General features: G+C 66.8%; 50 protein-coding genes, 1 rRNA gene and 1 pseudogene (1 of these 52 running past the window's edge). 27 read left to right on the top strand and 25 right to left on the bottom strand.

Annotated features, from left to right (window positions below; translation table 11 throughout):
- The 11 genes from AC3FOF_RS34425 to AC3FOF_RS34375 all read right to left on the bottom strand — a co-directional run.
- A protein-coding gene (locus AC3FOF_RS34425) for a tetratricopeptide repeat protein (protein WP_488729145.1) crosses the window boundary here: on the bottom strand, positions 1–404 show its start. 496 nt of this gene lie to the left of the window's left edge; 404 of the gene's 900 nt are visible here — the first part of the coding sequence; the start codon lies at positions 402–404; its stop codon lies beyond the left edge, outside the window.
- On the bottom strand, positions 401–1,411 hold the full coding sequence (locus tag AC3FOF_RS34420; protein WP_488729144.1) for a type II secretion system F family protein: 1,011 nt from the start codon (positions 1,409–1,411) through the stop codon (positions 401–403). Before AC3FOF_RS34420 ends, AC3FOF_RS34425 begins: the two co-directional genes overlap by 4 nt.
- Before the next feature lie 11 nt (positions 1,412–1,422).
- Positions 1,423–2,349, bottom strand: a complete 927-nt coding sequence (locus AC3FOF_RS34415) for a type II secretion system F family protein (RefSeq protein WP_488729143.1) — start codon at positions 2,347–2,349, stop codon at positions 1,423–1,425.
- Positions 2,342–3,658, bottom strand: coding sequence for a TadA family conjugal transfer-associated ATPase (locus AC3FOF_RS34410; RefSeq protein ID WP_017230956.1), 1,317 nt, complete (start codon positions 3,656–3,658; stop codon positions 2,342–2,344). The genes AC3FOF_RS34415 and AC3FOF_RS34410 overlap by 8 nt, the downstream gene beginning before the upstream one ends.
- A 1-nt stretch (position 3,659) precedes the next feature.
- A complete protein-coding gene (locus AC3FOF_RS34405) occupies positions 3,660–4,934 on the bottom strand; it encodes a CpaE/TadZ family protein (RefSeq protein ID WP_488729159.1) in 1,275 nt (424 codons plus the stop codon).
- On the bottom strand, positions 4,934–6,295 hold the full coding sequence (locus tag AC3FOF_RS34400) for a type II and III secretion system protein family protein (protein ID WP_488729142.1): 1,362 nt from the start codon (positions 6,293–6,295) through the stop codon (positions 4,934–4,936). Before AC3FOF_RS34400 ends, AC3FOF_RS34405 begins: the two co-directional genes overlap by 1 nt.
- Before the next feature lie 89 nt (positions 6,296–6,384).
- Positions 6,385–7,359, bottom strand: a complete 975-nt coding sequence (gene cpaB, locus AC3FOF_RS34395) for a Flp pilus assembly protein CpaB (protein WP_488729141.1) — start codon at positions 7,357–7,359, stop codon at positions 6,385–6,387.
- An 85-nt stretch (positions 7,360–7,444) separates the two neighbouring features.
- Complete coding sequence (locus tag AC3FOF_RS34390) at positions 7,445–7,909, bottom strand: TadE/TadG family type IV pilus assembly protein (protein ID WP_035818330.1); 465 nt, start codon at positions 7,907–7,909, stop codon at positions 7,445–7,447.
- A gap of 88 nt (positions 7,910–7,997) precedes the next feature.
- Positions 7,998–8,501, bottom strand: coding sequence for an A24 family peptidase (locus tag AC3FOF_RS34385; RefSeq protein WP_276267320.1), 504 nt, complete (start codon positions 8,499–8,501; stop codon positions 7,998–8,000).
- A 4-nt stretch (positions 8,502–8,505) separates the two neighbouring features.
- A complete protein-coding gene (locus AC3FOF_RS34380) occupies positions 8,506–8,688 on the bottom strand; it encodes a Flp family type IVb pilin (protein WP_017230950.1) in 183 nt (60 codons plus the stop codon).
- A 338-nt stretch (positions 8,689–9,026) separates the two neighbouring features.
- A complete protein-coding gene (locus AC3FOF_RS34375; protein ID WP_488729140.1) occupies positions 9,027–10,193 on the bottom strand; it encodes a collagen-like triple helix repeat-containing protein in 1,167 nt (388 codons plus the stop codon).
- A gap of 791 nt (positions 10,194–10,984) precedes the next feature.
- Here AC3FOF_RS34375 and AC3FOF_RS34370 point away from each other — a divergent pair.
- The 5 genes from AC3FOF_RS34370 to AC3FOF_RS34350 all read left to right on the top strand — a co-directional run bounded on the left by AC3FOF_RS34370 (position 10,985) and on the right by AC3FOF_RS34350 (position 20,176).
- Complete coding sequence (locus tag AC3FOF_RS34370; protein WP_488729139.1) at positions 10,985–12,550, top strand: collagen-like triple helix repeat-containing protein; 1,566 nt, start codon at positions 10,985–10,987, stop codon at positions 12,548–12,550.
- 190 nt (positions 12,551–12,740) lie between these two features.
- Complete coding sequence (locus tag AC3FOF_RS34365; RefSeq protein WP_488729138.1) at positions 12,741–14,408, top strand: ShlB/FhaC/HecB family hemolysin secretion/activation protein; 1,668 nt, start codon at positions 12,741–12,743, stop codon at positions 14,406–14,408.
- A 117-nt stretch (positions 14,409–14,525) separates the two neighbouring features.
- The gene (locus AC3FOF_RS34360) at positions 14,526–16,811 is read left to right on the top strand and encodes a TonB-dependent receptor (protein ID WP_488729137.1); all 2,286 of its coding nucleotides are present in this window, start codon (positions 14,526–14,528) and stop codon (positions 16,809–16,811) included.
- A 233-nt stretch (positions 16,812–17,044) separates the two neighbouring features.
- Positions 17,045–19,270 (top strand): TonB-dependent receptor, encoded by a 2,226-nt coding sequence (locus AC3FOF_RS34355; RefSeq protein ID WP_488729158.1) that lies wholly within the window; start codon positions 17,045–17,047, stop codon positions 19,268–19,270.
- 117 nt (positions 19,271–19,387) lie between these two features.
- Complete coding sequence (locus AC3FOF_RS34350) at positions 19,388–20,176, top strand: tetratricopeptide repeat protein (protein ID WP_017227197.1); 789 nt, start codon at positions 19,388–19,390, stop codon at positions 20,174–20,176.
- On the opposite strand, the gene AC3FOF_RS34345 is transcribed toward AC3FOF_RS34350, so the two are convergent.
- A complete protein-coding gene (locus AC3FOF_RS34345) occupies positions 20,145–20,351 on the bottom strand; it encodes a dodecin (RefSeq protein WP_276268169.1) in 207 nt (68 codons plus the stop codon). The two genes, AC3FOF_RS34350 and AC3FOF_RS34345, sit on opposite strands and share 32 nt — an antisense overlap.
- A 155-nt stretch (positions 20,352–20,506) precedes the next feature.
- Positions 20,507–21,469, bottom strand: coding sequence for a LysR family transcriptional regulator (locus AC3FOF_RS34340; protein ID WP_488729136.1), 963 nt, complete (start codon positions 21,467–21,469; stop codon positions 20,507–20,509).
- A 436-nt stretch (positions 21,470–21,905) separates the two neighbouring features.
- On the opposite strand from AC3FOF_RS34340, the gene AC3FOF_RS34335 reads away from it, so the two are divergent.
- Together AC3FOF_RS34335 and AC3FOF_RS34330 are read left to right on the top strand one after the other, a co-directional pair.
- Positions 21,906–23,312 (top strand): amidase, encoded by a 1,407-nt coding sequence (locus tag AC3FOF_RS34335; RefSeq protein ID WP_488729135.1) that lies wholly within the window; start codon positions 21,906–21,908, stop codon positions 23,310–23,312.
- 90 nt (positions 23,313–23,402) lie between these two features.
- Entirely contained in the window at positions 23,403–24,407 is a 1,005-nt protein-coding gene (locus AC3FOF_RS34330) for a Bug family tripartite tricarboxylate transporter substrate binding protein (RefSeq protein WP_488729134.1), read from the top strand.
- Between the two features lie 49 nt (positions 24,408–24,456).
- On the opposite strand, the gene AC3FOF_RS34325 is transcribed toward AC3FOF_RS34330, so the two are convergent.
- Positions 24,457–25,410, bottom strand: coding sequence for a LysR substrate-binding domain-containing protein (locus AC3FOF_RS34325; protein ID WP_017224739.1), 954 nt, complete (start codon positions 25,408–25,410; stop codon positions 24,457–24,459).
- Positions 25,411–25,504: 94 nt separating this feature from the next.
- On the opposite strand from AC3FOF_RS34325, the gene AC3FOF_RS34320 reads away from it, so the two are divergent.
- Positions 25,505–26,647, top strand: a complete 1,143-nt coding sequence (locus AC3FOF_RS34320) for a tartrate dehydrogenase (RefSeq protein WP_488729133.1) — start codon at positions 25,505–25,507, stop codon at positions 26,645–26,647.
- A gap of 37 nt (positions 26,648–26,684) precedes the next feature.
- Here AC3FOF_RS34320 and AC3FOF_RS34315 read toward each other — a convergent pair whose 3' ends face one another.
- Positions 26,685–27,692 (bottom strand): PAS domain-containing protein, encoded by a 1,008-nt coding sequence (locus AC3FOF_RS34315; protein ID WP_017224737.1) that lies wholly within the window; start codon positions 27,690–27,692, stop codon positions 26,685–26,687.
- A gap of 346 nt (positions 27,693–28,038) precedes the next feature.
- Between AC3FOF_RS34315 and AC3FOF_RS34310 the strand changes: the two genes are divergently transcribed.
- The 6 genes from AC3FOF_RS34310 (at position 28,039) to AC3FOF_RS34285 (ending at position 35,052) form a co-directional block, all read left to right on the top strand.
- The gene (locus AC3FOF_RS34310) at positions 28,039–29,658 is read left to right on the top strand and encodes a BCCT family transporter (RefSeq protein WP_488729132.1); all 1,620 of its coding nucleotides are present in this window, start codon (positions 28,039–28,041) and stop codon (positions 29,656–29,658) included.
- Between the two features lie 72 nt (positions 29,659–29,730).
- Complete coding sequence (locus tag AC3FOF_RS34305; RefSeq protein ID WP_017224735.1) at positions 29,731–30,852, top strand: aromatic ring-hydroxylating oxygenase subunit alpha; 1,122 nt, start codon at positions 29,731–29,733, stop codon at positions 30,850–30,852.
- 17 nt (positions 30,853–30,869) lie between these two features.
- A complete protein-coding gene (locus AC3FOF_RS34300) occupies positions 30,870–32,321 on the top strand; it encodes an NAD-dependent succinate-semialdehyde dehydrogenase (RefSeq protein ID WP_276266245.1) in 1,452 nt (483 codons plus the stop codon).
- 58 nt (positions 32,322–32,379) lie between these two features.
- Positions 32,380–33,348, top strand: coding sequence for a PDR/VanB family oxidoreductase (locus tag AC3FOF_RS34295; RefSeq protein ID WP_488729131.1), 969 nt, complete (start codon positions 32,380–32,382; stop codon positions 33,346–33,348).
- 81 nt (positions 33,349–33,429) lie between these two features.
- Positions 33,430–34,512: a porin gene (locus AC3FOF_RS34290; RefSeq protein ID WP_276266244.1), complete on the top strand. Its 1,083-nt coding sequence runs from the start codon at positions 33,430–33,432 to the stop codon at positions 34,510–34,512.
- Positions 34,513–34,800: 288 nt separating this feature from the next.
- Positions 34,801–35,052: a hypothetical protein gene (locus AC3FOF_RS34285; RefSeq protein ID WP_017224731.1), complete on the top strand. Its 252-nt coding sequence runs from the start codon at positions 34,801–34,803 to the stop codon at positions 35,050–35,052.
- Positions 35,053–35,080: 28 nt separating this feature from the next.
- On the opposite strand, the pseudogene AC3FOF_RS34280 reads toward AC3FOF_RS34285, so the two are convergent.
- Positions 35,081–35,206, bottom strand: a pseudogene (locus AC3FOF_RS34280) (oxidoreductase); the annotation flags it as partial.
- 148 nt (positions 35,207–35,354) lie between these two features.
- Positions 35,355–36,266: a LysR family transcriptional regulator gene (locus AC3FOF_RS34275; RefSeq protein ID WP_017224730.1), complete on the bottom strand. Its 912-nt coding sequence runs from the start codon at positions 36,264–36,266 to the stop codon at positions 35,355–35,357.
- A 294-nt stretch (positions 36,267–36,560) separates the two neighbouring features.
- Here AC3FOF_RS34275 and AC3FOF_RS34270 point away from each other — a divergent pair, with 294 nt between their 5' ends.
- The 3 genes from AC3FOF_RS34270 (at position 36,561) to AC3FOF_RS34260 (ending at position 40,124) form a co-directional block, all read left to right on the top strand.
- Positions 36,561–37,295, top strand: coding sequence for a DNA/RNA non-specific endonuclease (locus tag AC3FOF_RS34270; protein ID WP_017224729.1), 735 nt, complete (start codon positions 36,561–36,563; stop codon positions 37,293–37,295).
- A gap of 318 nt (positions 37,296–37,613) precedes the next feature.
- Positions 37,614–38,321 (top strand): dienelactone hydrolase family protein, encoded by a 708-nt coding sequence (locus AC3FOF_RS34265; RefSeq protein ID WP_488729130.1) that lies wholly within the window; start codon positions 37,614–37,616, stop codon positions 38,319–38,321.
- A 267-nt stretch (positions 38,322–38,588) separates the two neighbouring features.
- On the top strand, positions 38,589–40,124 hold the full coding sequence (locus AC3FOF_RS34260) for a fatty acyl-CoA synthetase (protein ID WP_488729129.1): 1,536 nt from the start codon (positions 38,589–38,591) through the stop codon (positions 40,122–40,124).
- 211 nt (positions 40,125–40,335) lie between these two features.
- Here the strand turns inward: AC3FOF_RS34260 and AC3FOF_RS34255 are convergent, their stop codons facing one another.
- Positions 40,336–41,013: a glycine zipper 2TM domain-containing protein gene (locus AC3FOF_RS34255; RefSeq protein ID WP_017230703.1), complete on the bottom strand. Its 678-nt coding sequence runs from the start codon at positions 41,011–41,013 to the stop codon at positions 40,336–40,338.
- Positions 41,014–41,164: 151 nt separating this feature from the next.
- Positions 41,165–41,617 carry a MarR family winged helix-turn-helix transcriptional regulator gene (locus tag AC3FOF_RS34250; RefSeq protein ID WP_017230704.1) on the bottom strand — a complete coding sequence of 151 codons (453 nt, stop codon included), beginning with the start codon at positions 41,615–41,617 and terminating at the stop codon, positions 41,165–41,167.
- Between the two features lie 216 nt (positions 41,618–41,833).
- Here AC3FOF_RS34250 and AC3FOF_RS34245 point away from each other — a divergent pair, with 216 nt between their 5' ends.
- Positions 41,834–42,406 (top strand): YggT family protein, encoded by a 573-nt coding sequence (locus tag AC3FOF_RS34245; RefSeq protein ID WP_017230705.1) that lies wholly within the window; start codon positions 41,834–41,836, stop codon positions 42,404–42,406.
- Between the two features lie 169 nt (positions 42,407–42,575).
- Positions 42,576–42,854 carry a hypothetical protein gene (locus tag AC3FOF_RS34240; protein ID WP_276265835.1) on the top strand — a complete coding sequence of 93 codons (279 nt, stop codon included), beginning with the start codon at positions 42,576–42,578 and terminating at the stop codon, positions 42,852–42,854.
- Positions 42,855–43,000: 146 nt separating this feature from the next.
- Here the strand turns inward: AC3FOF_RS34240 and AC3FOF_RS34235 are convergent, their stop codons facing one another.
- Entirely contained in the window at positions 43,001–43,930 is a 930-nt protein-coding gene (locus tag AC3FOF_RS34235; protein WP_488729128.1) for a LysR family transcriptional regulator, read from the bottom strand.
- A 215-nt stretch (positions 43,931–44,145) separates the two neighbouring features.
- Here AC3FOF_RS34235 and AC3FOF_RS34230 point away from each other — a divergent pair, with 215 nt between their 5' ends.
- Positions 44,146–44,994 (top strand): IclR family transcriptional regulator, encoded by an 849-nt coding sequence (locus AC3FOF_RS34230; protein ID WP_276264842.1) that lies wholly within the window; start codon positions 44,146–44,148, stop codon positions 44,992–44,994.
- Positions 44,995–45,040: 46 nt separating this feature from the next.
- Here the strand turns inward: AC3FOF_RS34230 and AC3FOF_RS34225 are convergent, their stop codons facing one another.
- Positions 45,041–45,886 carry a phytanoyl-CoA dioxygenase family protein gene (locus tag AC3FOF_RS34225; RefSeq protein WP_488729127.1) on the bottom strand — a complete coding sequence of 282 codons (846 nt, stop codon included), beginning with the start codon at positions 45,884–45,886 and terminating at the stop codon, positions 45,041–45,043.
- Between the two features lie 160 nt (positions 45,887–46,046).
- Here AC3FOF_RS34225 and AC3FOF_RS34220 point away from each other — a divergent pair, with 160 nt between their 5' ends.
- From AC3FOF_RS34220 to AC3FOF_RS34200, 5 genes are all read left to right on the top strand, one after another.
- The gene (locus AC3FOF_RS34220; protein WP_488729126.1) at positions 46,047–46,967 is read left to right on the top strand and encodes an AAA family ATPase; all 921 of its coding nucleotides are present in this window, start codon (positions 46,047–46,049) and stop codon (positions 46,965–46,967) included.
- A gap of 6 nt (positions 46,968–46,973) precedes the next feature.
- On the top strand, positions 46,974–48,020 hold the full coding sequence (locus tag AC3FOF_RS34215) for a DUF58 domain-containing protein (RefSeq protein WP_488729125.1): 1,047 nt from the start codon (positions 46,974–46,976) through the stop codon (positions 48,018–48,020).
- Positions 48,017–50,053 carry a transglutaminase TgpA family protein gene (locus AC3FOF_RS34210; protein WP_488729124.1) on the top strand — a complete coding sequence of 679 codons (2,037 nt, stop codon included), beginning with the start codon at positions 48,017–48,019 and terminating at the stop codon, positions 50,051–50,053. The genes AC3FOF_RS34215 and AC3FOF_RS34210 overlap by 4 nt, the downstream gene beginning before the upstream one ends.
- A 110-nt stretch (positions 50,054–50,163) precedes the next feature.
- The gene (locus AC3FOF_RS34205; protein ID WP_488729123.1) at positions 50,164–50,652 is read left to right on the top strand and encodes a MarR family winged helix-turn-helix transcriptional regulator; all 489 of its coding nucleotides are present in this window, start codon (positions 50,164–50,166) and stop codon (positions 50,650–50,652) included.
- Complete coding sequence (locus tag AC3FOF_RS34200) at positions 50,649–52,223, top strand: MFS transporter (RefSeq protein WP_488729122.1); 1,575 nt, start codon at positions 50,649–50,651, stop codon at positions 52,221–52,223. Before AC3FOF_RS34205 ends, AC3FOF_RS34200 begins: the two co-directional genes overlap by 4 nt.
- A 250-nt stretch (positions 52,224–52,473) precedes the next feature.
- On the opposite strand, the gene AC3FOF_RS34195 is transcribed toward AC3FOF_RS34200, so the two are convergent.
- Both AC3FOF_RS34195 and AC3FOF_RS34190 read right to left on the bottom strand, forming a co-directional pair.
- Complete coding sequence (locus tag AC3FOF_RS34195) at positions 52,474–52,791, bottom strand: hypothetical protein (protein ID WP_017224412.1); 318 nt, start codon at positions 52,789–52,791, stop codon at positions 52,474–52,476.
- A gap of 250 nt (positions 52,792–53,041) precedes the next feature.
- On the bottom strand, positions 53,042–54,505 hold the full coding sequence (locus AC3FOF_RS34190) for a DegQ family serine endoprotease (RefSeq protein ID WP_488729121.1): 1,464 nt from the start codon (positions 54,503–54,505) through the stop codon (positions 53,042–53,044).
- Positions 54,506–54,700: 195 nt separating this feature from the next.
- On the opposite strand from AC3FOF_RS34190, the gene AC3FOF_RS34185 reads away from it, so the two are divergent.
- Positions 54,701–55,171, top strand: coding sequence for a MarR family winged helix-turn-helix transcriptional regulator (locus AC3FOF_RS34185; protein WP_276263648.1), 471 nt, complete (start codon positions 54,701–54,703; stop codon positions 55,169–55,171).
- Between the two features lie 101 nt (positions 55,172–55,272).
- Positions 55,273–55,695 carry an organic hydroperoxide resistance protein gene (locus AC3FOF_RS34180; RefSeq protein WP_017224415.1) on the top strand — a complete coding sequence of 141 codons (423 nt, stop codon included), beginning with the start codon at positions 55,273–55,275 and terminating at the stop codon, positions 55,693–55,695.
- 63 nt (positions 55,696–55,758) lie between these two features.
- On the opposite strand, the gene AC3FOF_RS34175 is transcribed toward AC3FOF_RS34180, so the two are convergent.
- The gene (locus AC3FOF_RS34175; RefSeq protein WP_488729120.1) at positions 55,759–56,067 is read right to left on the bottom strand and encodes a GIY-YIG nuclease family protein; all 309 of its coding nucleotides are present in this window, start codon (positions 56,065–56,067) and stop codon (positions 55,759–55,761) included.
- 156 nt (positions 56,068–56,223) lie between these two features.
- A 5S ribosomal RNA gene (gene rrf, locus AC3FOF_RS34170) occupies positions 56,224–56,336 on the bottom strand.
- Positions 56,337–56,354: the final 18 nt, after the last annotated feature.

Below are 56,354 nucleotides of genomic sequence, written 5' to 3'. Positions count from 1 at the left end.
GCTTGCGTGGCCGCCGCATCCTGGCCGGTCTCGCGCAGCGCGTCCGCGCGCATCAGCGTCAATGCGGGCGAGGCGCCAAAGCGCTTCTCGTAGACGTCGATGTGCGCGAGCGAAGCGAAATACAGGCCCTCGTCCTGCATCTTGCCGATCAGGCCCAGATAGACCGACTTGTCGTCGTAGCCGGCCCTGTCCTGCCGGTCACGCAGCTTTGACAATGCCACCTGGGCGTCCGCCTGCTCGCTCATGCGGTTGGCCACGGTGCTGCCGCAGCCGCTCAACACCGCTATCGCCAGCACCTGCGTCAGGCGCCTGGCCCAGATCCGGCCAGGCGCGGCGAAGACGCCCGCAAGCGCGGACCCCGGTATTTGCCGCACGGTGGCGGCACGCTGTTCTTGTCCGTTCACTTCAATCCCCCCGACATATGCGAAAGCATCCGCATCACACCCAGGAAGCCCGGCCCGGCCGTGATGATCAGCAGCACCGGCAGCATGGTCACCACCATCACCGCCGTCATCTTCACGGTCAGCTTGCCCACCTGCTCCTTCATCCGCGACTTGCGCCCCTCTTGCAAGCGCAAGCCGAACTGGCGCAGCGGTTCCTGCACCGCGCCGCCAAAGCGGTCCACCTGGCTAAGCATGGTGGTCAGGCTCCTCAGGTCCTCACTGTCGAACAGGCGCCCGATGCGCTGCAAGGTCTGCTCGCGCGAGCGGCCCGAGGCGAACTGCTGGTTGGCGCGAGTCAGTTCCGGGCCAAGCACGCGCAGCATGCCGCCGAACTCGGCCACGATGATCTGCAGGCTCTGGTCGATCGACAGGCCCACCCCTTGCAACAGCCGCAGCATATCGACCAGCACGGGCAGTTCGTCCTCCAGGCGCCGCAGGCGGCTCTGCGCGCGGCGCCGCAGCATCCATTTAGGCGCGAGAAAACCCAGCGCAAAGGTGGCGAAGGCCCAGAACAGCGCGGCCATCAGGGAAGCAGGCAAGTGCCCGGCAAATACCGCGGCGGCCAGGGCGGCTGGCAGCGACAGGCGCAGGCCGCCAAATACCGCCCGCGCCTTGTCGCCGTAGAAGCCGCACTGCTCAAGCAGCCGCTCCTCTTCGGCGGTCACGACCGTCTTGCCCAGCGGCGACGCGAGCCAGCGCTGGTCGAACCGCTTGCTAAGCTGCCCGCCGAGCCGCGCGCCAATCCGCGCGCCGGCGCTCTGGACCTGGGCCGCTGCGGCATTGGCCGGGGCGGAGGCAGCGCCTCGCGCGGGAGCCGTGGCGGCAGCGGCCTGGCGCGACAGCGCGGCATCGATGGTGCGCTCGGCGCGATGTCGCTGCCGCCACTGGCCCACCAGCGGCAAGGCCAGCGCGGCCAGGCCGACGGCCGCGACGCACAGGCTCAGGGAGATCAGGGTAGTGCTATCCATGGTCTCTTGTCCTATACCGACCTGGCCAGGCGGTAGAGCATGACGGCCCCCAGGGCCTCCAGCGCCACGGCAACCAGCAGCAGCATCCTGCCGCTCGGGTCGCGCCACATCATCATGATGTAGGCCGCGTTCATCATGAACATCATCCCGCCCACCACCAGCGGCAGCAAGCCCAACACCCACGCCGACATGCGTGTCTCCGACGAGAGGGCATGGAGCTCCTGCTGCGCCTGCTCGCGGTCGCGCATAAAGGCGGCGGTACGCTCCATGACGATGTCGGCGCGGCCGCCGTAGCGCACCGCCAGCCGCAGCACCGACGACAGCAGCAACAATTCGTCGACGCGGTAGATCCGCGCCACCTGCAATACCGCCTGGTCGAGCTCCTTGCCCGCACGCTGCAGGTGAATGGCCTGGACCAGGCACTGCCGCAGCGGCGCCTCGGTATTGCCGATGGCTGTCTGGAATGCCGAAGGCACGCTGCTGCCGATGCTCATCATCCGCACCACGGCGTCGAGAAACGAGGGCAGTTGCCGGCGCAGCTTCTGTCCGACGCGGCGCGCCCGGTTCCAGAGCAGAAAATAGAGCAGCGCCAGCCCGGTGGAAAACCCGGCCACGGCGGCAAGCCAGCCGCCGAGGATTGCCGCCGCCACCACAGTCGCAGCAATCGATGCGCCCCAGAGCGCATAGGTACGGCGCGTGGGGGCCAGGTCGGCACGGCGCATGAAATCCGCCCACTTGCGCCGCAGATCATGCGGCTGGCGTCCGGCTTGCGGCTCGGCCGGGGTCGCGTAGCGTGCCTTGACCTGCTCGGTTTGCGCTTGCACGAACGCGCGTGCGCTCTCCTCCTGCGCGCGCGCCCTCGCACTGGCCAGCATCAGCAGGCCAAGTCCAAGCAGAACGAGTGCGGCCGCGGCCACGGCCAGCGCGGCGCTAGACATCGAAGCGATCGTCCAGGCCGAAATCGGCAGGTCGCATGCGCGCCAGCTTGGGCGAATGCGGCAGGATGCCCAGCGACAGCCAGCGGTCGACCTCGGTACCGTCCGGGCCGACGAAGGGCTCGTGGCGGAACAGCTCCTGCGTCGAAATGATGTTGTCGCCAAGCCCCGTCACTTCGGTGACGGAGAGGATGCGCCGCTTGCCGTTGGACAGCCGGCCGATCTGCACGATGAAATCCACGGCATTGGCAATCTGCCGGCGCAGGCTGGCCTCGCTGCCCTGGAAGCCGGCAAAGCCCGCCAGCATCTCCAGGCGGTACAGGCACTCGCGCGGGCTGCTCGAGTGGATGGTTCCCATCGAGCCATCGTGGCCGGTGCTCATGGCCTGCAGCATTTCCAGCACTTCCCCGCCGCGCACTTCGCCCACAATGATGCGGTCGGGCCGCATGCGCAGGCTATTGCGCAACAGATCGCGAATCGACACCACGCCGGTCCCCTCGAAGCCGCCGGGACGGCTTTCCAGGCGTACCACGTGCGGATGATTGAGCGCGAGCTCGGCGGTGTCCTCGATGGTGATCACGCGCTCGCTATCGGGCACGTAGGTGGCCAGCGCGTTGAGCAGCGAGGTCTTGCCGGAGCTGGTGCCGCCGCTGACAAGGATATTGCAGCGCGCCTTGACCGCGGCCTCGAGCAACTCGTTGACCTCCGGGCTCATGGTGCCCAGCGCCTGCAGGTCGGCCGGCGTCAACGGGTCCTTGCGAAACTTGCGGATCGACACCACGGGGCCGGCCAGCGCCAGCGGGGGAATCACCACATTGATCCGCCCCCCGTCAGGCAGGCGGGCGTCGACCATCGGATTGGACTCGTCCAGCCGGCGGCCGATCGGCGCCAGGATGCGGCGCACGATACGCAGCAGGTGCCCGCCATCGGCGAAGCGCACCGGTATCCGCTCCAGCACGCCGTGCCGGGACACATAGACATCGAGATGCCCGTTGACCAGGATATCTTCCACCGCGGGATCGTTCAGCAGGTCCTCGATCGGCCCGAAGCCCGCCAGCTCCTTGGTCAGGGCCTCGGCGATCTGGTGCAGTTCGACCTCGTTGATGGGAATGCGGCGCAGCCGCGTGAAACTTTCCAGTTCCAGGTCGACGAAGCGATGGATCGCGGTGCGCGACCAGCGCCCGAACTCGGCGCCGAGCTCCTCGATGCGCGTGAGCAGATGCTCGTGGGCCGCTTCCTTGATGTTCTGGAATTCCTGCGAGGCAGGAAAAGGCGCGGCGGAATTATCGGAGAATTCGATGGCTTGCGACATGTCAGTTCCCAGCCCGCTCAGCGCGCAATGCGCGCATGGCGCGCAGCGCTTCGGGCAGTTTTTCTTTTACCCGGCCCAGCAAACCTGTTTCGCTTGCTGTGCCGGCACGGTATCCCAGCCGGTCCACCAACTGGCCAACGGCACGGACATACGGATCGGCGGGGCTGTCGTCGGCCAGCACCGCGCCCCGGTTGAGCGCCAGCACCAGCGGCTCGCGCCGGTCCGGCAGGGTGCCGACGGATGGCGCTTCCAGCCGCTGCGCGATCTGCTGGGCATCCACGCCCAGCCGGGCATCGAAGCGAGACACCAGCAAATACAGGTCGTCGCGCTCAACCTCCCGCTTCTTCAACTCCTGCAGCAATTCAGCCGCGGAAACGATGGCGCCCACACTCTGGTCCACCACCATCACCACCATGTCCGCCGCCTTGACCAGGTGCGCCATGAACTCCACATTGCTGAACCCGCCCAGGTCCACCACCTGCAGGTCGAAGAAGGCGCGCAGGCGATTGAGCAGGCCCAGCGCCTCCATGAAGGAGATATCGCGCAGCTCCGCCAGCGTGGCGGGCAGCGGCAGGACCACCACGCCGTTGCCATGGCGCGCCAGCGCGGTTTGCACGAATACCTGGTCGAAGCGCCGCAGGTTGCGCACGCCTTCCACGAAATGAAAGCCGGGGCTGATGTTCATATAGAGCGAGCCATCCCGCACCGGCAACCCGAGATCCATCAACAGCACGTCGCCATGGCTGCGCCGCCGCACCGCCGCGGCCAGGTTGGTCGCCAGCGTGGTGGAGCCAACCCCGACCCGCGCGCCCAGCACCGCCACCACCTTGCCCCGGCGGGCCGGCTCGGCCTGCCCGCGCACGGCAAGCAAGCGGCGCACGATTTCGATAGCGCCCGCCGGCGACGCCCGCATATCGACAAAATCCCTGGCGCCGGCACGCAGCGCCGCCAGCATGATCTCCGGCTCGCCGGCATCTCCCACCGCGACCAGCGGCAGCCCCGGATACAGGCGTGCCACCTGCTCGGCGAGCCGGCTGGATGCCTCCGCCCGCTCCCGCGTGAAGTGCAGGAAGACCATGCCCGGATTGACCGCGCCGACCTGTTCCAGAAAGGCCGCTTGCGGACCGCCCTCCACCACCAGCCGGCCAAGGCTGCCAAGCGCGTCCGCCAGCCACTGCCGGGGTTCCACCTGCATGGAGTTGAACAGGAAATAGTTCCCCGGCGTCTGCCCTGCCGCGTCGGCATGCCCGGCGCTGTCGTCCTTCCCGTCAGCCATCATTTCGAAAAACCCGGCAGCGTGGGGTCGGCGTACTCGCCAAGCACATACCGGCCCCACACATTGGGATTGCCGCTGGTGAGTCCGTCGTCGCTGAGCGCGGCCACGGCCGCCGCGCCCTTGGCCAGCGGCCGCACCAGGCGTGGCGTGACCACGATCATCAGCTCGCGGTCTTCCTGGTTGAAGTTCAGGTTCCTGAAGAAGGTACCGATGATCGGCAGGTCGCCGAGGATGGGTACCTTGCTGACATTGCTGACCGTGTTGCGACTGACCAGGCCGCCGATCACAAAGCTTTCTCCATCGCCCAGTTCCACCGTGGTATCGGCGCGGCGGGTAACGATGGCCGGCACCGCGGCGCCGTTGATGGAGATCCCGCGCGAGGGATCCAGATCGCTCGCTTCGGGCGCCACTTTCAGCGCAATGCGGTCCTTTGAGAGCACCGTCGGCGTCACCGTCAGGCCGATGCCGAACGGCTTGAACTGGATGGTGGTTGCCCCCAGCGACTGCGGCACCGGGATCGGGATCTCGCCGCCGGCAAGGAAGCTCGCGCTTTGCCCCGACAGGGCCACCAGGCTCGGCTCCGCCAGCACCCGTGCCATCCCGTTGCTCTCCAGCAGGCTCAGGTTGGCGAAGATCCCGCGCGACAGCGATGCTGCCACCAGATTGAAGGCGCTGCTGATCGGCGAGGCGATATCGGTGCCCAGCGAGCCCGGCGTCGATCCCGAACCCGGCGCAAACGTCGCCTTGTTAAGCGATGAAGGCGAGAACGTACCGAAGGCAAAGCCACCGTTATTCCGATAGAAATTGAAGCCCACCTCCTTGAGCACGGTCTTGCTGATCTCCACCACCTTGACGTCGACCTGCACGGTGCTGGCGACCGGCAGCGTGGACCTGTCGGTCACCACCCCGGACTTGCCCTCGCCAGAGGACACCGCTGCGCGCGCCAGCCGCTGCGCGTGCAGTGAAGCCTGGGCGTCGCGCGCTTCGCCGGTAATCGTGGCGCCCGCGCCGGAGACGGACACCTCGGGGCCGTTTGCGTCGGCCTGCGTCGCGTCCACCTGCACGCGGTAGGTCCGCGGCGCCTCGCCGCGCGCCCACACCATCAGTTGCGTCGCGCCAGGCTTCCTGGCGACGACCAATACGCTGTTGGGGCCAGAGCGCCCCTTTAGCAGCAAGGCATCCGCCACCGACGGATCGCCGATCGCTACGCGTTCGAGCGGCGCGGCCAGCCGCAATTCCTGCTGGCTGCCCGCGATCAGCCTGAGGTCGCGCGCGCCGCTCTCGGCTGGCTGTGCCCAGGCCGTTGAAACGGCGCCGCAGGCGGCCAGGCTGGTTACTGCTCCGGCAAGAATGGGGTTCATCGATCGACTATCCAGAAATCAGAAATGACAAATCAGAAAGCCCTTGGGCTGGCGTGCCCGGCGCACCGGCACCGCCGTGCGCCACGGCTTCACTCGATCTCGCGCTTGCCGCCGCGGATCACTTCGACACCGTTCAGTGCCACGCTCGTAGTACCCCGGGTACGCGGTGCCGCTGCGGCTGGCACCGGCGATGGCGCCGCGTTCACAGCGGCCAGTTCACGCTTTGCCACGCCTGTCGTCCCGGTGAGGCCGGTCAGCGCCACGCCTGCCACCGCACGGTCGGAAGGCGCGAGCACGGCGAGCGCGGCAGCCCCCTGGCCTTTGGCCTGGCCTCTCGCCCGCAGTACCGGTGCGGGCTCCTCGAACAAGCCTTCGGTGGGAACGCCGGGGTCTTGCGGATTGCGCAGCGCGAGCAGCAGGCGGCCGGTCTGCTGGGCCATCGCAAGCTTGCCGACATCGTCCACCGGCACCGCCAGCACAGCGGTCTTGGCGCCTTCGCGACGGACCATCATCTGGTCGGGCGCGGGCTTGGCCGCCTCAACGACAGTGCCGGCACCATAGGCGAGCACGCGCATGCGCGCCAGCAGCATGCGCGCCTGGCTGCCGTCGATCTCCTGGCCATCGCGGCGGAACACCGCGAAGACGTCGACGAAGTCGCCAGGCTGCACCTGGTTGCCCACGCCGATCACTTCGTCGACGGCCACCGCCACCGCGCGCTCGCCATCCCGTACCTGCGTGGCAAGGCCGGCCAGCAGCTGGCTTTCCAGCACCGGCATGTTGGCGCCGATGCCAACCACCGGCACCTGGCCGGCAACGCGAGCCACGTCGGTATAGGCGCCTGCCGGATTGATCGGCAACTGTTCGACCTTGAGCGCGTCCGCGGGCACCGGCTTGCCGGCTTCGATCGCCTTGACCGTGATCACCACGGGATGCAGCGCGACGCTCCCCGACACCGGCACGGCTGGCGCCGGGGGCGTGCGCGCAACGCGCCACGCCAACAGCGCCAGCAGCGCGGCGAGGACGAGCAGCGCAATGGCGAGCACGCGAATCTGTTTGCTGGTCATGCGATATCTCTGGTTCGGGTAAATGAAAACGGGATCAGGCGCGTGTCGGCAAACGGCATCGGCGGCAAGGCCTGCAGGCAAGCCATCACGTGTCAGGCGACAGTTGCACCGTCGCACTGCCGGTGAGCGTGGTGGGCAGCGGTACGCCCGGCACGACCGGCAGGATCGAACTCGAAGTCAGGCTTAGCGTGACCTTGACGCAGACCGATCCGCCCGGATTCGCGCAGCTGATCACCTGCGCGACATTGCCGGCGGGGATGAGGCTGCTGATCGAGGTGGGCAGCATGGCCAGGGCCGTGCTGGAGGCCGCGCTCACGCGCAGGGCCTGGGTCGCCGCCGCGGTGTTGGCGGAGGCGCCGCTTGGATAGCGCAAGGCGGCGCGCGCACCTTCTTCCGCCGCCAGCGTGAGCACCTGCTGCAAGGCCAGCACGATGCCGAAATAGACGATGCCGATCACCACTGTCAGCAGGACTGGCAGGATGATGGCGAACTCAAGCGCGGCCGCTCCGGACGAACGCGTCCGCACGGCGTGGTTTCCCCGCAATGACATACTTCACCCGGTTATCTTCTACTTTTGCGCCGAACCGGTGGCGCGGACCGCTGAGCGGCTGGCGAGATGCCATCCGCCTGCGCAGCGACTACCTCCCGGATACCATCCACACCAGCAAGCCGACGGCAAGGTAGGCGGCATAGGGAATGCCGCGCGCCTGCGCCATCTGCGCCATCGCGGCCGGGGCCGTCGCGACCGCCTGCCGCCGCAGCAAGCCCGCAATGCGGTCACGCCATGCAGCCCTGACCGTGCCCGCTTGCGCACTTGCCAACAGCGCATGTGCGCAAGCCAGCAGGCTGCCGACGACCCACACCGTCACCAGTCCCACTGGACCGGTGAACAAGCCTGTTACCGCGAAGAACTTGACGTCGCCCGCGCCCATGCGCCCCAGCGCATAGAACGGCAACATGACCAGCAGGCCAATCACGAAGCCCAGCAGCCGCGAAGCCAATCCCGGCTCAGGAACATGCCCGAACAGCAGCACCATGCACACCGCCGCCAGGGTGGCAGCCAGCACGGCATTGGGTACTTTCCGATAAGCCAGGTCGGTCCAGATGGTTACCGCGCAGAAGAGTGCGGCAATGGACCCCACCGCGTCAGGCGGCGGGAAGGAGTGCGAGGATTTTCGCCCCGAGGTTGGAAAAGGCGGACGAGAGATTGCTGCCAAGCGTAGTGGCGCCGGCAACCATTCCCATCGCAATCAACCCTGCAATCAGACCATACTCGATTGCGGTTGCCCCTTGTTCGTCCCGAATAAAGCGAACCAAAGCGTTTTTCATGATGTCACTCCGTCTTTTTTGAATTAACACATCATCCAGGGTCCGCGTACCTTCCGACGCCGCCCGGCTCTTGTGGCCTGGCTGGGGTCGAGCGATGACACTGGTAGGGAATTTATAGTGCAAAGCCATGTATCAACCATACCCCCCCTTGGAGTTATATTTGTCTCAGCATAAAGGCTGACACCCGTTTGAAAACAGCGTCTTTTTAAAGAGCAACCGTTCTACTCTCGCCAGATACGACACCCATTCGGGTGACCGTCCGGCGCGACGCGCAATAAAAGGATGCGCAGCGCGGGGTAAGGACGTCTGCGCACCGTAAAGGCTTTCCCTACTGATAATCAGAGGCCCAGTCCGCCGAGCAGCGGCAGCGCCGGCGCTGGTGAACCGCCGGTGGCGGTGCGCGCTCCGTTCAACACGCCGGCAACGGGCGCAAGCAAACCCGTCAGCGGTGCCAGCGCACCGGCAGCACCATTGCCGCTGTTCGCACCGGCGCCACCCAGCGCGCCGGTCACGGGGGCGAGCAGGCCCGCCAGCGGTGCCTGTGCGCCTGCCGCGCCCGCGCTCGTACCCGGACTGCCGGCCAGGCCAGCCAGCGGCAGGTTGTTGAGCAGTCCGCCCAGCGGGTTGCTGCCTGCCGCCGTCCCGCTGCCATGCAACAGCACGCCGGCCGCGGCCACGGTCTTGCCCGCTTCGGTCACAACGCCGCCAAGGCTGGAAACCGGCGGCGTGTTGGTATTGGTCAGCAAGCTGCCGCCGCTGGCCACGGAATTGCCGAGCATGACCAGCAGATTGTTGACGGGAGCGCCGAGACCGGTGGCGGCACCGAGTGTCTGCGTGGTGTTGGTGAGTTGCGAGGTCAGCGGCACGATCACCTTGCTCACGCTGCCGGTGACCTGTGCGACAGGTCCGGTCGAGAGGGCTTGGCCGAGCTTGCCGCCAACGGTCGTCACCGCACCACCGGCCTGATTGACCAGGCCTCCGACTGGCGTGGTCACCGCGCCCAGCGGAGCCAGCTGTCCGGTGCCGAGGCTGCCGACCACGTCGCCGACGCTCGATACCGTGACACCGGCTTTCTGCACGACGTTGCCCGTACTGGCGACGGTCACGCCAAGCGGGTCGCTGACCGCGCCCATCTTGCCGAGGCCATCGCGCACGCCAGCGCCGAGCGCGCCCACTGTGTCACCCGCATTGACCACCACCCCACCGAGGCTGGTGCGCGTCGCATCGGGCACCAGCGGCAATTGCGTGCCCTGGATCGTCTTGCCGATATCGCTCACCACGTTGCCTGCCGCCACTACGGTGTTGCCTGCACCCTCCGTGACCTTGGCGGTCGGCGTGGTGTCGGGCGTTGCCGCAGGCGTGGGTAGCGTCGTTGGCGTAGTGGGCGTGGAAGTGCCTGCATTGGCGCCGCTGCCGGAACCGCCGGAGGAACAGCCTGCCAGCAGCATCAGTGCTGCGGCACAGGCGAGGGTAACGGATGACATCGGGGCGAAATGCGCTTTCATTGGGATCTCCTGGTCTTCCTCGCGGAAGGTTCTCCTGGCGGAACAGCAATCGAATCGGCTCTGGGCGATGCATGCGAAGCAGCGGGTACCGGGGGGCACGAACCCCGGGGAAGCGTTTCGCTCCACGCTGCGCCGTGCACCGCGCTTGTCGGAGGACTTAACCGCAAACTGCGTGCCACCTCTCGCGCATGTCGCGTCGAACCCCGCGCACGAAGCCGCAATATCGGCGCAAACCCTTGACTGGATACGGCATCGGCCGCGTCTGGCGCATTCGGATGAGGCCGCCGCAGAGGGCGGCACGGCGGCCTCTCGCGTGTTACGTGCTACGTAACGTGTTCCCCCCAAAACGTTCCTGACGCCGAATCGACGGGCGTGCGTGCGCCACGGCGGACCTGCGCAGCGGTTCTCCCTACGCAGCCGGTCCATACAGGCAGGGAAGCACGAGGCATTCGCCCGCATCGCCAGCGCTTGCCGACGCGCGCTGCACGATCGCGCAACAATGCTGAGTGCCGGCAATATTCACACCCGATGTTCCCGTTCCGCGCCACGGCGTTACGTAACGCGTAACAAGGAAACGCAGGCAGCAGCGCCCATGTCTGGTCCTTTCGCGACCATGTCTCATCCTCCCCAAACTCAAGCGTGGCCAGGGCTGGCGAGTTTTCGCAGGGACCCTCCCGGCTGCGGTGCAACGTCCGGGCACGCACTGGCACACCCTTTGCGCAATGCAGTGCCAGCACGGCATGCGCGAGCGCTCCGTGATTTCACAACGGGAATAAGAAAGGGAAAAGGTCATGCGTACTCAGCAAGTCATCATCACGGCACTGCTCGGATCGCTGCTGGCACTCGGCGGTTGCGCGAGCGGCGGCGGCACGACGTCCATGGATACCGGCAGCGGTGCGGGCAGCAGCGGCGGCAGCACTGGTAGCGGTAGCAATGCCGGCATCGGTGGCAATACGGGTGGCAGTACGGGTGGCCGCACTGGTGGAAATACCGGTGGAAATACCGGTGGCAATACCGGTGGCAATACGGGCGGCAACAACGGCGGTAGCACTGCAGCGCTGACGCCGACCAGCCAGATCGTCAATCAGGCAGGATCGCTGGTGAACTCGACCGGCAATGTCGTGAGCGACCTTGGCACGCAAATCAAGAACACCAACCTGCCGGTTCTCTCGACGCAATCGCAGGACGCCCTCGGCGGCGTGGTCGGCTCCCTTGGCGCCGCGGTCAGCACCCTGGGCAACGGCGTGCAGAACGGCCTGGGCAACATCCCCAACGCCGCGAACCCGCTCGGCACCACGGTGGCGAGCACCGGTGGCGTAGTCAGCCAGGTGGGCAACGCTGTGACCAATGCAGGTGCTCTCGTCAGCGGCCTGGGCAGCGGCCCGCTGGCGCCGCTGGCCGCGGTCACCACACCGGTGGGCTCGCTGGTGTCGCAGGTAGGTGCCGTGGTCAATGGCGCTGGCACCCAGCTCGGCACGGCGCTGTCGACCGGTCCCGTCGAGCAACTCACCAGCGGCGTCAGCAAACTGATCGTGCCGCTCACCTCGCAGCTCACCAACACCACGCAGACGCTGGGCGCGGCCACTGGCCTGGGTGCACCGGTCAACAACCTGCTGGCAACGCTGGGCGGCGGCCTGGCCATGGCCGGCAGCGCGATCAGGCAAACCAACACGCCAGTGGTGTCAGGCGTGGGCGGCATCGTTGCCGGCACCGGCAATACCGTGGCAGCGCTCGGCGGCGTGGTCTACAACCCGGGCGGCACTGGCGCCGGCAACCCGCTGGCCCCCGTCACCAGCCTGCTGGGCGGTCTCACCGGCGGTCTTGCCGGCGGCAACGCCAGCGGCCCGCTTGCCCCCGTCACCGGCCTGCTCGGTGGCCTGACCGGTGGCCTCTCCGGCGGCAGCGCCGGTGGCCCGCTTGCTCCCGTCACCGGCCTGGTCGGCGGCTTGACCGGTGGCCTCTCCGGCGGCAGCGCCAGTGGCCCGCTTGCTCCGGTTACCGGCCTGGTCGGCGGCCTGGCCGGTGGCCTCTCCGGCGGCAACGCCAGTGGCCCGCTCGCCCCCGTCACCGGCCTGCTTGGCGGCTTGACCGGTGGCCTCACCGGCGGCAGCGCCGGTGGCCCGCTCGCTCCCGTCACCGGTCTGGCCGGCGGCGTAGTGAACACGGTGGCAGGTGCAACGAATGGCGGTGCCGGCAATGCGCTCGCGCCGGCAACCGGCATCGTCGCGAGCCTGAGCGGCGGCAACGCCGCAGGCAGCAGCACGGGCACCTCTGGCGGCAAGCCGCTCGCGCCGGTCACTGGTCTCGTAGGCGGCCTGCTGGGCGGCCTCACCAACGGCCTCGGCGGCAAGCGCTGATAGTTGACGCATGCCGGTGCCGCAATCTGCGCTCCGGCGTGCAAAAAATCGCAGAGGGACGCGGCATCGGCCCGTCCCTTGCAAGAACGCGGTGGCCATGCGGCACCGCCACGGGTAGCGGCACCCCTGGCGGCAATGGCACAGCGCGTGATAGCCGCACGCTGATTTTTACGCATTCAGGGGTTAGACCATGACGCACACACGCCTCCGTGTTGCCACGCTGCTGCTCGGCATCAGCGCCTGCAACAGTGTCCTTGCCGAGCCACGCAGCCCGATCCTGGGCGATCCCACCCAGACCCTGCCAAGCATCGCGCCAGCCCGGCCGCCAGAGAGCAATGTCACGGTGCAGGTAGAGCGCCCCGACGCCGCGCTGCAGAACCTGCTCTCCAGCAAGCTCACGCCACAGCGCTTCCAGATCGAAGGGGTCAAGGCGATACCGTTCGAAGAGATCGCCGCGAAATTCGCGCCACTGGCCGGCAAGGAAGTCACCGTGGCCCAGTTGCTGGAAGTCGCCAACGAGGTCACCAGGCTGTACCAGCAGCGCGGCTTTCCGCTCTCCTTCGCTTTTGTGCCGACGCAGCGTTTCGAGAACGGCAACGTGCTGGTCACCGTGGTGGAAGGCCATGTCTCCACCATCACCATCCGCGGCGAGGCGGGCCCGGCCGAAGGCCGCCTGCGCGCGATCGCCGAGCAGTTGATGAAGGACCAGCCACTGCGCCGCGAGACCTTCGAGCATTACGTCAACGTGCTGGCGTTGCAGCCCGGCATGCAGGTTGCCGCCACCGTGCAGCCGCCGCAGACCACGGATGGGGCTTGCGAGATGGTGCTCGACGTCAAGCGCAAGCCCTTCACTTTTGGCACCGGCGTGGACTATCGCTCGCCGGGCGTGCGCGGCATCTTCACCGCCACCACCAACAGCCTGACGCCGCTGGGCGAGCAGTTGTCGGTTTCCGCGCTTGCGCCCAGGGGGCCCGATCACGAGGAATACTACCTCGCCAGCTACGGCCAGCCGATCGGCACCGAAGGCATGATGGCCCGCTTCAGCGCGTCGCATTATCGGGGCGTGCCACAGAACGGTACCCTGGCGCAGATTGGCTACGACACCCGTTATGTCAACGACACCAGGCGCATCGGCGGCACGCTCAGCTATCCGCTCATCCTCGACAACACGCACTCGCTCACGGCCACCGGCGGTGTCTATGCCAACGACCAGTTCGAGCGCTACACGCAGGCCGTCAGCGGCCAACAGATCGCGCTGACCACGCACGTGCGCGTGCTCAGCGCGGAGCTCGCCTACGTGCAGCGGCAGGAGGGACAGACCCGCAGCGCAACCCTCGGCGTGTACAAGGGCGTGGATGCGCTGGGCGCCAGCCGCGAGAACAATACCAACGACCTGGACTTCGTGCGCGGCCGGCTGGTGGTTTCGCAAGCCACCGACCTGCCATGGGGTTTCGGCGTGGCAGCGTCCGCCGCGGGCCAGTACAGCGCACAGCGCCTGGCCTCGAGCGAGCAGATCAGCTTCGGCGGCCGCTTCTTCGGCCTTGGCTACCCGGCCGGCGAAGTGGCAGGCGACAAGGGCTGGGGCGCATCCGCGGAAATCAACCGCCTCTTCACGCCGGGCTCGACCTACCTGAAGACCATGCAGCCCTACGTGCTGGTGGACATGGCCCGCGTGTATTCGAACAGCCTGTCGCTGGTGCATCGCAAGCTGTCGTCGGTGGCGATCGGCCTGCGCTTCTCCGACCGGCGCTACTACACGCTGGATCTCTCGGTGGCGCAGCCGGTGGGCGACAAGCCGGCCAATGCCTCGCACCGTTCGCCGAGATTGAACGCAACCTACTCGTACCAGTTCGAATAGGAAGGGAAGCGCGGCTGGGAAATTTCCAGGGCTTTTGCAGACTTTTCTGATTGCCGACGGGCTAAATGAGAATGATACTTATTTTCATTCAACCCAACCGCATCCAGACGGAGAATCATGCAAAGCGCCCTCGTCACCCGGACCAGCCGGAAGAAGACCTCCATCCCTCGCCTGACCGGCGCCGTCGGGGCGGCCATCGCGGCAGCGCCGGCGGCAGCCCAGTCCGCGGCAGGCTCCGCGGCGGCAGCGCATTTGCCGCCGGTCACCGTCAGCGGGTCCGCGCAGAGCCCGTTCAAGACCGACGCCACCTCGTCGGTCAAGACGCCGGGCCCGCTGCTCGATACGCCCCGCTCCGTCACCGTCGTCCCGCAGGAAGTCATCCAGGGCACCGCGTCGACCAGCCTGAGCGAAGTCCTGCGCACCGTGCCCGGCATCGCCTTTGGCGCCGGCGAAGGCGGCAATCCGGTTGGCGACCGTCCTTTCATCCGTGGCTACGACGCGCAGGCCAGCACCTTCCTCGATGGCTTCCGCGACATCGGGGCGCAATCGCGCGAGATGTTCAACATCGAATCGGTCGAGGTCACCAAGGGCCCGGCCGGCGCCTACGACGGGCGCGGCTCGGCTGGCGGCAGCATCAATATCGTCAGCAAGGCGCCCAGGCTGGGCAGCTTCGCCGAAGGCAATCTCGGCGCAGGCAACGCCAGCTACAAACGCGGCACGGCGGACGGCAACTGGCAATTCGGCGGGCACGCCGCCGTGCGCGTCAACGCGATGTACCATGACGCCGGCGTGCCCGGCCGCGACGCCACGCACCAGGAGCGTTGGGGCTTTGCCCCTTCGGTAGCGTTCGGCCTGGACACCGCTACGCGGCTGACGCTGTCCTACTATCACATGCAGTCGGACGCCCTGCCCGACACCGGCATGCCCTATGACAATCCCGATTTCATCCCGCGTACCGATGGCAGGCCGCGCACGCGGCTGGCCGGGAACGGCTCGCCGCTCAAGCTGCCTCGCAACACTTACTTCGGACTGGTCGACCGCGACTTCCGGCGGGAGAGCACGGATATGGGCACGATCCGCTTCGAGCACGATTTCAGCCCCGCCCTCAAGTTCCGCAACCAGACCCGCATCGGCAAAACCCGGCAGGACTACCTGTGGACGCGGCCGGACGGCAGCTTCTACGGCAATATCTACTACGACATGGTCTGGCGGCGCACCAACCAGCGCAACGGCACGTCCGGTACGCTGGCCAACCAGACCGACCTGTCGGGCGAATTCCTCACCGGCGCCATCAAGCACAAGTACGCCCTCGGCGTGGAGTTCTCCCGGGAAACGAGTGAAAACGATGGCTACAGCGTAGCCACCGGCAACAACCGCTGCCCCAGCGGCCCAGGCGCGGCCAGCGGCTACAACTGCACCACGCTGTACAACCCGGATCCGCACGACCCGTGGTCCGGCCGGATCGCCCGCAACTACAATCCGACCAATCACAAGGCCAGCACCGCATCGGTCTTCGCCTTCGACTCGATCGAACTCGACAAGCAGTGGCTGGTGAATGCCGGGCTGCGCTTCGATCGCTACCGCGGCGAGGTCGAGACCGCCCGCACCAATGGGGGCACCGGCCCGCGCAGCACCCATACGCGCGACGACAACCTCTTCAACTACCAGTTCGGCGTGGTCTACAAGCCGGTGGAAAACGCCAGCATCTACCTCTCCTACGGCACCTCGTCCACGCCGGCCGGCGCGGTGGTCGGCCAGGGTAGCGAGCCGAGCGGACTGGCCCCGACCAAAGCGGGCAGCGCGCTGTCTCCCGAGAAAAACCGCAGCATCGAACTTGGCACCAAATGGGACGTGCTGCGCAAACGCCTGGCCTTGACCGCAGCCATCTTCCGGGTGGAAACCACCAACGCGCGCATCACGCAGCAGGACGGTACCGCGGTGATGGCCGGCAACAAGCGCGTGGATGGCGTCGAGCTCGGCTTCTCCGGCAACGTCACCGCCCAATGGGCCGTGTTTGGCGGCTACACCCACCTGAAGAGCGAACTGCGCAGGAACGGCGGCTCGGGCATCGCCTTCGGCGCGAGCGACGGCCAGTCCTTCCCCAACACGCCTTCGGACAGCTTCAGCGTGTGGAGCACCTACCAGTTGCTCCCCAACCTCACGCTGGGAGGCGGTGCCTACTACGTCTCCAAGGTATGGGGCAGCGAAGCGCGCAACAACTGGGTACCGTCCTACTGGCGCTTCGACGCCATGGCCGCGTACCAGATCAACAAGCACGCCATGCTGCAGCTCAACGTGATGAACCTGGCCGACAAGGTGTATTACAACCAGGCTTATCCAGCACATTACGCTTCGATCGCTCCCGGGCGCGCCGCCATTCTCAACCTGAGCCTGCGGTACTGAACCGGGGCGATTGACTCCGGCCAGGGTGCTCCCGACTCGCCGGCTCAACGACTAATGTAACGTTTTCGCTACACAAGGTCTGGATGTATGTCTTGACTGACATATGGTTACAAATGATAATTACTCTCATTCGCAATACTATTCATGGATAGAGGAATATCGTGCAGACCGCTGTCGTCATCCGGAGAAACAAGAAAAACGCCGTCCTCCCGCGCCTGTCCGGGGCTGTCGGGATGGCGGTGGCGGCTGCGCCGGTAGCCGCCCAGTCGGCTGGAAACACCACGGCGGCCGCGGTCGAACTGCCCGCCGTAACGGTCAGCCACACCACCGACAGCGGCTTCAAGGCAGACACCGCCTCGTCCATCAAGACGCCCGCCGCGCTGCTTGATACCCCCAAGTCCATCACCGTCATCCCGCAGGAAGTGATCCAGAGCACCGCATCGACCAGCCTGAGCGAAGTGCTGCGCACGGTGCCCGGCATCGCGTTCGGCGCCGGCGAAGGCGGCAATCCGGTTGGCGACCGTCCATTCATCCGTGGCTACGACGCGCAGGCCAGCACCTTCCTGGACGGCTTCCGCGATATCGGCTCGCAGAGCCGCGAACTGTTCAATGTCGAGTCGGTCGAGGTCACCAAGGGCCCGGCCGGCGCCTACGATGGGCGAGGCTCGGCCGGCGGCAGCATCAACATCGTCAGCAAGGCGCCCAGGCTGACCAACTTCGCCGAAGGCAATGTCAGCGTGGGCAACGCCGAATACAAGCGCGCCACCGTCGACGGCAACTGGAAGTTCGCCGACCACGCGGCATTCCGCCTGAACGCCATGTATCACGATGCCGGCGTCGCCGGGCGAGATACCACCCACCAGAGCCGCTGGGGCTTCGCGCCATCGGTGGCGTTCGGCCTGGGGACCGACACGCGCCTGACGCTGTCCTACTATCACATGCAGTCGGACGATATCCCCGACACCGGCATTCCGTATGACAACCCCACCTTCAATGCCCGCAAGGACGGCCGCGTGCGCACGCGGCTGGCCGGCGGCGGCTCGCCGGTGAACGTCCCGCGCAGCACCTACTACGGCCTGGCCGACCGCGACTTCCGCAAGGACAAGGCGGATATGGGCACGATCCGCTTCGAGCACGATTTCAGCCCCGCGCTCAAGTTCCGCAACCAGACCCGTTTTGCCAAGACCAGCCAGGACTTCATCTATACCCAGCCGGACGACAGCCAGGGCAACCTCTACTACGACATGATCTGGCGCCGCGCCAATACGCGCGTCGCCACCGCCAGGACCATCGCCAACCAGACCGATCTGTCGGGTGAGTTCGCCACGGGCTCGATCAAGCACAAGTACGCCTTCGGCGTCGAGTTCGCGCAGGAGAAGAGCGAGAACGACAGCTACAACGTGGACACGGGTGGCTCCTCCGGCAACCGCTGCCTTAGCGGCCCGGGCGCTGCCGGCGGCTACAACTGCACCACGCTGTACAACCCGAATCCTAACGATCCCTGGGCCGGCGCGATCAGCCGCGCGAACAACCCGACCAACTCGAAGACCAACACCAGCTCGGTCTATGCCTTCGACTCGATCGAGCTGAACAAGCAGTGGCTGGTCAACGCCGGCCTGCGCTTCGACCGCTACAGCGCTGAATTCCAGGCCGCGCGCGCGGCAAACGGCAGCCGCGCCGAATTTTCGCGCGACGACAACCTATTCAACTACCAGCTGGGCGTGGTTTACAAGCCGGTGGAAAATGCCAGCTTCTACATCTCCTATGGCACCTCGTCGACGCCCGCCGGCTCCTTCCTGGCCCAAGGCAGCGACGGCAACGCGCTAGCCCCGGACCGTGCCGGCAACCGCGGCGACCAGCTCGCGCCGGAAAAGAACCGCGCTTTCGAGATCGGTACCAAGTGGGACGTGTTGCACAAGCGCCTGGCGCTAACCGCCGCGATCTTCCGCGTGGAAACCACCAACGCCCGCATCACCTTGCAGGACGGCTCCGCTGCCATGGCCGGCAACAAGCGCGTTGATGGTGTCGAGCTGGGCTTCTCCGGCAATGTCACTGACAAGTGGGCCGTGTTTGGCGGCTACACCCACCTGAAGAGCGAGTTGCGCAATAACGGCGGCTCAGGCGCGGCATTCGGCACCACCGACGGCCAGTCCTTCCCCAATACGCCGGCGGACAGCTTCAGCGTGTGGAGCACCTACCAGATCCTGCCCAACCTGACGGTCGGCGGCGGCGCCTACTACGTGTCCAAGGTCTGGGGCAGCGAAGCCTCCAACAAGTGGGTGCCCTCGTACTGGCGCTTCGATGCCATGGCGTCCTATCGCATCAACAAGAATGTGGCACTGCAACTCAATGTGCTGAACCTGACCGACAAGGTCTACTACAACCAGGCCTATGTCAGCCACTACGCGTCGATCGCTCCCGGACGCGCGGGCATCCTGAGCCTGAACGTGCGTTATTGAACGGCCACAAGCCTACGGCAAACCCTGCGGCTGGCCGGCCTTGCACAGGCCAGGCGGCCAGCATGCGGCACACCACCCTCGCGGCGCGGTGTGCCGTTTTTCCTTTATCCGCCCAGTATGGAAACCCTTCCCTTCCGCACCGCCTCCCCCGGCGAACTCGACCAGCTCGGCGCCGCCGGGCTGGCTGACAAGCTCAGCGAGCCGCCGCACCTGGCGCTGCCCTGGCTGGGCGGGGCCGCCATGCAGGGCAACCTCGACGCGCAGATGATTCTGGGCCAGTGGTTCCTCGCCGGCCACGGCCTGCCGCGCGACGAGGCCCAGGCCTTTGCCTGGTTCAAGCACGCCGCGCACGCCGGCCATGCGGGGGCCGCGAATATGGCGGGCCGCTGCTACGAGAACGGCTGGGGCACCCTGCAAGACGATAATGCGGCGGCGCACTGGTACACGCTCGCCGCGCAACGCGGCTCCGACTGGGGCATGTACAACCTGGCCACCGCGCTGGTGCTGGGCCGCGGCATTGGCGCCAGCCGGGCCGAAGCGCTGGACTGGTACCGGCGGGCAGCCGGCATGGGGCATGCGAAGTCGCTCAATATCGTGGGCGGCTTCTACGAGGACGGCTGGGAAGTGGGGCGCGACGCGGCCACGGCGATGGACTACTATCGGCGCGCGGCCGAAGGCGGCGACTTCCGCGGCCAGTTCAACTATGCGCGCACGCTGGCGCTATGCGGCCGCGAGCGCGAGGCCATCCGCTGGGTGCGGCAGGTGCCGCGCACCGCCAACGCGCCCTTTATCGAGAAAATGCTCGCCTTCCTGCGCGATGCGCCCGACGCGGTCCTCAACCGCCTGTTCACCCACGCCGACGCCGCTGCGCGGCTCAGCTCACGCGAAAACCGATCTTCAGCGTAACCTGGAAGTGCGCGACCTTGCCGTCCGCGATATGGCCACGCGTCTCCGCCACTTCGAACCAGTCGATGTTCTTGATGGTCTCGCCGGCCTTGGCAATAGCGCTGCGGATCGCCGCGTCGCAGCCGTCCGGCGACGAGCCGACAATCTCGACCAGCTTGTAGGTGTGGTTTGACATGTCCGCCCTCCTTGGCGCAATGGCCGCAGGCGATCATCGCTCCCGGCCAGCCCGGTGCGCCAGATACGCTCCTTCATCATAGGCAGCGCACACCGCAAAGCCCAAGCGCGATTGCGCGATTGCGTGATTGCGTGATTGCGGGCCGGCAAGGGCAATCACGCCGTGACGGTCCGGACACGCCGGCGCGCTGGCAGGTCCGGCACGGCGCGCCGCCGCCCGGCGATATCCTCGGCCAGCCACTCCACAAACGCGCGCACCGCCGGCGGCAGATGGCGCCCCGCCATGGTCTGGACCTGCAGCGCACGCTGCTGCATGGCACGGCTGGCGATCGGCACCAGGACGCGGCGCTCGGCCCGCAGGCTGTTGCGTACCGCCAGGGAGCCGGTCAGGTACACCGCATCCGCATACGCCTGGTAGCCCACCAGCGCGCTCAGCGAATTGCTGCTCAGCAATATGCGCGGGCGCAGCCCCTCCAACCCGCAGGCCAGGTCGAACAGCTGGCGAATGGTATTGGTCTCGCTGGGCAGCGCCAGCGGATAGGCCACCAATTCCTTCAAGGTGGCCCGCTTGAGGGCCGCGAGCGGGTGCTTGCGCGCCACATAGGCATAGACCGGCGCAGCCTCCGAGTACGCTACGTCGATGCCTTCCTGGGCGGCGATGGCGAAGGTCAGCGCCAGGTCGGCCAGCCCCTCGCGCACCATGCGCGTGGCGTCAGCGGGCGGGCACACCTGTAGCGAGAAGCTCACGCCTGGATAGCGGCGCTGGAACGAGGCCATCGCATATGGCATGTAATCGCGCGCGAAGCCGTCGGTGCAGGCGAGCCTGACCGTGCTGTGCGCCAGGCTCAGCAGGCCCTGGAGATCCGCCTGCAGGGTCTGCGCGTCGAGGAAGGCGCGGCGCCCGTATTGCTGCACCACCAGCCCCGCTTCGGTCAGCCGCATGCCGCGCGGCTCGCGCTCGAACAGGGCCGCGCCGAGCTCCGCTTCAAGCCGGGCCACCTGCCTGCTGATCGCCGATACCGCCACATGCAGCGTGGCGGACGCCGCGCTGAGGGACCCGCGCTCCGCCACTTCAAGAAAGTAGGCGAGCGGTACCGCATGGATCGACGTGAGCTTCATGGCCTTGTTCTTTGCATGGAGGAAAAGCCGGCCGGCGCGGCAATGCCGATACGCCAAGCTTTGCGCAATGATAATCCCGCCTGCCAACTGCCTTGCCGATTTTAGAAAGCCGCTTTCCGGCGGGACCGCGCGCCAATGGTGCCGAAATGCCGCGCATTGCCTCCGGCGCGGCACCTTCTCGCGCGGATGGCACCGCCGCGGTGCGCTTAATGCGCGGCGCCACGCCACAGGCGTGCGCGAACTTGCGCATACCTGCCCGGAATGCTGTTGGCATTGCGACACGCGCGGCGCCCACGCCGGCAGGCCTGCCATTATCGTGACATCATCATGCCGCCCGCCGCGCATGGCCCGGCAGTCCGTCCGGGCCCGCGGCCCCGTAGCCTTGCAGCCGGTGAACGGGACCGGCAAACGAGCAAACGAAGGAGACCGGGATTTCATGGAAGACATCTGCTATCTGGGCGCCGTGGAAATGGCCCGCGCCATCCGTCGCCGCGAACTGGGCGTACGCGAGGTGGTCGATGCGCACATTGCGCGCGCCGAGCGCGTCAATCCGGCCATCAACGCCATCGTCACGACCACCTTCGAGCAGGCGCGCGCCGAGGCCGATGCGGCCGACACCGCGCTGGCGCGTGGCGCCTTGCCCGGCCCGCTGTTCGGCCTGCCGGTGGCGCACAAGGACTCCTTCCTCACCGCCGGGGTGCGCACCACCTTCGGGTCGGCCGTCTATCGCGACTTCGTGCCGGACCAGGACAGCGCCGTGGTGGCGCGCCAGCGCGCCGCGGGCGCCATCATGCTCGGCAAGACCAACCTGCCGGAATTCGGTGCCGGCTCGCATACCTTCAACGCGGTGTTCGGCGCCACCCGCAACCCGTACCGCCAGGATGTCTCGGCCGGCGGCAGCAGCGGCGGCAGCGCCGCGGCGCTGGCCGCTGGCATGGTCGCGCTGGCGGACGGCTCGGACATGGGCGGCTCGCTGCGCAACCCGGCCAGCTTCTGCAACGTGGTGGGCCTGCGGCCGTCGATCGGCAGGGTGCCGATGGCGCCCGCCAACCATGCCTTCAACACGCTCACCGTGGGCGGCCCGATGGGCCGTTCGGTGGCCGACGTGGCGCTGATGTTCAGCGTGCTGGCGGGCGACCACCCGTCCGACCCGCTGGCGATCCCCGGCGATGCCGCCGGTTTCGCCACGCTGCCGCCGCAGGGCGGCAAGGGCCTGCGCATTGCCGTCAGCCCTGCCCTGGGCGGCCTGCCGTTCGAGCCGGCGGTGAGCCGCATCCTGCAAGACGGCATTCGCCAATGCCAGGACCTGGGTTGCACGGTGGACGAAGCCGAGCCCGACTTCAGCGGCGCCGACCACGCCTTCGAGGTGCTGCGCGCGCTGGCCTTTGCCACCAACTATGGCGTGCTGCGCGGCGAGCAGGGCGATCTGATGAAGGAAACCGTACGCTGGAACATCGATCTCGGCCTGGCCCAGGACGGCGCTGCGATAGCCGAGGCCGAACGGGCCCACAGCCGCATGTTCGCGCGGATGCAGGCGCTGCTGGAACGCTACGATTTCCTGATCGCGCCGGTGTCGCAGGTCACGCCGTTTGCCGTCGAAACCGAATACCCGGACCGCATCGAGGGCGTGTCCATGCCCAGCTATATTGCCTGGATGCGCTCGTGCTACCGCATCACCATCACAGGGCATCCGGCGATCTCGGTGCCCTGTGGCTTTACCGCGGACGGTTTGCCGGTGGGACTGCAGATCGTCGGCAGATATCGCGGCGAGCGCGCGCTGCTGGCGTTCGCGCAATGGTTCGAGCAGGCCAATCCGGCCGGGCGGATCCGCCCGGCGCTATAGGCACCGGAGCCGGCGCCCGGCGCATCGACCAGATCCCACTGACCACATTGATCGCAACTCCAAGGGGAAATACAGATGTTTGCAATGCGCATGACAACACGGACCCTGAACAAGACCGGCGGCATGGCCCGCTATATCGCCGCCGGCATCGGCGCCGGCCTGGTCATGGCTGCGTCCATGCCGGCGCTGGCCGGCTCCTTCCCCGACAAGCCGGTCAAGCTGGTGGTGCCGTTCCCGCCGGGCGGCTCCACCGACGTGCTCGGCCGCCTGCTGGCGCGCAAGCTGGGCGAGGTGCTGCAGCAATCCGTGGTGGTCGAGAACCGGGCTGGCGCCGGCACCATCGTCGGTGCCGACTACGTGGCGAAGTCCGCACCGGACGGCTACACCCTGCTGTTCAGCGCCGCCACCACCTTTACGGTCAACCCGGTCACGTATGCGCGACTGCCCTACGATCCGCTCAAGAGCTTCGAGCCGCTGGGCATGGTCGGCTCGACGGCGCTGGTGCTGCTGGCCAATCCCGCGGTCAAGGCGGATACGCTCAAGCAACTGGTCAGCGAGGCCAAGGGCACGCCGGGCGGCATGTCGTATGGCTCCTATGGCGCCGGCACCACCGCGCACTTTGCCGGCGAGATGATCAACGCTGCCACCGGCATGGGCCTGCTGCACGTGCCTTACAAAGGCAGCGCACCGGCCATGGCCGACCTGATCGGCAACCAGATCCCGCTCTCGGTGGACACCGTGGTGGCCGCGGCCCCGCAGCTCAAGGGCGGCAAGGTCAAGGCCATCGCGGTCACCAGCGCCACGCGCTCCAAGCTGCTGCCCCAGGTGCCGACCGCAATAGAAAGCGGCTTTCCCGGCGTATCGCTCAGCACATGGTTCGCCGTGGTCGCGCCCAAGGGAATTCCCGCACCGGTGCGGCAAACGCTGGAGAGTGCCATTGCGAACATGATGAAAGACCCCGCGCTGCAGCAAAGCATGACCGCCAACGGCTTCGAGCCTGAATATGGCAGTGCCGGCGAATACCGTGCGCGCGTCACCAGTGAACTGGTGCGCCTGCGCAAGATCGCGCAAGCGGCGAATATTCACGCGGATTGAAGCGATGACGGCGACGCGCCGCCGCGGCGCGGCTGGCTGACAGCAGCCGTTAGCCGGCCATGGCCGCATACGCGGCGGCGCGCTCGCGGAAGAAGGTCTCGAAGAACTCCACGCAAACCCGGATCTTGGCCGAACTGGTCAGGCGCGACGGGTAGACCGCCCAGATATTGGCCTCCTGGCTGCATTCGGGCAGGATCTGCTCCAGTTCGCCGGTGGCCAGCATCGGGCCCACATCCCACAGCGAACGCAGCACGATGCCGCGGCCGTCGACCGCCCAGCGCACCACGATCTCGCCGTTGTTGGACGACAGCGGCCCGGTGACCTTGACGGTCTGTTCGGCATTGCCGCCGCTATTGCCGTTATTGCCGCTATTGCCGCCACGCAGCTTCCAGACGCCGAAGGGATGGTCGCGCTCCTTGATGACCAGGCAGTCGTGGCTGGCCAGCTCGGCCAGCGTGCGCGGCCGGCCCCGGCGTGCCAGGTAGGCGGGGGACGCGCACAGCACGCGGCGGTTGTCGCCGAGCCGGCGCGCGATGTGGTGCGGCGCGATCTCGTCGCCCACGCGGATATCGAGATCGAAGCCTTCGGTGGCCACGTCCACCAGCCGGTCGAATACCTCGAAGCGCACCTGGAGGGCCGGGTACAAGGTAGACAGTTCCGAGATGGCCGGCGCCACCACGCGCCGCCCGAAGCCGAAGCTGGAGCAGACCCGCAGCAGGCCGCGCGGGTTGCGGCGCGTGCTGGAGACTTCCTCGTAGAGATGATCGATGTCGTCGAGGATGCGCTGCGCCAGCGCATAGACACGCTCGCCATCCTCGCTGACCACCACGCGGCGGGTGGTGCGGTGGAAGAGCTTTACCGCAAGCGCCGCTTCGAGCATGTGGATGCGCTTGCTGATATAGGCCGGCGACACGCCAAGCGCCTCCGCGGCGGCGGCGAAGCTGGACTTGCGCGCCACTTCGATAAAGACGCGCAGGTCTTCATTGAGCAGGTCATTCTTCACGAAGTGTGTTCTATTGGTTCACGGATCGGCTGATTATATTCCGCCTGGATTTGCTTACCATGGCCCATCCCAATCCAGACCGTGAGCCTGCGCCATGACAACAATCTCTCCCGCCCCCTTCCGCATCGCCGTCATCCCGGGCGATGGCATCGGCAATGAAGTCATGCCCGAGGGCCTGCGCGTGCTCGAAGCCGCCGCCGAACGCTTTGCGCTGGGGCTCGAATTCGTGCGCTTCGACTGGGCCCATTGCGACTACTATCAGCAGACCGGCGCCATGATGCCGGCGGACTGGCGCGAGCAGCTGGAAGGATTCGACGCGATCTACTTTGGCGCCGTGGGCTGGCCCGCCAAGGTGCCCGACCACATCTCGCTGTGGGGCTCGCTGCTGAAGTTCCGCCGCGAGTTCGACCAGTACGTGAACCTGCGCCCGGTGCGGCTGTTCGAAGGCGTGCCCTGCCCGCTGGCCAACCGCAAGCCGGGCGATATCGATTTCTTTGTGGTGCGGGAGAACACCGAGGGCGAGTACACCTCGCTGGGTGGCCGCATGTTCGAGGGCACCGAGCGCGAGGTGGTGTTGCAGGAATCCGTGTTCAGCCGCGTGGGCACCGACCGTGTCCTGCGCTATGCCTTCGAGCTGGCCAACTCGCGCGCGCGGCGCCATCTCACCGTGGCGACCAAGTCCAATGGCATTGCCGTCAGCATGCCCTACTGGGACGAGCGCACCGATGCGATGGCGCAGCACTATCCCGATGTGACGGTCGACCGCCAGCACATCGACATCCTCACCGCGCGTTTCGTGCTCCAGCCCACCCGCTTCGACGTGGTGGTCGCCTCCAACCTGTTCGGCGACATCCTCTCCGACCTCGGCCCAGCCTGCGCCGGCACCATCGGCCTGGCGCCGTCGGCCAACCTCAACCCGGACCGCAGGTTTCCGTCGCTGTTCGAGCCGGTCCACGGCTCGGCGCCCGACATCTACGGCAAGGCCATCGCCAACCCGATCGCCATGATCTGGTCGGGCGCGCTGATGCTGGACTTCCTCGGCGGCGCCGAAGGCATGGACGCTGCCGGCAGCGCGCGCTACCGCGCGGCGCACGACGCCATCGTGCGCGCGATCGAGGCGGTGCTGGCGCGGGGACCGCGCACGCCCGACCTGGGCGGCGAGGCGCATACCGGGGACGTGGGCGAGGCGATTGCGGGGCTGGTCCGCAATGCGGACGCGCAGGCCCTGGCTGCCTGAAGCACGCCGGCCGCGCCATGCACTGCAGGGCGCGGCACTACTTCGCCTTCCCGGTCGCCTGGATGGCCACGATCACGTGCGTCGGCTGCCCGGTCTCTTCGTCGCGGCATAGCGCCGCGCGGATACTGACCGGCAACTGCCGCCCGTCCTTGCGCAACAGGCGGGTTTCGAACGCGCAGCGGTCGTCGGTTCCCGTGAGCAGACCCTGCAGCGCCTCGCTGCTGCCCGCCAGCAGATCGGGCAGCGTGACGGCAGCCAACGCCGCTTCCGAATAGCCGAGCATCCCGGTCAACGCCGCGTTGACCGATTCCCATTGCCAGCCGATCCCGATCAGCGCCATGCCTTCGGACGCGAGTTCGAAGACCGCGCGAAAGCGGGCCTGCTGATCGCGCAGCGACTGCTCCACATTCTTGCGCGCGGTATTGTCCATGCTGATGCCGACCATCTTCACCAGGCGGCCTTCCACATCGCGGATAGGCGTCGCGCGCGAGGAGATCCAGCGGATGCTGCCATCCGGCGGGAGGATGCGGAAATCGAATTCGTGCGGCTCGCCGGTGCGCAGCGAGTCCTCGTAGATCCGTTCCATCCTCGGAATATCATCCGGGTGCGCGCGCTTCCAGAAATCGGCATTGCTGGCGATGGGCCAGCCATACACGCTTTCCACATTCGGCGAGTAAGTGACGCCATCGGTGATGAGGTTCCACTCCCACGTCACGATGCGCGCGGCTTCCTGCGCGAGCTTCATTCTCGCCTCGCTGTCCATGATCTCGGCGGTGTACTTGCGCCGCACATCGGTCATCGGCAGCGATACGGCGCTGGATGACTCGGCCTCGCGCTGGGCCTCTTCGCCGTAGCGCAGCCAGATCCAGTTGACGTTGAGAAACGCGGCCAGCTTGCGCAGGTTGTCGTAGTCGATCTCGCCGCCACGCGTCCATTTGTGGACGGCCGGGCGCGACAGGCCCAGCGCGGTGGCAACGGCCTGGAGCGTGAGCTTCTTGTGCTCGAGCAATTCCTTCAGGCGGAAAGCAAAGCTGTTTTCTGTCATGGTGTCGGCCTCACGGACCCTGGGTGAGCCAAGGCCCGGCCTGTCGCAAATTCTAGGAGTCCGAAAGGATACACCGAGCGGCAACGACGCCTTCCCGCAGCGCGGCTCACAGCCGCTGCGGCCGGGCCAAGTGCGCCGCCCGCCACGCCTGCCAGCGGCACCTTCCCGGCACCGCATCACAGCGCGAAATCCCGCTTGTGCAAGCCCGGATTCTTCCTTAGACTACGCCTCGTAAACCAGTGGTTATCGTAAACCATAAGTTTACAAAACAAAGACGTTCGAAGAAACTTCACCCCCCGCAACTGTCAACTGGTCCATGCGCGCAGACGCAATGGAGGAGACGAAATTGAGTACTACCAAAAGCAGCAGGGACTTGTTCCTGACGGGCTGCACCGTGGCTGCCGTCGTCGGCACCGTGGTCGCCATGACCATGTGGCCCAGCCAGGCGGCGGCCACCGCGTCGCAATTGTTCAACTGGGCCACGCGCTCGTTCGGCTCCTTTGTCCAGGTCTTCGTTTTCGGCTGCGTGCTGGCCTGCATGGCGCTGGCCTTCAGCAAGTACGGCAACGTGCGGCTGGGCGAGGGCAAGCCGGAATACTCCACGCTCTCGTGGGTCTTCATGTTCATCTGCGCAGGCATGGGGTCGTCGACCATGTACTGGGGCGTGATGGAATGGGTCTACTACTACCAGTCACCGGGCCTGAACATCACGACCGGCACGCGCCAGGCGCTCGAATACAGCGTCAGCTATTCGTTTTTCCACTGGGGCCTGAGCGCGTGGGCGATCTATGCCTTGCCTTCGCTCGCCATGGCCTATCACTTCCATGTGCGCAAGAACAAGGGCCTGAACCTGGCATCGATGATCGAGGCCGTGACCGGCTTCAAGGCCGGTGGACCGGTGGGCCGGGCGGTGGACCTGATCTTCCTGCTGACGATGTTCGGCGCGCTGACAGTGTCGATCGCGCTGACGGCCTCCACCTTTACGCGCGGCCTGTCGGGCCTGACCGGTGTGCCCGATACCTTCGTCACGCAATTGATCGTGATCATCGGCGTCTCGGTGATCTTTTCGCTCAGTTCCTATGTCGGCATCGACGGCGGCATGCAGCGTCTTAGCCATATGGTGTGCTGGGGCGCGCTGTTGCTCGCCGCGGCGGTGCTCGCGGTGGGCCCGACGCTGTTCACGGCGAACAACGTCGTCAACAGTCTTGGCCTGATGCTGCAGAACTATATCCACATGAGCCTGTTCACCGATCCCACGGGCGACGGTGCCTTCAACCGCGGCTGGACGGTGTTCTACTGGCTGTGGTGGGTATCGTATTCGCCGGGCGTGGCGATGTTCGTTGCCCGCGTTTCGAAAGGCCGCAAGATCAAGGAGGTGATCTACGCCCTGCTGCTCGGCGGCAGCGTCGGTTGCTGGTTCTTCTTTGGCGCGCTGGAGAGCTACAGCATGCACCAGTTCATGAGCGGGGCGATCGATGTGCCTCGCATCCTGAAGGAGCATGGCGGCGAAACCGCGGTGGAAATGCTGTTGACGGCCCTGCCTGCCGGCAAGCTGTTCCTGGCGGCCTATCTGTTCATCATGATCATCTTCCTGGCGGCGCACGTGGATGCCGTGGCCTATGCGGTGGCCGCAACCACCACGCGCCATATGCGGGAAGGCGAAGACCCCGCGCCGGGCAGCCGCGTGTTCTGGTGCGTACTGCTGACGCTCGTGCCGCTGGCCATGCTGTTCACGAAGGCATCGCTGGAGACCATGAAGACCGCCGTGGTGCTGACCGCGATCCCGTTCCTGGTGATCCTGGCCATCAAGCTGTTCGGCCTGTTCCGCTGGCTGCTGCAGGATTACGGCAACGTGCCCGCGCACGACATCGAGGCCGGCGCTGTCCCTGCCCGCAGCGGCGGCGCCCACGCGGCCGACGGCCGGCCCCCTGAAGCCCTGCCGCGCGACGCCACCGCCACGCTTTAAGACGCCGGCCCGGCAACGGGCCTTCATTTTGCCTGATTTGTTAAACATCAATTAACAGTTAGCCACTTGATCATGAACAATATCGCTCCGCTCGCCCCCAACTTCTGCGCCGACCCCGAAAACGCCTGGACCCTGCCAAAGTCGTACTACACCAACGAAGCGGTCTTCGAATTCGAGAAGGAAAAGGTATTCGCCAACAGCTGGATCTGCGTCGCCCACCGCAGCGAGCTCGCCCAGCCGAACGACTACATCACGCGCCAGGTCATTGGCGAAAACATCGTCGTGCTGCGCGACCGCGACAACGTGCTGCGCGCTTTCTACAACGTGTGCCCGCACCGCGGCCATGAACTGCTGTCGGGCAGCGGCCGAGCCAGGAATGTGATCACCTGCCCGTACCACGCCTGGACCTTCAAGCTCAACGGCGAGCTGGCCCACGCGCGCAATTGCGAAAACGTCGCCAACTTCGACAAGGACAAGTCCAGCCTGGTGCCGGTCAAGGCCGAGGAGTACGCCGGCTTTGTCTTTATCAACCTCAACCCGGACGCGGGGACGGTGGAAGCGCAACTGCCCGGCTTGCAGGCGCGCATGCGCGAGGCCTGTCCCGTGATCGACGACCTGCACCTGGGCGCGCGCTTCGTGACCGAGACGCCAGCCAACTGGAAGAGCATCGTCGACAACTATATGGAGTGCTACCACTGCGGCCCGGCTCACCCCAGTTTCGCGGACTCGGTGCAGGTAGACAGGTACTGGCACACGCTGCACGAGAACTGGTCGCTGCAGTTCGGCCATGCCAAGTCGTCCGAGAAATCGTTCAAGCTCGACGAATCGGTCAAGGACCCCAGCTTCGCCGGATTCTGGGCATGGCCCTGCACGATGTTCAACGTACCGCCCGGCGCCAACTTCATGACGGTGATCTATGAGTTCCCCGCCAGCGCCGAAGTCACCCTGCAGCACTACGAGATCTATTTCCTCAACAAGGAATTGACCGAGGAGCAGCAGAAGCTCGTCGAATGGTATCGCGACGTGTTCCGCCCCGAAGACCTGCGCCTGGTCGAAAGCGTGCAGCGCGGGCTGAAGTCGCGCGGCTATCGCGGCCAGGGCCGCATCATGGTCGACCAGCAGCGCAGCGGCATCAGCGAGCACGGCATCGTGCATTTCCACCAGAAGATGGCCAAGCAATACCAGCCCGCCTAAGGGCCAGAGGAGCCAGCATGACGACACTCGACGACAACACGCTGTTCAGGCAACAGGCCTGCATCGACGGCCGCTGGTGCGGCGCCGCCTCCGGGGAAACCGTGGCGGTGTTCGATCCGGCACGGGGCGACCAGATCGGCACCGTGCCGCAGATGGGCGAGGCGGAGACCGTCGCCGCCATCGAGGCGGCCAACGCCGCGCTGTCCGCCTGGAAGCAGCGCACCGCCAGGGAGCGCGCCGGCCTGCTGCGCAAATGGTTCGCGCTGATCCTGCAGCATGAGAACGATCTCGCGGCCTTGATGACGCGCGAACAGGGCAAGCCCTTGCCAGAAGCGCTGGGGGAAGTGCGCTATGCCGCCTCGTTCATCGAGTGGTATGCCGAAGAAGCCAAGCGCCTTTACGGCGACGTGATCCCCTCGCCCGCCGCCGACAAGCGGCTGGTGGTAGTGCAGGAGCCGATCGGCGTCTGCACCGCCATCACGCCGTGGAATTTCCCGGCGGCGATGATTACCCGCAAAGCCGCGCCGGCTCTCGCCGCCGGCTGCACCATGGTGGTCAAGCCTGCCAACGAAACGCCGTTCACCGCGCTGGCGCTGGCCGAACTAGCCTTGCGCGCCGGCATTCCCGCTGGCGTGCTCAACATCGTCACCGGCGACGCGGTGGCCATCGGCAGGCAGTTCACCAGCCATCCCCTGGTGCGCAAGCTGTCCTTCACCGGCTCGACGCCGGTGGGCCGGCTGCTGATGGCGCAATGCGCTGGCACCATCAAGAAGGTATCGCTGGAACTGGGCGGCAACGCGCCTTTTATCGTATTCGACGACGCCGACGTCGAAGCGGCTGTCGAAGGTGCGTTGCAAGCGAAGTACCGCAATGCCGGACAGACCTGCGTGTGCGTGAACCGGCTGTATGTGCACGATACGGTGTACGACCGCTTCGTCGATCTCTTTACCCGCAGGGTGGCCGGGCTGCGCGTGGGCAATGGCTTCGCCGCGGGCAGCGAGATTGGTCCGCTGATCACGCACCAGGCCGTGGCCAAGGTCAGCGAGCTGGTGGGCGATGCCGTCGCCAAAGGAGCGCAGCTGCGCCTCGGCGGACGGCCGCATGCGGCCGGCGCGCAGTTCTTCGAGCCCACGGTACTGACCGGGGTGCAGCCGGGCATGCGCGTGCTCGATGAGGAAATCTTCGGACCGGTCTCGCCGATCGTGCGCTTTTCATCCGAGCAGGACGTGGTGCGCATGGCGAATGACACCATCTATGGCCTGGCCGCCTATTTCTACAGCCGCGATATCGGGCGCGTATGGCGCGTGGCCGAACAGCTCGAGTACGGCATGGTCGGCATCAACACCGGAATGATCTCCAACGAGGTATCGCCGTTCGGTGGCGTGAAGCAGTCTGGCCTGGGCCGCGAAGGCTCCCGCTATGGCATCGACGACTACCTCGAAAAGAAATACCTCTGCATGGCGCTATAAGCCCGGCAATCCGCCCCGCAATGCAGGAACACCAAGCTTAGAGAGAGAAAGAAGCAGCATGGGCAACTCCTACCAGTCAATGCGCGTCACCGTCACCCGCATCGAAGACGTCACGCCACAGATCAAGCGCTTCACGATGGCGCTTCCGGAAGGCGGCCCCATGCCGGGCTTTACCGGCGGCGGGCATGTAATCGTGCAGATGGAAGACGGCGGCCAGCGCTACAGCAATGCGTATTCGCTGATGAACTCGCCCGAGGACCGCAGCTGCTACCAGATCGGCGTGCGGCGCGAGGAACGCTCCAAGGGCGGCTCGGCCTTCATGCATGACAAGGTACGCGCCGGCGATACGCTGACGATCACCACACCGAACAATATGTTTGCCTTGCGCGAGCAAGCGCAGCATCACGTGCTGATCGCCGGCGGCATCGGCATTACGCCGTTCATGTCGCAACTGCACGACCTGCGCCGGCGCGGCGCGCGCTACGAGCTGCACTACGCCTTTCGCAGCCCGGAGCACGGCGCCTTTCGCGACGAGCTGTCCGGCGCGCCGGACAGCGGCCGGATCCGCTTCTATGCCGACAGCCTCGGCCAGAAGCTCGATCTCGGCGGCTTGCTGGGCGGCCTGCAGGACGGCGCGCATGTCTACGTGTGCGGCCCGCAACCGCTGATCGACGCGGTACGGAACACCGCCGCAACGCTTGGCGTTCCCAAGGACCGCGTGCACTGGGAGCAGTTCGCCGCCACCGTGCAGAACGGCGGCGCCTTCTCGGTGGTATTGGCAAAGTCCGGCAAGACGGTGGAAGTGGCCAGCGGCGAAACCATCCTCAAGGCGATCGAACGCGAGCATGCCGCCAGCGTCGATTGCCTGTGCCGGGAGGGCGTGTGCGGTACCTGCGAAACCCGCATTCTCGACGGCGAGGCGCAGCACTTCGACCAGTACCTGAGCGACGATGAAAAGGCCGCCCAGAAGACCATGATGATCTGCGTGTCCAGAGCCAGGGGGCAGCGGATCGTGCTCGACCTCTGAACACCGACCAGCAAGCAACGCCAGGCAAGCCGGGGACCACACCCGGCTGACTGGCGACCCGACAGACCGGAGGAGACACTGATGCACAAGACAGCCAGGCGCTGGCTGCTTGCGGGGGCCCTTTTGCCCGCCGCCGGCAGTATCCATGCGCAATCCAGCGTGAACCTGTACGGCGTGATCAGCACCGCTGTGCGCTACACGAACAATATCGATGGCCAGCATCGCAACCAGACGGAACTGGTGTCCAGCGGCATCGGCGGCAGCCGCTGGGGCCTGAGGGGCGAAGAGAACCTGGGAGGCGGCAACAAGGCGGTGTTCCTGCTCGAAAACGGCTTTGGCACGGACAACGGGAAAACCGCGTACAACGCACTGTTCGGCCGGCAGGCCTACGTGGGCCTCGCCACCGCATGGGGCAGCCTGACCTTCGGCAGGCAGTACAACGCCTTGAACAATGTCGGCTGGAGCTTCAATCCGCTGGACCAGAGCTGGGGCAACTTCTGGTCGGACCCGCTGTACCTCGGCGGCGATATCTTCTTCCAGGACTACCGCATCAACAATAGCGCGGTCTACAAGGGCACCCTGGGCCCGGTCACCGTGCAACTGGACTACGGCTTCGGCGAGCAGGCCGGCAGCACGAGCAAGGGCCGGACCCTCGGGGCCGGCCTCATGTACCAGAAAGGGCCGCTCGGCCTTGGCGTGTCATACGATCAGCGGCGCACGGCGGACGGCGCCAACACTATCCGCAACTGGTCCGCGGGCGGCTCGTACGCCTTCGGCAAGTCCACCCTCTATCTCGGGCATATGGGCCGCCGCGAAGATGCGGGAGCCGCGCGCTTCGGTATCTATTTCGCCGGACTGGGGCATCAGCTGACGCCGGCCTTGCACCTGTCGGCCGCCTACTATCGCTACCAGCAAAGCGGCGCCGTCGCCACGCAGTTCCAGCCCCTGCCCCAGGTCCTCGGCGGAGGGTCGGCGGATGCCGTTGCCGCGGTCGCGGACTATGCGCTCTCCAAGCGGACCAGCCTGTTCCTGGAAATCGATGCCGTGCGGGCGCGTAGCGGCGCCATGGGGCGCGAGACCGAATACTGGGGCGGCAGTCCGGTGATGTCCTCCAGCGGCACGACGCGGCTCGGGGTCATGCTTGGCATGCGGCAAACTTTCTAAGGGCCTCGCACCGGCGATCGGGATCTGCCTGCCAGGCTCCCGGGCGAAACCAGGGCCACGCCTCGCGGCAATGGCACAGCCTGTTCCGGCACGCGCGCGAGGAAGAGGGCAAGGCAAGGTTCATGCCATCGCGGCCATGTGTAACAGCAATCTTGCAGTCTTATTGCACTCTTTTTGCGATAAGTTGCCAAACCCGTAAAGCGCACGTATGCGCCGAGAAAGTGTTTGTCCTTTCCGGCGCATACGTTCTACCTTACGGATGTGCGCCCTGCCTTCCCGGAGACCGCAATGGCAATTCGCTCCACCGCTTCACACAGCACCGCGCAGCTCAGACGGCTGGTCGGTCAATTGCAGGCCGAGGTCGACTCGCTCGACCACCTGGCCATCTTCGACGCCGAGACCCAGACCGCACTGGGCCAGGCCCGCGACCGCCTCACGCAGGGGATCGAAGCCATCGAGGATGCCATCCAGAGCCTGCGCGCCCTGCAGCAGGTCCGTCCCTCGGGCGTGCGTAGCCGCAAGGCGCCGCGCGCCGCCTGACAGGCGCATCGCCGGGGCGCCGCGCTCGGAATTCCTGCACCGCAGGACGCAGCACGATCTCATTGATATCCACCTCGGACGGCTGCTCGATCGCATAGGCAATCGCGCGGGCCGCGGAATCGGCCGGGATGGCTTGCTGGTAGAAATCGCCGACTGATTATGTTTGCCACCAGCATCAATCAAAATGGAAACGTCTCGATTTTTGTATTCCATTTCTCGGAATCGTTCCCACCGACAAGGGCCGTGCCGGCTGGCATGGCGCGGACGGGATGCGCAAGCGGAAGTCCCGGGCGTGGTGGCGTTCAGGGCACCGGCGCGGTGCCCTTGTCGGTGAAGTAAGCCACCAGCGCGTCGAACACCAGCCGGATGCGCATCGGCACCGGGCTGCGCCGCGAGCGATAGATATACAGGCCCCATGGCGCTGGCGCATAGCGCTCCAGCACGCTGACCAGGCGGCCCGAGCGCAGGTGGGGCAGCGCGAGGTAGTCCGGCAACTGGCCATAGGCCAGGCCGGCGAGGATCGCCTCCATCTCGGTCTCTGGATCGTCCGTGAGAAACGCTGCGCAGCGCGGGCTGAACTGCTCGCCCTCGGCAAAATACCAGGGCCAGGCACGGCCGGTGCTGCGGTCGATCAGCCCGGTGGCGGGCAGCGAGGCCAGGTCGGCCAGGTCGGCCGGCTCGCCCACGCGCGCTACCAGTTCCGGCGTGCCCACCACGTGAAAGCCCACCCGCGTGGGCATGCGCGCCACCAGCCGCTGGTCGCGGAACATGCCAAGCCGCAGGCCGATGTCGATTTCGTCGTCGACCACGTCGGCAAGCTGGTCCGAGAGCCGGATATCCAGCGTGATGCCGGGATGCGCCAGCGCCAGCTGCCGCAGCGCCACCAGCAAGTGCTGCCGGCCGAGCGTACTGGGCGCGGTGATCCGCACGATGCCCTTGAGTTCGGAATCCGAGCGGCTGGCCGGATGCGCGAACAGGCTGTCGACATCGAGCAGCGCCGAGCGCGCACGCTCGGCCAGGCGCTCGCCGGCGGCGGTGATGCGGATCTGGCGGGTATTGCGGTGGAACAGCGGCTCGCCCACGGCTTCCTCGAGATCCTTGACCGCGCGCGTCACGGTCTGCGGCGAGGTACCCAGCCGTGTCGCGGCTGCCTTGAACGAAGCTGACTCCGCCGCGGCGCAGAAAATCCTCAGCATTTCGAGCCGGTTGAGCATGGTGATATGCGCCGTGGAAATGCACGCGCGTGGTGGTGATGCAGAGCGGGATTATAGAAGGAGCGGCGGCGCGAAATGAGAACCCTCTCATTGCCGCCCCTGGCCGTCTCTGTCGCCACATTGCGCCCCAGTCTGGCAAAATGCCCGGCCGCCCGCGGCCCGGGCCGATCTGCTCCCCGGGCGCCGCACGGCCTGCCTCGCGTCCATGCGGCCGCCTTGCGCGGGCTTAACTGCCTTGACCACCGACTCGACCTCTCCGGTGGTCACCCTGATTTTTAAGGATTGCGTTCCCGAATGAAGAAGCTTTTCCTCTCGATGGCTCTGTGCCTGACCTCCGGTCTGGCCAGCGCCTCCGGCGGCTTTTCCCAATGTCCTCAATTTTTCGCGCAAAGCACCGCACCCAAGACGCCGGCCTCGGCCGAGCTCAAGCTGCGCGAACTCTGCTACGACGCCTTCGCGGTCATGCATTCCGGCCGCAGCAAGACACCGCTGTATGTAGCCGAGCGCCTGTCGCGCGCGCAACTGATCGATGCGCAGGACGAAGAACGAACCAACCGCTTCTTCTCCGACGCGCGCCTGCCGCGGGCGGAGCGGGCGGAACTGGACGACTACAAGGGCAATGAAGGCCTGGACCGGGGCCATATGTCGCCCGCGGCCGATCAGCCGACGGCGCAAGCCATGGCGCAATCCTTCACGCTGGCCAACGTGGTGCCGCAGTCCAGCCAGAACAACCGCAAGACTTGGGCCTCCATCGAAAAAGCGACGCGCAAGTACGCCATGCGCGCGGCCGGCGATGTCTACGTGATCACGGGGCCGGTTTTCGACGGGAATATCCGTACCATCGGCAATGGGAGAGTGTGGGTCCCTACCTACCTCTACAAGCTCGTCTATGACCCGTCGACGAACCGGGCCTGGGCACACTGGATCGAGAACACGGACAGCGCGCGGCCGGGCAAGCCGATCTCCTACGGCGAACTGGTAAAGCGGACCGGCATCGAGTTCCTGCCCGGCGTTCACCCCGCGAGCTAGTCTTCCACCAAAGGCCTGGCCATCCCGATTGGCGCATTGGCCGAAGCCGGCCAATGCGCCAAAGCCGTCTGGAATGACGACGGCTGCCACGCTCTCTGCCCCCATGGGGAGAGGGCCGGGGAGAGGGGTGGATTGGCAAGGAGCCACAACCAGCGAAGCCAACTGTTTTGTCCGAAGCCAAGGGACATCACCCAGCACGTCCGCCCGGACAGTGGCACACTTGCGGTTTGCCGGATTCCCCGTCTTCGCCTTACCGCTGTCTTATCCCTGCCCTGCCTTTACCTTTCCTCAGTCCCACCACCGATGGAGCAAGCCACCATGCCTGACAACAGCCAATGGATCCGAGTCGAAACCGAAGGCGGCGCCTTCGATGCCTACCTCGCCCTGCCTCCCGGCGGCAATGCCGCCAATGCCCCGGGCATCGTGCTTGTGCAGGAAATCTTTGGCGTCAATGAGCATATTCGCGCCGTGGCGGACCAGTACGCGCTGGACGGCTATGTGGTGCTGGCGCCCGACGTGTTCTGGCGCCAGGCGCCGCGCGTGGAACTGGGCTACGCCGGCGACGACATGGCCCGCGCGCTGGAGCTGCGCCAGCAGGTCGACGTGGAACTGGCGGTCAAGGATCTCGCCGCGACTGCCAAGACCCTGCGCGCCCGGCTGGGCGTGGGCGCAAGGATCGCCGCGGTCGGCTATTGCTTCGGCGGCCTGCTGTCCTACCTGGCCGCCGCGCGTGGCCTGGTCGATGCGGCGGTTCCGTACTACGGCGGCGGCATCCAGAGCAACCTGCAGGAAGCAGCCGGCATCAAGGTGCCGGTGCAATTCCATTACGGCGCGCTCGATGCGCATATTCCCGGCGAAGCGGTCGAGCGCGTGCGTGCCGCGGTAGCCGGCAACCCGCACGCGGAAATCCATGTCTATGCGCAGGCCGATCACGGCTTCAACTGCTGGGCGCGCGGCTCCTATCACCAGCCTTCCGCCGTGCTGGCCCATGGCCGTGCCCTGACCTTCCTGGCCGGCGCACTGTAAGCCGGAGCTCACCGCGGCCACCGGGCCGCACACCCGCGCCGCGGCAGGCCCGTGGCGCGGGCACCACCCGCCCACCCTCCCCTTCGCGCTTGCGCCAGGCAAGCGTCCGGCGTCTCCCCCCGCCGGAGTGCCTTGCACCTGCGCCGGAGCGCCCGTATGCTGCCCCTCGAATGCCAGTGCCGCTACTGCCGCGTCATGACCGGCGAATGATGCAGAGCGGCATAGGCTCAAGACTTGCTGGACCCTAAAAACAAAACGGAGACCACCATGCAGTCAGAGCAGCAGCGCGTCCTGCGCAACACGATTCCCGATGCCATCGCCCGCGCGGTAAGGCGCAGTCCCGACAAAGCCGCGCTGCGCTTCGGCGAGCGCACCTGGACCTACCGCCAGCTCGAAGCCGCGGCAGCCAGCGTGGGGGCAGCGCTGCAGCGCTGGGGTCTGCGCCCCGGCGACCGCGTGGCGGCGTTCGGCAAGAATTCGGATGCCTATGTGCTGCTGTGGCTGGGCTGCCTGCGTGCCGGGCTGGTCCACGTACCGGTGAACTTCTCGATGACGCGCGGCGAGGTGGAATATATCGTCACCCAGTCCGGCGCCAGCGCGCTGTTCGCCGATCCGGCGCTGGCTGCCCATGTCGAAGGGCTGCCCTGCGCCTTGCTGGGCAGCCTGTACGGCGGCGGCGCACACGACGTGCTGGCGGCGGCCGGGGGCCCCGCGGGAGAGATCCTGGCCAGCCTCGACGACACCATGCCGGCACAGATCCTCTATACCTCCGGGACCACCTCGGCGCCCAAAGGTGCGGTACTCACGCATCGCGCCCTGCTGGCCGAATACATGAGCGCCATCGCGTCATGCGACATCCGGCCGGAAGACTACGCGCTGGCCGCGCTGCCGCTCTACCATTCGGCGCAGATGCATGTGTTCCTGATGCCCTTGCTGCTGATGGGCGGCACCGCCTTGCTGGCGCAGAGCCCCGAGCCGGGTTTCTGCCTGCGCACGGTGCGGGAGGAAGGCATCACCAGCTTCTTCGCGCCGCCCACCGTCTGGATCGCGCTCCTGCGCCATGCGGAATTCGATCCCGGGCAACTGGGCACCCTGACCAAGGCTTATTACGGCGCATCGATCATGCCGCTGCCCGTGTTGCAGGAATTGCGCGAGCGCCTGCCGGCGCTCGGCTTCTACAACTGCTACGGGCAAAGCGAGATCGGGCCACTGGCGACGGTACTGGGACCTGAGGAACATCGCGAACGCCCCGCCTCGGCCGGACGGCCGGTGCTCAATGTGGAAACGCGCATCGTCGACGAAAAAATGCAGGATGCCAGACCCGGCGAGCTCGGCGAGATCGTGCACCGCTCGCCGCAGTTGCTGACGGGGTACTGGGACAAGCCCGGGCAGACCGCCGAAGCCTTCAGCGGTGGCTGGTTCCACTCGGGCGATCTTGGGTTCATGGACGCGCAAGGCTATCTCTACGTGGTCGACCGCATCAAGGACGTGATCAACTCCGGCGGTGTGCTCGTCTCCAGCCGGGAAGTCGAGGAATGCCTGTACCAGCATGAAGCGGTAGCCGAAGCCGCGGTGTTCGCGCTGCCGCATCCGAAATGGGTCGAAGCGGTCGCGGCCTGCGTGGTGCTCAAGCGCGATGCGCGGGCGGAGGAGGCGGTGCTGCTCGCGCATGCACGCGCCGCGCTGGCGCCGTTCAAGGTGCCCAAGCGCATCGTCTTCGTGGCGGACCTGCCGCGCAACACCGCCGGCAAGCTGCTCAAGCGGCAATTGCGCGAGGACTACGCGGGTCTGTTCGGCGACTGATCCGGCGCCATTGGCGGGGCGCGGTGCATCGCGCCCCGCTGCGCCCGCCCGCCTACCGGAGAAGCATTAGTAGCATCAGGATCTTCATGCCGCACGCCTTGGGATAGGAGGATAGCGGCAGGCGCAAGATGGAATGCGCCGCACCCCCTGGAGACCCCTACACCCTGCACAATAGGAGCAAGCGGCGCCGGAGATCCCGGCAACCCCATTGTCAGTAGGGCATCGCCACCCCGTTCTGCACCTTGACCCGGTCGCCATTGCGCAGGTTGTAGGGTGTCGACTGGGTCAGCGTGAGATAGGCGTTGTCGGTGGTGCGCACGCGGATACGGTACGCCGGTGGCGCCGTGTTGGCGCGCTTCTCTACCTCGTTGCCGGCCAGCGCGCCAGCCACCGCGCCGCCGATGGTGGCCACCGTGTTGCCGCGGCCACCACCCACCTGGTGGCCGAGCAGGCCGCCCACGACCCCGCCGATCACGGCACCGGCACCGCTCCCTCCCGGCGCTTGCCCGGGCAGCATCTCGATGGATTCGACCTGGCCGTAGCGCACGCCGTAGGCATCGTTACCGTAGCCGCCTTCGGCCGGATAGGTCTGGGGATAGCCGGCTTGCGGAGCGGTCTGCTGCGGGTAGCCTTGCTGCGGGTAGGCCGGTTGCTCGTAGCCTTGCTGTTGATAGCCCTGTTGCTCGTAGCCCTGCTGCGGGTAGGCAACGGGATATGCGCCGCCGGCCTGCGCGCCGCTGCTGCCGTACGCCCCGTAGCCGCCGTTATTCCCGTAGGCCCCGCCATATCCGCCATACCCGCCATAGGGGGCGGTCACGCAGCCGGTAAGGGCGCCGGCCGCAAGCAAGCCCAGCGCGGCGGCACGAAGGGGAAAGGAAGGGAAAGGCATGTGGAGCTCCTGCGGATGTCGCGAGTGGTGATGCGCGCGAGTCTAGGGCCGGCAGGGCGCCGCGGGTGTCACCGAGGCTTGTGATTGGTAACCGCCTGTAACGAAAATCGCACCGGGCCATGAAAAACCGGGCGCATCCCCTCGCTGCAGCTCAGGCGCGCTCCGCGCCGTCGTCGTTGAAGGCCGTGAGGCGCGCCACGCGGAAGGTGCCACGCAGCGATTCAAGCTCGCTCCGGTGCAGCATCGCCAGCCGGCTCAGGAAGCGCTCGCCCTTGGCGAGCAGGTGGACTTCCACGATACGCCGGTCATCCGCGTTGGCCTTGCGCTTGACCAGGCCGGCCGCCTCGCAGCGGTTGACCAGCGCCACCACGCCATGCTGCTTGGCCTGCAGGCGCTCGGCCAGTTCCCCGATCGAAGCCCAGTCTTTACCGGCACAGCCACGGATATGCAGCATCAGCAGGTATTGCTGCACGGTCAGGCCTTCGTTGTGCGCGGCATCCTCGGAAAACCGCAGGAACCGGCGCAGCTGATAGCGAAAATCGGATAACGCCTCGAAATCCTGCTTGGCAAGCGGGGATCTGGATGCGGCAGGCTGACGGGTCATGGCAGGGCAGCGTCGGTATGCTGGAACTTGGCTCGACGCCCATTATAGAGGCAGCCCGCGAGCTGCCCGGGCTGGACAGGAGAGCAGCCACGGCATGCCGGCCCACATACCAGCCCGTCCGCGTTTCGACCGCGGCCCATGCGGGTATGGCAGAATCTGTGCGTTCGCAGACACTCCTGCCTGCCAATCTCACCACTGCCACCGGAACCGAAACCGATGTTCACGGAAATCGCCCTTTTCCTGCTCGATACCGTCTTCACCTTGTTCGGCATGGCGCTGCTGCTGCGCCTGTGGATGCAATGGACACGGCTGCCCACGCGCAACCCCGTCTCGCAAGGCGTGTTCCAGGTCACCGACTGGCTGGTGCGGCCGCTGCGCCGGGTGATACCCGGCCTCGGCGGCATCGACTGGGCTAGCGTGATCGGCGCCTGGCTCACGGCCGTGGTATTCCTGCTGCTGGTCGTGCTGCTTTCCGGCGCCGATCCGCTGGGCTCGCTGCCGCTGATCCTGCTCATTGCCGTCCTCAATATGCTGAAGTGGGGCATCAGCATGGTGATGTGGGTGACGCTGCTGATGGCGATCCTCTCCTGGGTCAACCCGCATTCGCCGGTCACGCCAGCCATCAGCCACCTGACCGCGCCGCTGCTGCGGCCCATCCGCCGCATGGTGCCGCAGCTGGGCGGATTCGATATCTCGCCCCTGGTGCTCTTCGTGATCGCCCAGATCCTGCTGATGGTCATCGCCCGGCTGGGCGCCGGGCTGTTCGGCGCCCGTTTCTTCGGTCTCTGAGCGAACGTGCCGCAAGGGGGCAGGACGGCCCCTGCGGCACGGGTCCGCGGTGATTGTCCATATGGACGAACAGTGTTTTGGTGATTAGCGCTTTTTCCTGAGCAGAGGGCCGCCTACATTACAGCCAACGTGGAACGCACCACGACATGCCAGAAGAAAAGGAAGCATCATGAAGACCCTCGCACAACCCCGTACCCTCGCCGCCACCCTCCTCTGCGCCATCGGACTGTCGATGGCTGCCGCCTCCGCCCACGCCGCCACCCCGGTATCGGACCTGGCCCGCCTGGACGGCAGCATCGGCCGCACCGTCGATGCCTTCACCGACGGCGCCCGCAACGGCCCGCGCGACCCGTACACCGATGGCGCCCGCATCGGCCAGCGCGACGTCTTTTCCGACGGCGCCCGCGGCGTGAACGAGCCCCGCAGCAGCTTCAGCGACGGCGCCTGAGCGCGCCCGGCCATTGCCGGCAGCATTGGAAGAGGCTGCCGCAGCAGTAGATTTGGAAGTGGAAATAGAAGTAGAAGCCGTAGCAACAGCAGCAAAGGGCTAGCCTGCCAGCCGGCCCACGCCTGCCCCCGCAGCCGCGCCAGCCCTCACGGGCCGGGCGCGGCTGCGTCGTTCCGGTCCTGCAGATCGGTGGCCATCATGGCCTCGACCGCTTCCATGAACACGCGCACCTTGCGCGGCTGCAGCCGCCGGTCAGGCAGCAAGGCGAAGACCCGCAGCGGCGGCGGCGGGTAGTCCGGCAGCACCCTGACCAGCCGCCCCTGGGCAATCTCCGCCTCGCAATAGATCATGGAAAGGCGGGCAATGCCAAGCCCCGCCAGTGCCCCCTGCAGCCTCAGTTCCGCGTTGGAGGTCTGCATGCGGGGCCGGATGGGCACCGACACGCGTTCTTCGCCGCGCATGAATTCCCACATCCTGTCGCCCGGCGTGGTCAGGGTGGGCAGGTTGGCCAGATCCTCGGGGGCCAGTTGCAGGGGCAGGGATGCGGCCAGTGCCGGCGCCGCGAACAAGCCGCGCTCGACGTGATAGATGCGCCGCGCCACGGTCCCGGAATCGGGCAGGTCGGCGTCCACGGCGACAAAGGCGATATCAAAGCCGTCGCGGATGGGATCGACCATGCCCTGCGAAATCTCCACCTGCACATCGAGCGCGGGATGTGCCGCCAGCGTCCGGCAGATCACGCCGCCCAGTTGCTGGGCCCCGAACTCGTAGGGCGTGGCGATGCGCAGCACGCCTTGCACGCGCTCCTCCCGCGCCAGCGTTTCATGGCGGATCTCGCGCAGCCGCGCGAACAGCGGCGCCACATCGCGATACACCGCGCTGCCGGCATCGGTCAGGCGCATGCGCCGCGTGGTGCGCTGGAGCAGCTTGGAGCCGATGGCGGACTCGAGCCGCGCCACCGCCGCGGAAACCCGGGACTTCGGGCAGTCGAGCTGCTCGGCCGCGGCCGTGAAAGTGCCTTGCTCCACCACGCAACAGAAGGCTTCCCAATCATTCCACTGGATTGTCTCGCTCACCGGACCAGGTTCCTTTTCCCTTAACAAACGCAACACAAACGCAACACAGGCGCATTGCCGTCGCTTTGCAGGCGATATTCTCCAAAGCGCGCGACATTATGCGGCAGACTGCCCCGGCCGGCGCGGCCCCGATGCCCGCGCTACTGGCGCATGGCGCGCATTTCCTCTACCCTTTCGGCCTTTCCGTGCGTTTTCGGCGCCAGCCGAACCGATCAATGGCCAGCCCTGCCGCTTCCGACCATCCCGCAAACCCAGCCGCGGACATCTCCGGGAACCCCGCCCCCGCGCCGGGTCAGGAGAAGCCGAGCGACACTTATGTGCAGTCTTTCGCACGTGGGCTATCGGTCATCCGTGCCTTCGACGCGCAGCACCCGGCGCAGACCCTCAGCGAGATCGCGCAGGCCAGCGGCTTGACCCGCGCCGGCGCCCGCCGCATCCTGCTGACCCTGGTCGGCCTGGGCTATGTGCGCGCCGATGGCCGCCTGTTCCGCCTGACGCCCAAGATCCTGGACCTCGGTTTTGCCTACCTGACGTCGATGCCATTCTGGAACCTGGCCGAACCGATCATGGAAGCGCTGTCCCAGGAAGTGCACGAAAGCTGCTCGATCTCCGTGTTGGACGGAACCGAAATCGTCTACGTGCTGCGGGTGCCGGCGCGCAAGATCATGACGATCAACCTGTCGATCGGCAGCCGGCTGCCGGCCTATTGTTCCTCGATGGGCCGCGTGCTGCTCGCCGGCCTGCCGGATGCCGAGCTCGACCGGGTGCTGGGCGCGACCGAGCTGCGCGCCCGCACCAGCCGCACCGTCACCGATCCGGCAGCACTGAAGGCCATCGTCGCCGCCATCCGGGCGCGCGGCTGGGCCCTGAACGACCAGGAGCTGGAAGAAGGGCTGGTCTCGCTGGCGGCGCCGATCCGCAATCGCGCCGGCCAGGTCATCGCCGCCATCAATATCAGCGGCCAGGCCAACCGCACCAGCGCCGACGAGATGGCCGGCAGCTTCCTGCCGCCGCTGCTGGCCGCGGCCGAAAAGATCTCCAGCCTGATCAGCCTGCGTACCTGATACCGAAACGCAGATACGCAGATACGCAGATAGCGCGCCGGGGCGGCTAGCGGGCCGCCGGTGCTGGCAGCTCGACGCTGCCGAACTCGGCCGACCGCGTACCCGGCAGCGGATGGTTGCTGGCGCCGAAGTAGGCAAAGGCAGCCGACAGCTTGACCGCCTCCGAGGCATTCTGGCCCGCGCTGTGGAACAGCCGACTGTCGAAGAACAACACGTCGCCGCGCTCCAGGGCCAGGGGCCGCACGCCACCCAGCAGGGCCTGGCTGGCCGGATGCGACTCGATCAGGAATTCCGCCGCATCGAGCTGGCCGGGCTCTAGCGCGACCCTGTGCGAGCCAGGGATCACGCGGAGCACGCCATTGGTCTCGTCCTCCCGCCCCAGCGCCAGCCACACCGTCACCAGTTCCGGGCTGGCAAACGACCAGTAGCGGGTGTCGCGGTGCCAGCCAGTCTGGCTGCCATAGTGCGGATGCTTGGTCATCACGCAGTTATGGTGCGCGAGGGTCAGGCGCGGCGCTTCGCCCAGCAGCGTGGCCACCACTTCCGTCAGGGCCGGATCGGACGCCCATTGGCGAAACACTTGATCGCGCCCGTAGGCCTGCCGCAGGCGCCGAACCGTGCCGCCGCCAGCGGCGTCGCGGCTGGCGGGCGCGCCTGGATAGCCGAGTTCGGCTTCGTACTCCACGGGCGGGACGGCCGCCGCCAGTTGCGCACGCGTTACCTGTTCGATGCGGTCGCAGACCTGGGGCGGGGCAAAGCCTCGCAGCACGATATAGCCGTCGGCATGGAAGGCGCGGTTGAGTTCATTCAGTTCAGCGGCGTTCGGGGCGATGGCCGAAGCCGGGGCTGCCGTGGTAACGGCGCCCGGCGGGACAGCAAGCGGGGAGTTCATTGCAGCGGATGAAGGGGTTGGCTGAGCACACAACTTCGATAATGCCAGAAGCCGGGCAATCCAGCGCGCCCGGCGTGCATTGCGTGCGCAAACAGACTGTTCCGCCGCGCTCGCGCGCCGCTACAATGGCCGGGTCCTTCTTCCGACCCGCAGGCCTCCTGTGACCGCTCGCCCACGCATCGTCGCATCGCTCTCCGAGGCGGAAGCCCAGCTCGGCCGCATCGTGTTGGGCAAGCCCACGCAGATCCGGCTGGCGCTGGCCTGCATGCTGGCGCGCGGCCACCTGCTGCTGGAGGATCTGCCGGGGGTGGGCAAGACCACGCTGGCCCATGCGCTGGCGCGCACGCTCGGCCTGCAGTTCCAGCGCGTGCAATTCACCAGCGACCTGCTGCCGGCCGACCTGATCGGCGTCTCCGTCTTTGTGCGCGACAGCGCCGAGTTCCGCTTCCATCGCGGCCCGGTATTCGCCCAGGTGGTACTCGCCGACGAGATCAACCGCGCCACGCCCAAGACGCAGAGCGCCTTGCTGGAAGCCATGGCGGAAGGACAAGTCACGCACGACGGCGTCACCCATGCGCTGCCGTCGCCCTTTTTCGTCATCGCCACGCAGAATCCGCAGGACCAGATCGGCACCCACGCCCTGCCCGAATCGCAACTCGACCGCTTCACCATGCGCCTGTCGCTGGGCTATCCCGATCCGGCTTTCGAGCGCGTGCTCTATCTCGGCGGGGCGGCGCCCGCGGCCGGCGCGCCGGTGATGGACGCCGAGCAGGTCAGCGCGCTGCAGCAAGCCGCGGCACAGGTCTATGCGGGCCCGGCGCTGGTGGACTATGTCCTCGCCCTGGTGCAGGCCACGCGCACGCATGGCGGCTTCGCCGCCGGACTGTCGCCGCGTGCCGGCCTGGCGCTGCTGGCCTGCGCCCGCGCCTGGGCGCTGCTGCACCAGCGCGATATGGTGCTGCCGGAGGACGTGCAGGCCGTCTTCGCGCCGGTGGCCGGCCACCGCCTGCTGCCGGCCACCGGGGCCGGCGATGGCCAGGAGGCGCTGACCCGCCTGCTTGCCGGCGTCGCCATTCCCTGAGCAGCCATGTCGCGCAGCCGGCCGTTCTCCACGCCGCGCACGGCGGCCCCGCCCGCGTCCGGCAGCAAGCGCCTGGCATGGGCCTCCCCACCCTGGCTGCAGCGTCCCCGCACGCCACGGCAGGGCGTGGTGACGCTCGACCGGCGCCACCTGTATATCCTGCCCAGCCGCGCTGGCCTGGGCTTCGCGGCATTGCTGATGGCCATGCTGCTGACCTCGCTGAACTACAACATCAGCCTGGGTTTCGCCCTTACCTTCCTGCTTGGCGGCATCGGCATGGCCTGCATGTGGCAGGCCTACCGCAACCTGCTCGACATGACGGTGGCCGGCGCCGGCGCCACACCCGCCTTTGCCGGCGAGCCGGCCGCCTTCAGCCTGCGCATCGCCGGCGCTGACGCGCCCGTGCGCATCGGCATCGAGGCCAGCCTGCCGGCCCGGGCCGGCGCGCTGCCCGAGAGCCTGAGCCTGGCCCGGGACGCCACGGGCCTGCTGACCTTGCACCTGCCCACCACCCGGCGCGGCTGGCTGGCGCTGCCGCGCGTGACCTTGTCGAGCCGCTTCCCGCTTGGCCTGTTCCGGGTATGGAGCCATGCCGACCTGCCGCTGGCCGCGCTGGTCTACCCGCGGCCGGAAGCCGGCGCGCCACCGCTGCCGTTTGCCGCGCAGCCCGACGACGACGGCATTGCGTGCCTGCCGTCGGACGATGGCATAGACCAGCTGCGGCGCTACCGCAGCGGCGACCCGCTCCATCGCATCGCCTGGAAACACAGCGCGCGCACCGGCCGCTGGCTGAGCCGCACCGGGCAGGCCGGCAGCCAGCCGGCGTACTGGCTGGACTGGCAGTCGCTGCCGCCGGCGATGGCCGCCGAGGCGCGCCTGTCGCGCCTGTGCGCCTGGGTGCTGGCCGCAGGCGAGATGGCCGATATCGGGTTGCGCCTGCCCGGTGTGGACATCCCGCCCGGCCATGGCGGCGCGCATCGCCGGGCCTGCCTTGAGGCCCTGGCGCTATGGCCTGGCCGGCCCGGACAGGCCATGCCGGAAGCGCCGCGATGAAACTGCCGCCGCGTCCGCTTGCGCACGAGGAGCATGGCTTGCTGCTGGGACAGCTGGCGCTGGTGCTGGCGCCGCAGGCGCGCTCGCTGCCGGTGGCCATCAGCGTCCTGCTGGTCTTGCTGATGGGCTGGCGCTGGCTGCTGTGGCGCCAGCGCGCGCCACTGCCGTCGCGCCTGATGCTGGGGCTGATCGCGGGCCTGGTGCTGCTGGTGGCGGTGGCGCTGGTCTGGCAGGCCGGCGGCAATATGGGGCGCGACCTGTCGGTGGCGCTGCTGGGCGCCTTCGTCGTGCTCAAGCTGCTGGAATGCCGGGTACTGGCCGACGCCACGCTGGTGACCCAGCTTTGCTTCTACCTGCTGCTGAGCCTGTACCTGTTCGACCAGCCATTCTGGCTGGCCTTGTATAGCCTCGCCATGGCGGCCTGGCTGCTGCGCAACTGGCTGTTCCTGGGCCACCCCGAGGCGCGCGGCCATCTCGCGGTGTGGCCACTGCTCGGCCGCCTGACGCTGACCGGCCTGCCCTGGGCGCTGCTGTTGTTCGTCCTGTTCCCGCGCCTGGACCGTCCGCTGTGGCAACTGCCGCAAGCCGAGACCGTCGCCGCCACCGGCATCAGCGACACCATGAACCCCGGCAGCGTGAGCCAGCTGGCGCAATCGACCGAGGTGGCGCTGCGCGCCGACGTGGAGGGCGGCCCGCTGCCGGCCGGTGCTCTGTACTGGCGCGCGCTGGTGCTGTGGCAATTCGATGGCCAGACCTGGCGGCCGGCGACCTTGCGGCAACGGCAGGCAATACCGGCACCGGCCCTGCCAGCTGCCGATGACACGGCGGCGTACGGCGCGGGACAACCCGGCGAGACCGCCGGCATGCCGTTGGCAAGCGGCACCGTCAACTACAGCGTCACGCTGGAACCCAGCCAGCACTCCTGGCTGTTCCTGCTCGATCGCGGCCAGGCGATTGCCCCCGGCGCCGGCGCGGTGGTGAATGCCGATGGCGAGTTCTTCGCCCGCGAACCGGTCGAGCGCCGCCTGCGCTACCGTGCGCGTTCGGCCCCGGCCGCGGCGCAGCCACTCGATCTGCAGACCCGGCAACTGGCGTTGGCGTTGCCGGCCGGCAATCCACGCAGCCGGGCACTGGCGGCCGCGTGGGCGGAGCGTTATCCCGACCCGGCGGAACGGGCGCGTGCCGCCCTGCGGCTGTTCGCCGCGGCACCGTTCAGCTATACGCTGTCGCCGGCGCCGCTTGGCCGCGAGCAGATCGACAGCTTTCTGTTCGACACGCGGCGCGGCTTCTGCGAGCACTACGCCAGCAGCTTCGTTTTCCTGATGCGTGCCGCGGGCGTGCCGGCGCGGGTGGTGACCGGCTATCTGGGCGGCGAGTACAACCCGATCGGCGGCAACTACATCGTGCGGCAGGCCGACGCCCACGCCTGGGCCGAGATCTGGCTGGAGGGGCGTGGCTGGGTACGGGTCGACCCCACCAGCGCGGTGGCGCCGAGCCGGGTCGAGCGCGGCATCGACGCGGCGCTGGCGGCCAGCGAGATCGCAGCGCTGCGCGCAATGCGCGAGCCCGGCTGGCTGCAAGACCTGCGCTGGGGCATGGACGGCGCGGTCTACACCTGGCAGCGTTGGGTGTTGCAATACGATCGCGGCCAGCAGGCACGCCTGATGCGGCAGCTCGGCATCGGCGACAGCCTGCCGCAGACCCTGCTGGCTGGCCTGGCGATGCTGAGTCTGCTGGCGCTCCTGCCGCTGGCGTTCAAGCGCCGCCGGGCCGATCCGGTCCAGGCAATGTACGAACGCTTCTGCCGCCGCCTGGCGCGCCATGGATGCGTGCGCGCGCCCTCGGAGGGACCCCAGGACTACGCCGCCCGCGCTGCGCGGACCTTGCCGGCCGCCGCGGACACTGTGCGTGACTTCAGCGAACGCTACATCAAGCTGCGCTACAGCCGCTTGCCACCCGCTCTGCGCGCTGCCGAACTGGCCGGCCTGCGGCAGGCCTTGCGGCGGCTTGCGCGCCTTCCACGAGCGGGCTGAGCCGTTTCCGAAGCATTCCAGCGCGCATTTGTTTCAGATGATATGATTACGTTTGAAATCATATTGCTGGCCGCATGCCGTTGCGCCCGCATCACCTGGTTCCTCCTTCCATGTCCTTCGAAGACCGCATCGACCGCTTCTGTGCCAGTCACCCGGAAGCGCCGCGAGACCTGATCCTGGCCTCCCGCCTGCTGCTGCGAACCGCCCGCCTGCTACGCACCCATATCGATCGCGCACTCGCGCCGTTCGAGCTGGACCTGCAGCAATACCTGGCCATCAGCATGCTCGCCACCGACGAGGCGCAGCCCACCCTGCCGTCCGAACTCGGCACCACGCTCGATGCCACGCGGACCCAGATGACGCGTCTGATGGACGGGCTCGAAGCACGCGGCCTGGTGCGCCGGCACGCTTCCACCCAGGACCGCCGCAGTACCGAACTCGTGCTGACCGCCGCCGGCCACCGGCTGCTCGAACGCGCCGCGCCTGCGGTACACGCCGCATATGCCGAGGCCTGGGATCCGCTGGCTGAGGGCGGCCTTGCCGCCACTACACGGGCGCTGAACCGCATGCACGCCAACCTGCTTGCGCTGGAGCCATGACCCCCGCTTCCGCATTGCGCCCCCTGCGGCTGGGACTGCGCTGGCTTCGCCTGCTCAGCCACCGGCAGCGCCAGACGCTGCTCATGTTGCTGCTCGCACTGACCACCTCGGTGGAGTTCCTCGAGAACATCATGTTCGTGTTCGCGTCGAGCCACATCGTCGGCGGCGTCGACGCCGACCCGCGCAGCTTTGCCCTGGTCCAGGCGGCCTACGCCGTGGGCAGCATGTTGATGATCCTCAAGCAGCAATGGCTGGCGCAGCGCTTTGGCTATCGCCACTACCTGACCGGCGCCCTGCTTGTCTTCATGGCGGGCACGCTGGCGGCCGCCACCAGCCATTCGCTGCCGCAGCTCGTCGGCGCGCGCTTCGTGCAAGGCGTGGGCGGCGGTGCGCTGTTCACCAGTTGCCGCATCCTGGTCAATGTGATGTTCACGCCCGCCGACAGGCCTCGCGCATCCCGCATCTTCATGCTCGGCATTTTTTCGGCGTCCGCACTGGCACCCGCCATGGCAGCCGAGCTGATCGAGCGCGGCGTGTGGCAGGACGTGTTCTACGGCGCGTTGCCTTTCGCCGCGCTGGCGGCGCTGGGCGCCTGGCTGCTGCTGCCCGATGCCGAGCCACGCGAGGACAATCCCGGTCCCGCGCTCGGCCCGCTGCTGCTGTTCGGCGCGGCCGTGGTAACCCTCCAGGCGGCCATGACCGAAGCCCGCTTCGATATCTTCTCGCACCCGCTGCGCCTGGCCCTGATCTGCGCGGCGGGAGTCGGCCTGCTGATGTGGTTCCTCTGGCAGCAATGGCATCACAGCGCGCCGGTGCTCCGCCTGCGCGCGCTGCGCAGTCCCGTCTACCTGACCGGGCTGGCGATGTATTTCGTCTATTACCTGATCAGCAACCTGAGTGGCTATGTGTTCCCGATCTATGCCGAGCAGGCGCTCGGCCTGCCGCTGGCAACCACGGGCTGGCTCAATACCTTCGCCGCCACGGTGAGCCTGGCCGGGATCTTCGTCTACCTGCGCGTGGCCCCGCAACTGCCTCACAAGAAGCCGCTGATGGCAAGCGGCCTGGTGCTGATGGCAGGCGCGTCATGGTGGTTCTCCTCGATGCCGCCGGATGCCGGTCCGCCGGCGCTTGCCTGGGGACTGATAGGCAAGGGCCTGTTCGGGGTGATGGTGATCATTCCCATCGCGGGCCTGACCTTCCGCTCGCTGGCGGATGAAGACTTCGCCCATGGCTACCGGAGCAAGAACCTGCTGCGCCAGATTGCCGCCTCGTTCGCTTCCGCGCTCGGCGCGGTGCTGCTGCAGAACCGCCAGTTCGCCGTGCATACCAGCCTGTCCAGCGCCATCGGCCAGCACACGGCGCAGGCGCAACAATGGATGGATGCAGCGCAAGCGGCGTTCGGCGCGCGCGGATTCGACGCGGGACATGCCCATCAGGCGGCGCTGGCGCAACTGGCCACCCTGGTGGAAACACAGTCCAGGCTGATCGCCTGCGAGGACTTGTACCGCCTGATCGCCGCGCTTGCCCTGACGGCGGCCGTTTTCATGCTGGTGCAGCGCAGGCTGGATTGAGCGCGCTTGCCGATGGCTTGGGTGCAGTGCCGTGGAGTCGGCGATGAGCGAGCCGTAGTGGCTGTGCTGTGTCCGGCCCGGGAAGCTGGCGGTCAGCGCTTTGGATCGATCCAGGTCTGCCTGGCGTGCCGGAGGGATTCACTCCGGCGGCGCGCGCGGTGATGGCGGCGCTTGCTGTCGGTACGGTACGCGCTTTACGGGAAAGCGGTGATTGCTGTCGTTGCGTTCGTTGCTGTCGCCTGGCAGCGAGTCAGAACAGCGGCAGTTGGCGCATGCCAAAGCCGATCGTTTCCTCGACGCGCATGCGGGCATGCGCGAGCGAACCTTCCGCGCCGGAGTAGTTGCCGGCCGCCCAGCGATAGACCACCGGCATTTCGCCGCGTTCGGACAGGCGGACTTCGCCCAGCTTCTCACCGCGCTCATTGCGGTAGAAGTGCGAGCGGTAGCCGCGCTCCCAGTGCGGGGCTTCGGCTTTCTTGCGCCGGCGGGGGGCGGGCGTGGACTGCGGCAGGCGCCGCGCTCTCTCGGTACCCGTGGTCGCGGATGCGCGGGTGAAATCCAACTGCATAGACTTCCTTGTGTCATCGAGTCAGCAAGACGATTTCGCATCGGGGGCCAAAACCCTCGCGGCGTGTCTTGCGTCGCAGCCGAGATGATACCTGTTACCGCGCGTTCTGACAGCCCTATCTGCACCGGAATTCGGCTTCCAATAAGGCTTGGCGGGCCGGCACGTATACCTTCGTGCCGGCCCGCCTGCGCTTCATGCCGATGTTAACACCGCTGTAAACAGAGCGGTTAACTTTGCGCCTGGTCTGCGCTCAGCCCAGGTCGAGCGGGATGAAAATGCGAGCGTCGTCGCGTTGCACCAGTAGTGCGACCTGCTTGCCCGATTTCGCCACCAGCGCCCGCAACTGCTCCGCCGAAGTGATCGGCGTGCCGTTGATCGACAGGATGACGTCGCCCGGCTGGATGCCGACCTTGGCCGCCGGACCGGCAACATCCTCGACCACCAGCCCGCCGTCGATGCCGCTATCGCGCTTCTCCGTCGGGCTCAGCGGGCGTACCGCCAGGCCAAGCTTGCCGCCCACGTCATTGGCCGGGTTCTTGTCCGCCACGGCAGCATCCTTCGCCGTGCCGACCTTCACCGTCAGCGTCACGGACTCGCCCTTGCGGATCACCTTGAGCGATGTCTGCGTGCCCGGGGCCAGGTCGGCGACATGCTCCGGCAGGTCGCCCGAGTGGTCGATCACGTCATTGCCCAATTGCACGATCACGTCGCCCGGCTTGACGCCAGCCTTCGCGGCCGGACTGTCCGGCTCGACCGAGTTGACCAGCGCACCACTGGGCTTCGCCAGGCCGAAGGATTGCGCCAGGGCCTGGTTGACCTCCTGCACGCCGATGCCCAGGCGGCCGCGCGTGACCTTGCCATGCGCCACCAGTTGCCCTTGCACCTTGGTCGCGACGTCGATCGGGATCGAGAACGACAGCCCCTGGTAGCCCCCGGTCTGGCTGTAGATCTGGGAGTTGATCCCGATTACCTCGCCACGCTGATTGAACAGCGGACCGCCCGAGTTGCCAGGGTTGACCGCCACATCGGTCTGGATGAACGGCACATAGGTGTCATCCGGCAAGGAGCGCGACTTGGCGCTGACGATGCCCGCGGTCACGGTGTTTTCGAAACCGTAGGGCGAACCGATAGCCAGCACCGGTTCCCCCACGCGCACTCGCGCCGGATCGCCGAGCCGTACCGTCGGCAGGTCCTTGGCATCGATCTTGATTACCGCGACGTCCGTCTGCGCATCCGCGCCAAGCACCTTGGCCTTGAACTCGCGCCTGTCGGTCAGCTTGACGGTCACCTCCTGGGCGCCATCAACCACGTGCGCATTGGTCAGGATCAGGCCGTCAGGACTGACGATGAAACCCGAACCCAGGCCGCGCACCAGTTGCGGCTGGGCGTTCTGCGGCCCCTGGAACTGCGGTCCGAAGCGCTTGAAGAACTGGAAGAGAGGATCGTCCGGATCCATGCCCTGCGGTACCTGCGCCGAAGTGTGCTGGGCGCGCGCCGTCACGCTGATGTTGACCACGGCAGGGCCGTACTGGTCGACAATCGCCGAGAAATCCGTGGGCGCGGCCACCGCCATGGGCTGGGCCGGGGCAGTCACGGGCGCCGGTGCTGCGTATCCCGGCGTGATCACTTCCCTCTGCAGATAGGTGTAGCCTCCGGCAAGAGCGGCCAGGGCCGCAATACCGATGGCGGAACGAGCAAGCGTCTGGCGAATCATGGCGTTTTCCTCTTCTGGTCATTCAGGGCGTCCGAACTCTTCCGGACGCGACAGGACCATGCTAAGCCGCGATCCTTAAACCAGACTTAAAGAACGCCGGCGCATCGCCCCGGATCGGCTGGAAGATCCCGAATGCTTCTTGAGGCGCTCGAAAATTTATATTGCGCACAATTTAATTGCTAGTAATATATATCCATGACTACAAGCTGCTTCCCGACCGTACCGGACGAAACGCTGCTGCAACTCGACAAGCAGCTGTGCTTTGCCCTCTACTCAACCTCGCTGGCCATGACCAAGCTTTACAAGCCGGTCCTGAGTAAGCTTGGACTTACTTATCCGCAGTATTTAGTCATGCTGGCACTGTGGGAACTGGATGGAGTCACGGTCTCAGCCCTTGGCGAGCGCCTGGCTCTCGATTCGGGCACGCTGACACCGCTGCTGAAGCGCCTCGAAAGTGCTGGCCTGGTCATCCGTCTCCGGGACTCGGCCGATGAGCGGCGGGTTCTCGTGAGCCTTACCGATGCGGGCCGGCGGTTGCGGCAGCCGGCCTTGAACGTTCCGCAACAGATGTTGTGCGCGACCCAATGCACGCTGGAAGAAATCCAGGCACTGACACAACGCCTGCAAAGCCTGCGTGCCACGCTGGAAGCCCGATTGCCTGACTAGGCGCGCAACTCGGCGCATCCAACGGTTTCATTTTCATCGACGGCCGCGAGAGTGGCCGCCCCAACCGGCTCACTGTCAGAGGGCCAAGCAAGGAGAGCGTTATGAAGCTGGAAAAAGTCGTCTACACCGCCCACGCCACCGCCACCGGCGGCCGCGATGGCCGCGCCGTATCGTCGGATGGCCTGCTGGACGCCAAGCTCGCGGTGCCCAAGGAGATGGGTGGCGCCGGGAACGGCATCAATCCGGAACAGTTGTTTGCCGCTGGCTATTCGGCTTGCTTTATTGGTGCGATGCGCTTTGTTGCCGGACAGCAGAAGATCACCTTGCCCGCCGATACTTCGATCGAAGGCGCGGTTGGCATTGGCCCGATCCCGCAAGGTTTCGGCATCCAGGTGGAACTGAAGATCTCGATTCCGGGCTTCGACCGGGCAGCCGCCGAGAAACTGGTGGAGCAGGCGCATCAGGTCTGCCCATATTCGAACGCCACGCGCGGCAATATCGACGTAACCCTGACGCTGGTCTGATTCGCGCCAGTTGCGACTTGGCGTAGTCTGGCCGGTCACCCTGCCAGACTATGTATGGCCAGACTATGTGCCAGCCGGCCCTTCACCCTGGGGCCGTTTCAGATCTCGCGTCAAATTCACGCAAAATGCGCGCTTCTGTGCCGAAGTCAGCCGTTTTGCAGCGGCCTCCGCTTTCGATGCTTCGGACCGGTTCGCGAATCTCTGCCATCCCAGGATCCTGATCGGCTTGCGAGATCGCGTGTATTTAGCGCCCGTTCCCGCCAGATGTTGAGCAAAACGGCGCTCGACATCGGTCGTAATCCCGGTATAGATCGTGTTGCCCTCGCATTCGAGCAGGTAGAGAAACCACGAGGCGTCGCCGTCGGCTGGCATTCTGGATTTTTTGGAGGGTCAGAAACGGCGGAGTACCAATTATGCAGGCGCGATCCGCCCGGTGCAAAGCACGCCATATGTGTGTGTGGCATGCATTTTCGGACCTTAAATAGCAAAACCCCCCAGTACTATCGTACTGGGGGGTTTCAAGGGAGAGCCTGGCGATTACCTACTTTCACACGGGTATCCGCACTATCATCGGCGTGGAGTCGTTTCACGGTCCTGTTCGGGATGGGAAGGGGTGGTTCCAACTCGCTATGGTCACCAGGCATAAACGGTGTGCCGCG

This window comes from Cupriavidus sp. 96C5-1 (genome assembly GCF_057798855.1).
Note: the sequence above shows the minus strand (reverse complement) of the source record. Positions and strands in the feature narration are given on the sequence as shown.

Coding starts and splice junctions, on each gene's coding strand:
- AC3FOF_RS34390 (WP_035818330.1), bottom strand. CDS start 7,909: ATGTCATTGCGGGGAAACCACGCCGTGCGGACGCGTTCGTCCGGAGCG.
- AC3FOF_RS34375 (WP_488729140.1), bottom strand. CDS start 10,193: ATGAAAGCGCATTTCGCCCCGATGTCATCCGTTACCCTCGCCTGTGCC.
- AC3FOF_RS34300 (WP_276266245.1), top strand. CDS start 30,870: ATGACGACACTCGACGACAACACGCTGTTCAGGCAACAGGCCTGCATC.
- AC3FOF_RS34210 (WP_488729124.1), top strand. CDS start 48,017: ATGAAACTGCCGCCGCGTCCGCTTGCGCACGAGGAGCATGGCTTGCTG.
- AC3FOF_RS34240 (WP_276265835.1), top strand. CDS start 42,576: ATGAAGACCCTCGCACAACCCCGTACCCTCGCCGCCACCCTCCTCTGC.
- AC3FOF_RS34275 (WP_017224730.1), bottom strand. CDS start 36,266: ATGCTCAACCGGCTCGAAATGCTGAGGATTTTCTGCGCCGCGGCGGAG.
- AC3FOF_RS34350 (WP_017227197.1), top strand. CDS start 19,388: ATGGAAACCCTTCCCTTCCGCACCGCCTCCCCCGGCGAACTCGACCAG.
- AC3FOF_RS34245 (WP_017230705.1), top strand. CDS start 41,834: ATGTTCACGGAAATCGCCCTTTTCCTGCTCGATACCGTCTTCACCTTG.
- AC3FOF_RS34295 (WP_488729131.1), top strand. CDS start 32,380: ATGGGCAACTCCTACCAGTCAATGCGCGTCACCGTCACCCGCATCGAA.
- AC3FOF_RS34190 (WP_488729121.1), bottom strand. CDS start 54,505: ATGATTCGCCAGACGCTTGCTCGTTCCGCCATCGGTATTGCGGCCCTG.
- AC3FOF_RS34195 (WP_017224412.1), bottom strand. CDS start 52,791: ATGCAGTTGGATTTCACCCGCGCATCCGCGACCACGGGTACCGAGAGA.
- AC3FOF_RS34365 (WP_488729138.1), top strand. CDS start 12,741: ATGACGCACACACGCCTCCGTGTTGCCACGCTGCTGCTCGGCATCAGC.
- AC3FOF_RS34255 (WP_017230703.1), bottom strand. CDS start 41,013: ATGCCTTTCCCTTCCTTTCCCCTTCGTGCCGCCGCGCTGGGCTTGCTT.
- AC3FOF_RS34380 (WP_017230950.1), bottom strand. CDS start 8,688: ATGAAAAACGCTTTGGTTCGCTTTATTCGGGACGAACAAGGGGCAACC.
- AC3FOF_RS34410 (WP_017230956.1), bottom strand. CDS start 3,658: ATGTCGCAAGCCATCGAATTCTCCGATAATTCCGCCGCGCCTTTTCCT.
- AC3FOF_RS34335 (WP_488729135.1), top strand. CDS start 21,906: ATGGAAGACATCTGCTATCTGGGCGCCGTGGAAATGGCCCGCGCCATC.
- AC3FOF_RS34415 (WP_488729143.1), bottom strand. CDS start 2,349: ATGTCTAGCGCCGCGCTGGCCGTGGCCGCGGCCGCACTCGTTCTGCTT.
- AC3FOF_RS34185 (WP_276263648.1), top strand. CDS start 54,701: ATGACTACAAGCTGCTTCCCGACCGTACCGGACGAAACGCTGCTGCAA.
- AC3FOF_RS34315 (WP_017224737.1), bottom strand. CDS start 27,692: ATGACAGAAAACAGCTTTGCTTTCCGCCTGAAGGAATTGCTCGAGCAC.
- AC3FOF_RS34355 (WP_488729158.1), top strand. CDS start 17,045: ATGGCGGTGGCGGCTGCGCCGGTAGCCGCCCAGTCGGCTGGAAACACC.
- AC3FOF_RS34420 (WP_488729144.1), bottom strand. CDS start 1,411: ATGGATAGCACTACCCTGATCTCCCTGAGCCTGTGCGTCGCGGCCGTC.
- AC3FOF_RS34260 (WP_488729129.1), top strand. CDS start 38,589: ATGCAGTCAGAGCAGCAGCGCGTCCTGCGCAACACGATTCCCGATGCC.
- AC3FOF_RS34200 (WP_488729122.1), top strand. CDS start 50,649: ATGACCCCCGCTTCCGCATTGCGCCCCCTGCGGCTGGGACTGCGCTGG.
- AC3FOF_RS34225 (WP_488729127.1), bottom strand. CDS start 45,886: ATGAACTCCCCGCTTGCTGTCCCGCCGGGCGCCGTTACCACGGCAGCC.
- AC3FOF_RS34340 (WP_488729136.1), bottom strand. CDS start 21,469: ATGAAGCTCACGTCGATCCATGCGGTACCGCTCGCCTACTTTCTTGAA.
- AC3FOF_RS34360 (WP_488729137.1), top strand. CDS start 14,526: ATGCAAAGCGCCCTCGTCACCCGGACCAGCCGGAAGAAGACCTCCATC.
- AC3FOF_RS34290 (WP_276266244.1), top strand. CDS start 33,430: ATGCACAAGACAGCCAGGCGCTGGCTGCTTGCGGGGGCCCTTTTGCCC.
- AC3FOF_RS34330 (WP_488729134.1), top strand. CDS start 23,403: ATGACAACACGGACCCTGAACAAGACCGGCGGCATGGCCCGCTATATC.
- AC3FOF_RS34405 (WP_488729159.1), bottom strand. CDS start 4,934: ATGGCTGACGGGAAGGACGACAGCGCCGGGCATGCCGACGCGGCAGGG.
- AC3FOF_RS34205 (WP_488729123.1), top strand. CDS start 50,164: ATGTCCTTCGAAGACCGCATCGACCGCTTCTGTGCCAGTCACCCGGAA.
- AC3FOF_RS34270 (WP_017224729.1), top strand. CDS start 36,561: ATGAAGAAGCTTTTCCTCTCGATGGCTCTGTGCCTGACCTCCGGTCTG.
- AC3FOF_RS34345 (WP_276268169.1), bottom strand. CDS start 20,351: ATGTCAAACCACACCTACAAGCTGGTCGAGATTGTCGGCTCGTCGCCG.
- AC3FOF_RS34175 (WP_488729120.1), bottom strand. CDS start 56,067: ATGCCAGCCGACGGCGACGCCTCGTGGTTTCTCTACCTGCTCGAATGC.
- AC3FOF_RS34215 (WP_488729125.1), top strand. CDS start 46,974: ATGTCGCGCAGCCGGCCGTTCTCCACGCCGCGCACGGCGGCCCCGCCC.
- AC3FOF_RS34230 (WP_276264842.1), top strand. CDS start 44,146: ATGGCCAGCCCTGCCGCTTCCGACCATCCCGCAAACCCAGCCGCGGAC.
- AC3FOF_RS34285 (WP_017224731.1), top strand. CDS start 34,801: ATGGCAATTCGCTCCACCGCTTCACACAGCACCGCGCAGCTCAGACGG.
- AC3FOF_RS34400 (WP_488729142.1), bottom strand. CDS start 6,295: ATGAACCCCATTCTTGCCGGAGCAGTAACCAGCCTGGCCGCCTGCGGC.
- AC3FOF_RS34265 (WP_488729130.1), top strand. CDS start 37,614: ATGCCTGACAACAGCCAATGGATCCGAGTCGAAACCGAAGGCGGCGCC.
- AC3FOF_RS34250 (WP_017230704.1), bottom strand. CDS start 41,617: ATGACCCGTCAGCCTGCCGCATCCAGATCCCCGCTTGCCAAGCAGGAT.
- cpaB (WP_488729141.1), bottom strand. CDS start 7,359: ATGACCAGCAAACAGATTCGCGTGCTCGCCATTGCGCTGCTCGTCCTC.
- AC3FOF_RS34370 (WP_488729139.1), top strand. CDS start 10,985: ATGCGTACTCAGCAAGTCATCATCACGGCACTGCTCGGATCGCTGCTG.
- AC3FOF_RS34305 (WP_017224735.1), top strand. CDS start 29,731: ATGAACAATATCGCTCCGCTCGCCCCCAACTTCTGCGCCGACCCCGAA.
- AC3FOF_RS34180 (WP_017224415.1), top strand. CDS start 55,273: ATGAAGCTGGAAAAAGTCGTCTACACCGCCCACGCCACCGCCACCGGC.
- AC3FOF_RS34320 (WP_488729133.1), top strand. CDS start 25,505: ATGACAACAATCTCTCCCGCCCCCTTCCGCATCGCCGTCATCCCGGGC.